This is a genomic window from Zoogloea sp., from assembly GCF_041908905.1.
Taxonomy (GTDB): Bacteria; Pseudomonadota; Gammaproteobacteria; order Burkholderiales; family Rhodocyclaceae; genus Zoogloea.
Genome location: NZ_JAYREK010000008.1, coordinates 1 through 56,977, shown reverse-complemented (window position 1 = coordinate 56,977; position 56,977 = coordinate 1). Strand labels below are relative to the sequence as shown.

Here is a 56,977-nt window from a genome sequence, read left to right as displayed (position 1 = left end):
ACCGGGCGGTCGCCCGGCCTTCGTCCACGTCCTGGCCCAGCTGGAAGCTGCGCGACACCTGGCCGAAGTAACGCTCGGTGCGCAGGATGCGTTCGCCTTCCTTCACTTCCTTGTCCTGCTTGCGCTCGGCGCTGATGGACACCACCGGGCCGTCGATATGAACGTGGATATCTTCCTTCTTGATGCCCGGCAGCTCGGCATGCACCTGATAGGCGTCGTCCTGCTCCTTCACGTCGACGCGCATCTGGGGCGCCTCGGCGTTGGCCATCGGCCCGCCACCATACTCCACCGGGCGCACGAAGAAGCCGCGGAAGAAGTCGTCAAGAGGGTCACGGCGAGTGATGTTGCTCATTCGTAATTCTCCTTGTCTGGTCTGGGGCTTGAAGAGGGATGGGGCCCTCGCTGATTTGTATATAGGGCCCGCCGTGCGGCACTTCAAGCCCCGCATGGGGTATAAACCCGCGTTTGCCGACCCGGAGCCCGAAGATGCCGCATGAGAATCCCTGTCCGCCGACCAATACCTGCCCGGCCTGTGGGGCCGCCTTCACCTGCGGCATGCAGGCCGGCCTGACGGAGTGCTGGTGCGCCGCGCTGCCGCCGCTGCTGGCGCTCCCCGCCACCGGTGCGGCGGGCTGCTACTGCCCCGAGTGCCTGGCACGGCTGGTGGAGGCCCAGCAGGCCGGCAAGGCCGCGAAAATCTAGCCGGCCCCGAGGCGCCGGGCGAGGAGGTGGATCGCGTCCCGGTTGGTCCATGAGAACACCGCCTCGGCGGCCTCCTGCCAGGGCAGCCAGCAGGCGGCGAGGTGCTCGTCGGGGGCCAGCCGGACCGGCTGGGGCGCCGGCACGCACAGGCTGAACACGTGTTCTGTGTTGTGGAGCACGCCCGGCGCGTAGCGGCCCCGCCAGCGCTGCATGATCACGAAGCGGTTGGCGAGCTGCCAGTCGTGGAGCGCGTCGGCGTCGGCGCGGATGCCGGTTTCCTCCTCGACCTCGCGCAGCGCCGTGGCGGCCGGGGCCTCGTCGCCCTCGCGGCTGCCGGTCACCGACTGCCACAGCCCGGTGCTGCCCGCCCGTTCGAGGATCAGCACCTCCAGCGCCGGCGTGTGGATCACCACCAGCACCGACACCGGCTGCTTGTAGGGCGCGCTCACGCCAGGTCCTGCAGCCAGTCGAGCTCGCCGGAGGTGGTGCCGACGAGGGTCCAGAAGGGCACGCCGTCCTCGCGCCAGGTGTCGGCGGCGTCCTGGAAGATCGACAGGGCGGTGGCGAAGTCGGTCGGGGCGGCCTGGGCAAAGGCGTCGGCCCGTTCGAGCACGATCACGTAGCCGTCGGCCTCCATCCACGACAGGTCGGTGAGGCAGTCGGCGAGGGCGTCCCAGTTGTGGCCGTACCAGTCGGGAAAGCCGAGGGCCTCGCCGACGGCGGCCAGGAAGGCTTCCTTGGTGGCGACCCGGGCGAGGTCGACCCGGTGCAGCGGGTAGTCGAGGCTTTCGGCGGCTTCTTCAAGCGCCAGATCGGCGGCAAAGGGCATGTGGTAGATCCCGGCCCGCTCGGCGCGGGGCAGAAGGTCGTGGTAGGCGGGGGCTTGCATGGTCAGTCCTGGATGCGCCGGAAGCTGCGGTAGTGGTCGTCGCTGTAGTAGTACGCCGAGGGCGGGTTGCCGGCGGTGACGATGCGCCGCGCGCCCCGGTCCCGCGAGCCGGGCGTCGGTACGGTGTATTCGCGGTAATGGCCGCGGCGGGCTTCGGGGAGCAGGTTCTCGCGGTTCTGGAAGGCGATGCCGTCGCGCCGGTAGGGGTAGGGCCCCCCCTGGCGGATCAGTGCGAGGGTCTCGCGGGCCTCGGGTGGCAGGCGGGATTCGGAGACGATCGGGATGTCGCGGCTTCCCCAGTCGAGGAGGTCGCGGGCCTCGGCGCCGGTGGCGGCGAAGGCGAACAGGACTGCGGCGAGCCGCAGGAGGCGCATGAGCATGATGGAGCCCTCGGCGAGTGGGAAGGCTTCCAGTTTAGCAGGGGGGCGCGATGGTGCACCCCCCGCTCCGCGCCCGCCCTAGGGCTCGATCCCGTAGCGTTTCAGGAGGTTGTAGTAGAAGGTGGTAAGTGCCGGCAGGCGGGCGTTGCCCGGGTCCTGGGCGCGCGCCCGCTCCATCATGTTGCGGGCCTGCTCGGCGTAACGCTCGTTCCAGCCGCAGCCCTCGATGTGCTTGAGCAGGGCCAGCGTGGCGTTGAAGAGGACGTTGGTGTTGCCGGGCATCTTGCGGACGGCGGTGAGCATGAACTGGACCGCGCCGTCGAGGTCGCCTTCCTGGGCCTTGCGGGCGCCCTCGGCCACCAGGTCGCGGACTTCCGCATTGATCTGCTTCGCCAGCGCCTCGCCGAGATCGGCCTTGCCGGCGTCCTTGAGCATGTCCTTGGTGGCGGCGACGGTACGCTCGTCGGGGGCGTTGCGCATGATGTCGAGGACGACCTGGGCGCCTTCACCCTCGAGATTGGTGGCGAAGCAGGCGCGGGCCAGCTCGCCCTTCAGGGCGAGTGAGAGGTTCTGGGCGCCGTCCGATTCGGCGATGAGGGTCTTCAGGGCCTCGCCGGCCTGCTCGGTCTCGCCCTTCTGGACATGCACCAGGGCGCTCGACAGGGCGGTGCACATGCGCGTCTTCTCGAGGCCGGCCATGGAGCGCTCGAGGTCGCGGATGGTGGCCTCGGCCTGGGTCGTGTCGCCACGGCCGAGCTGGGCCTGGACCAGGCGGACGTGGTCTTCGGGGTCGCGAAAGTCGGAATACTTGCCCTTGCGGACGACTTCGGAGAGCACCTTTTCGGCGGCATCGTGGTCGCCGGTGGCGATGGACAGCTCACCGAGGCGGCGCAGGCGTCCGACCCGGTGCGGTGACAGGGCCGTGGCGTGGGCCAGCACGTTGCGCGCGGATTCGAGTTCGCCGGCGGCCTCGCGGGTGCGCGACAGCCAGTCGTAGGCGTCCACGTAGAGTTCGTTCTCGCTGACCAGGGGTTTCAGCAGGGACTCGGCCTCGGTGTAGCGGCGCTGCATGAAGAGGGCCTTGGCCAGCCCGAGGCGGGCCCAGGGCACGCTGCGGGTGGCCAGGATGCGCTCGTAGAGCGCCTGGGCCTCGTCGGCGTGGCCGCCGGCCACGTGGAGTTCCGCCCGCAGGCGCAGGAAGTCGAGCTGCCACTGGGGGTAGGTTTCTTCGGCCTCGGTGCAGTAGGTGATCGCGTCGGGCACGTTGCCCAGTTCGATGAGCCGGTAGGCCGGCATGAAGGCCTCGCGCTTGACGAGGGCCCGCTCGACGCGGTCGTGCAGGGTGTCGGCGGCGAAGGGCTTGAGGATGTAGTCGTTGGGCGCCAGCTCGGCGGCACTCACGACCCGCTCGTACTGGCGCTCGCCGGTGACCATCACGAACAGGGTCGACAGCGGGATGATGTGGTTGTGGCGCAGGTCTTCGAGCAGGTGCTGGCCGTCCTGGCCGTCGCCGATGTGGTACTCGCAGAGGATCAGGTCGTAGATGCTGTCCCGCAACTTGCGTATGGCGACCCCGGCGGTGACGGCGAACTGAACCTTGGTGATGCCGGCCATGTTCAGCATGTTGCGGAGCTGCGTCCGCATGTTGGGGTTTGCCTCGACGACGAGGGCGGTGATGGTGCCGAGTTCGATCACGGTGGGTGCGGTGGGAGGGGGTGTCGGTTATGCGGGAAACGGCCGCGGGCATCAAATCTTGAGACCCGTAAACGACAAAGCGGGCAACGGCTGTGCCGTTTGCCCGCTTTTCGGTGCCGGAGAGGCGTTGGTCAGGCGGCCGGCGCTTCCGGAGCCTTCTGGCGCAGGCGGATGTGCAGCTCGCGCAGCTGCTTTTCATCCACCGGCGACGGGGCGTTGGTGAGCAGGCACTGGGCGCGCTGGGTCTTGGGGAAGGCGATCACGTCGCGGATGGACTCGGCGCCGGTCATCATGGTGACGATGCGATCGAGGCCGAAGGCCAGGCCGCCGTGCGGGGGCGCGCCGTACTTGAGGGCGTCGAGCAGGAAGCCGAACTTGGCCTGCTGCTCCTCGGGGCCGATGTTGAGGGCCGAGAAGACCTTTTCCTGCACGTCGGCGCGGTGGATACGCACCGAGCCGCCACCGATTTCCCAGCCGTTGAGGGCCAGGTCGTAGGCCTTGGCGAGGCACTTGCCCGGGTCGGTGGTGAGCAGGTCGAGGTGCTCGTCCTTCGGGCTGGTGAAGGGGTGGTGGCAGGCGGTCCAGCGCTTGTCGTCCTCGTCGTATTCGAACATCGGGAAGTCGACGACCCACAGGGGTTCCCAGGCCTTGCCGTTGACGTAGCCCTTCTCGTGGCCGAGCTTGATGCGCAGCGCGCCGAGGGCGTCGTTGACGACCTTGGTCTTGTCGGCGCCGAAGAAGATCAGGTCGCCGGACTGGGCGCCGGTGCGCTCGAGGATGGTGCGCAGGGCGGTTTCGTGGAGGTTCTTGACGATGGGCGACTGCAGGCCGGATTCATTGACCTGGGTGACGTCGTTGACCTTGATGTAGGCGAGGCCGCGGGCGCCGTAGATGCCGACGAACTTGGTGTACTCGTCGATCTCGCCGCGGGTGAGGCTGGCGCCGCCGGGCACGCGCATGGCGGCCACGCGGCCGCCGGAGGTGGCGGGGCCGCTGAAGACCTTGAAGGCCACATCGGCGACGGCGTCGGTGACGTCGGTGAGTTCGAGGGTCACGCGCAGGTCGGGCTTGTCGGAGCCGAAGCGGGCCATCGCCTCGGCGTAGCTCATGCGCGGGAAGGGGTTGGGCAGCTCGACGGCGAGGACCTCCTTGAAGATCGTGCGGATCATCTCTTCCATCATCGCCGTGATCTCGGCTTCGGTGAGGAAGGAGGTCTCGATATCGACCTGGGTGAACTCGGGCTGGCGGTCGGCGCGCAGGTCTTCGTCGCGGAAGCACTTGACGATCTGGTAGTAGCGGTCGTAGCCGGCCACCATCAGCATCTGCTTGAAGAGCTGCGGGGACTGGGGCAGGGCGAAGAACTGGCCGTCGTGGACGCGGGACGGCACCAGGTAGTCACGGGCGCCCTCCGGGGTGCTCTTGGTGAGCATCGGGGTCTCGATGTCGATGAAGCCCTGGGCGTCGAGGAAGCGGCGGAAGGCCATCGCCGTCTTGTAGCGCAGCATCATGTTCTTCTGCATCTGGGGGCGACGCAGGTCGATGACACGGTGGGTCAGGCGGGTGGTCTCGGAGAGGTTCTCCTCGTCGAGCTGGAACGGCGGCGTGGCGGAGGTGTTGAGCACCTCGATGTCGTGGCACAGCACTTCGATCTCACCGGAGACGAGGCCGGCGTTCTCGGTGCCGGCGGGGCGGCGGCGGACCTTGCCGGTGATCTTCAGGACGAATTCGTTACGGACGGACTCGGCCACCTGGAACATCTCGGCCCGGTCGGGATCGCAGACGACCTGCACGAGGCCTTCCCGGTCGCGCAGGTCGATGAAGATCACGCCGCCGTGGTCGCGCCGGCGGTGAACCCAGCCGCAGAGGGTGACGATCTGGTCGAGATAGGCGGCGGAGACGAGGCCGCAGTATTGAGTTCGCATGGTGGGGTCTTTTATTCCTGGAAAAAACGGAACACGCCTGGCCGACAGGCGCGTTTATTGATTCAGTAGGGCCGCCGGGGAGTGATGGGCGGTGCGGGAGGGCGGCGGCGCGACCACGCCCATCGAGATGATGTACTTGAGGGCTTCGTCGACGCTCATGTCGAGCTCGATGGCGTCCTTGCGCGGCAGCATCAGGAAGAAGCCGGAGGTCGGGTTGGGCGTGGTGGGCACGTAGACGCTCACGAAATCGTCGCCCAGGTGCCGGGCGGCGTCACCGCCGGGCTTGCCGGTCTGGAAGGCGATGGTCCAGATGCCCTGGTGGGGGTACTGGATCAGCAGGGCCTTGCGGAAGGCCTGGCCGTTGCTGGACAGCAGGGTGTCGGAGACCTGCTTGACGCTGTAGTAGATCGACTTGACCACCGGGATCCGCGACAGCAGGCCCTCCCAGAAGCCGACCAGGCGCTGGCCGACGAAGTTGGCGGCGGCCAGGCCAGTGAGCAGGATCAGCAGCAGCGTGACAAGGACGCCCACGCCGGGCAGGTGGAAGCCCAGCAGGGCGTCGGGCCGGACTGCGGCCGGTGCGATGAGGAGGATCTGGTCTAGGGTGTTGACCACCCAGGCCAGCACCATCAGGGTGATGACCAGCGGGATCCAGATCAGCAGTCCGGTGACAAAGTATTTTTTCATTCAGCGGTTTCGCGGGCGCCCTGGTTCAGTGGCAGGCGCAGCTGCCGCCACAGGGAGTCGCCGGGGCCGCGCTCTCGCTCTTGGCCTCGGTTTTGGGGCTGGAGCCGCTGCCACCCTTGAAGTCGGTGGCGTACCAGCCGCTGCCCTTCAACTGGAAGCCGGCGGCCGAGAGCTGCTTGGAATAGGCTTCGGCGCCACAGGCGGGGCAGGTGGTGAGCGGGGCGTCGCTCATTTTTTGGAGGTGGTCTTTTTGATGGCCGCAGGCGCTGCAGCGATACTCGTAGATGGGCATGACGAGCTCCGGAAAGTCAGTTGGGCGAAGTTTAGCGCATCGCAACATCGGGCGAAACAGACCCGGTCTGTAGAAAATGGGGGCGCGACACTGCTTTTCAAGCACCCGCTGCGCCGCCGATGCCTGTGCCGACTTGCGGCGCGGGTCGTCAGAGCAGGCCCAGGTAGGCCTCGGTGAGGGGTTTGCCCCAGTAGAGGGCGAGCAGCCCGGCCGCGGCCAGGTAGGGCCCGAAGGGGATCGGGATCTCCCGTCCGTGCCGGCGCAGCACGATGAGCGCGATGCCGACCACGGCCCCCACCAGGGACGACAGCAGGATGGTCAGCGGGAGGATCTGCCAGCCGAGCCAGGCCCCGATGGCGGCGAGCAGCTTGAAGTCACCGTAGCCCATGCCCTCCTTGCCGGTGGCGAGCTTGAACAGCCAGAACACCGACCACAGGGCGAGGTAGCCGGCCGCCGCGCCGATCACCGCGCCGTTGATGTCGGTGAAGGTGCCGTCGAGGTTGAGCAGCAGGCCGAGCCACAGCAGGGGCAGGGTGATGCTGTCGGGCAGCAGCTGGGTGTCGAGGTCGATGAAGCACAGGGCGATCATCGCCCACAGGAAGACCAGCGCGCCGGCGCCCGCCAGGCTGTAGCCGAAGTGCAGCGCGGTGAAGCCCGACAGCGCCGCGCAGGCGATCTCCACCAGCGGGTAGCGTACGCCGATGGGGGCGCTGCAATGGCGGCAGCGGCCCCGCAGCAGCAGGTAGCTGACCACCGGGATGTTCTCGAAGGCGCTGATCGGGTGGCCGCAGTGGGGGCAGCGGGAGCGCGGCGTGGCGAGGTTGAGGGCCGGGGCCTCGCCCGGCTCCTCACCCCGCAGGCTGGCGGCTTCGGCCTGCCATTCGCGCTCCATCATCACCGGCAGGCGGTGGATGACCACGTTGAGGAAGCTGCCGATGAACAGGCCGAGCAGGGTGCACAGGGCCGCGAACACGGCCGGATCCCCGAGGAGGTTCATGATGCCTTCCGGAGGCTGCGGGGCATCAGCCGACCACCGCGCCGAGCTTGAAGATCGGCAGGTACATCGCGACCACGAGGCCGCCGATCACCACGCCGAGGAAGACCATGATCATCGGCTCGAGCAGCTGGCTGAGGCCGGCGACGGCGTCATCCACCTCGCGCTCGAAGAAGTCGGCCACCTTGCTGAGCATGGAGTCGAGCTGGCCGGATTCCTCGCCGATGGAGACCATCTGGATCACCATGGTCGGGAAGACCAGGGCGTTCTGCATGGCAACCGTGAGGCTGGTGCCGGTGCTCACGTCGGACTGGATCTGCTTGGTGGCGTTCTTGTAAACCACGTTGCCCGACGCGCCGCCCACCGAGTCGAGGGCTTCGACGAGGGGCACGCCGGCGGCGAACATCGTGGACAGGGTGCGCGTCCAGCGGGCGATGGTGGCCTTGCGGATCACGTCGCCGATCACCGGGACCTGCAGCGTGAGGCGGTCGACGGTGGCCTGCATCTGGGGCGAATGCTTGTAGGTGTACGAGATGCCGATGATGGCGCCGAAGATCAGCCCGAAGCCGATGTACCAGTATTCGACGAAGAAGTCGGAGACGGCGATGACCAGCATGGTCGGTGCCGGCAGGTCGGCGCCGAAGCTGGCGAAGACCTTCTTGAACTCGGGCACCACGAACAGCATCATCACCGAGACCACGAGGGCCGCCACCACGACCACCGAGATCGGGTAGAACAGGGCCGACTTGATCTTGCTCTTGATCGCGAGGATCTTTTCTTTGTAGGTGGCCAGGCGATCGAGCAGGGCGTCGAGGATACCGGCCTGTTCGCCGGCGGCGACGAGGTTGCAGAACAGCGCGTCGAAGTGGTCGGGGTGGCGCCGGAAGGCCTGGGAGAGGCTGCTGCCGGTCTCGACGTTGGCGCGCACGTCGTTGAGCAGGCGGGCCAGCGAGGGGTTGCCGCAGCCCTTGATGGCGATGTCGAAGGATTGCAGCAGCGGCACGCCCGAACGCATCATGGTTGCGAGCTGGCGGGTGAACAGCGCGATGTCCTTGTCTTCGATCTTGCGCCCGCGGGCGAAGGCCTGCTTGCGGATCTTGTGGGCCAGGATGCCCTGGCGGCGCAGCACCGTTTGCACGACGTTCTCGGTCGTGGCGCGCATTTCGCCGCGGATGATCTTGCCGGTCTTGTCCTTCCCCTCCCAGACGAAGAGGTGTTCGCGAACGGCGTTGGTGCTGCGGGCAGGTGTTTTTTTGGTGGGTGCAGTGGCCATCGGTTGTTTCCGCGTGGGGCGATCACTCGTTGGTGCAGGCGAGGACTTCGGTCAGCGAGGTGACCCCTTGCTTCACCTTCAGGAGGCCGGACTGGCGCAGGTCCCGGATGCCTTCACGCTGGGCCTGGGCTGCGATGTCCATCGAGTTGCCGTTCGTCATGATTATACGTGCGATCTCTTCGGAAATAGGCATGACCTGATAAATGCCCAGACGCCCCTTGTAGCCGCTGCCCTTGCAGCGGTCGCAGCCCTTGGGACCGTAGGGCTGCCAGCTGCCGTCGATGTCCTCGTGGGTGAAGCCGGCCGACAGCAGCGCCTCGATGGGGATGTCCACCGGCTGCTTGCAGGTGCACAGCCGCCGGGCGAGGCGCTGGGCGGTGATCATGATCACCGACGAGGCTATGTTGAACGGCGCGACGCCCATGTTCTTTAGCCGCTCGAGGGTGGACGGGGCGTCGTTGGTGTGCAGCGTGGACAGCACCAGGTGACCCGTCTGGGCGGCCTTCACCGAGATCTCGGCGGTGTCGAGGTCGCGGATTTCGCCGACCATGATGACGTCCGGATCCTGGCGCAGGAAGGCGCGCAGCGCGGAGCCGAAGGTCAGGCCGGCCTTCTCGTTGACGTTGACCTGGTTGATGCCGGGCAGGTTGATTTCGGCCGGGTCTTCGGCGGTGCTGATGTTGACGCCGGGTTTGTTGAGGATGTTGAGGCAGGTGTAGAGCGACACCGTCTTGCCGCTGCCGGTGGGGCCGGTGACGAGGATCATGCCGTAGGGGCGGCTGACCGCCTCCATCAGGGCGGCCTTCTGGTCGGGCTCGTAGCCGAGGGCGTCGACGCCCAGCATCGCCGAGCTGGGGTCGAGGATACGCATCACGATCTTCTCGCCGTGCAGGGTCGGCAGCGTGGAGACCCGGAAGTCGATGGCCTTGTTCTTGGACAGCACCAGCTTCATCCGGCCGTCCTGGGGGACGCGCTTCTCGGAGATGTCGAGGCGCGAGATCACCTTGATGCGGGCGGCGATCTTCTCGCGGAGGACCAGCGGCGGCTGGGCGATCTCGCGCAGGATGCCGTCGGTGCGGAAGCGGATGCGGTAGTACTTTTCGTAGGGCTCGAAGTGGATGTCCGAGGCGCCTTCGTTGATGGCGTCGATCAGCAGCTTCTGGATGAAGCGCACCACCGGCGCGTCCTCGACATCGGAGGACTCGTCCTGCTGCGGGGTCTCGATGCCGCTCTCCTGGCCCAGCAGATCCATGTCGAACTCGTCGCCGGTGAGCTCCTTGAGGGTCTCGCTGGCGGTTTCGGAGAGTTGCTCGACGAGGGCGACCAGCTTGGGCGCCTCGACCACCACCGGGTCGACGGCGAGCCCGGTCTGGAAGCGGATCTCGTCGAGGATGCGCAGGTTGGACGGGTCGGCCAGGGCCAGGGTCAGGCGGTTGCCGCGTCGGCCGAGGGCCAGCACCTGATGCTTGATCATCAGCTTGCGGTCGATGGCGTCGATGGGCAGGTGGGCGACGTCGAAGGACGCCAGGTCCATGATCGGCGTGCCGAAGGTTTCGCCGGCAAAGCGCGCCAGGTCGCCGGCGCTGATCAGCCCGCGCTTGATGAGCTCGATCAGGAAGTCGTTGGGCGTCGCGGAGGGCGAGGTGCACGCGAGCGCCTCGGCTTCGAGGATCCGGCCGTGTTGTACGAGGGCGCGAGCGAGGCCGCTCAGGGCGACTTGGGGGGGTGCGGACATGCCGGAACGTCTGAAGTGGGGGTGTGCCTGAAAGGTGCGGCGATCATGCCGCCGGTGCGAGGGCTTGTAAACCCGCGCTACATTCTCTGTTTATTTCGGGTTTTGCGGGCGGAATATTCTCACGGTCTTGATCCGGCGGTCCTCCGCCTGGACGACCTCCATGGGCACGCCGGCGATGCGTACCGACAGGCCGGATTCGGGGATGTCCTGGAGATGTTCGAGGACCAGCCCGTTGAGGGTCTTGGGGCCGTCCACCGGCAGGTCGAGGCCGAGCTTGCGGTTGAGGTCGCGCAGGTGCTGGCTGCCGTCGGCGATCACGCTGCCGTCCTCGCCCCAGCGCAGGCGCTCGGCGGCGTCGGGGCGGCGGGTGGTGAACTTGCCGATCAGCTCCTCGATGATGTCCTCGAGGGTGACGAGGCCGAGCAGCTCGCCGTATTCGTCCACCACCAGGCCGAGGCGCTCGCGGTTCTCCTGGAAGAACTGCAGCTGGGAGTAGATCGGCGTGCTGGCCGGGATGAAGTAGGGCCGGGTCAGCAGCTCGCGGATGTCGGCCACCGACAGGCGGTTCTCGAAGCTGTGGGCGAGCAGGCGGCGCACGTGGAGCACGCCGATCACCGCGTTCATCTCGCCGTCGAAGACCGGCTGGCGGGTGTGGTAGCAGGTTGCCAGGTGGCCCTGGATGACCTCCATCGGCTCCGCGATGTTCACCGCTTCGATCTGGTTGCGCGGGGTCATCACGTCCTCGACGGTGATGTCCTCCAGCTCGAACAGGTTCACAAGGATGCTGCGGTGCTTGGGCGGGATGAAGGCGCCGGATTCGAGCACCATGGTGCGCAGCTCTTCGGTGGACAGGTTCTGGCTGGTGCCGTCGCCTGCGTCGCGCAGGCGCAGCAGGCCGAGCAGCCCGGCCACGAAGAGGTTCACGAACCACACCACGAAATACAGCCCCTTCAGCAGCCCGGTGAGCGGGTAGCTGACGACGCAGGCCAGCCGGTTGGCGTGGTTGGCGCCGATCACCTTGGGGGTGATCTCGGAGAACACCAGGATCAGGAAGGTGACCCCCAGGGTGCTCACGCCGAGCACCCACTCCTCGTTGCCGAAGAGCTGGATCGTGATGACGCTGACCAGGGTCGCGGCGGCGGCGTTCACGAGGTTGTTGCACAGCAGGATGATGCCGAGCAGCTTGTCGGTCTGGTCGAGCAGCGTCAGGGCCAGCCGTGCCCCGCGGGAGCCCAGGCTGGCGGCCGAGCGCAGGCGGTAGCGGTTGGCCGCCATCATGGAGGTTTCGGCCATCGAGAAGAAACCCGACAGCGCGAGCAGCGTGACGAGGATCAGCGACTGGACGGAGAGCGGAACGTTTTCCACTGTGCGGCGGGGCGTCGGGGCCGCTCAGGCGCCGCGCCCGAGCACGACCTCGGCGACGAAACGGCTGCCCACGTAGGCCAGCATCAGCGCCACGAAGCCGGCCAGCGTCCAGTACTGGGCCTTGCGGCCCCGCCAGCCCCACATGTGCCGGCCGACCAGCAGGCTGCCGAAGAGCAGCCACGAGATGATCGCGAAGACGGTCTTGTGGTCGAGCCGGAAGGCCTTGCCGAACAGGGCCTCGGAGAACAGCACGCCGGAGCCCACGGTGAGGGTCAGCAGCACGAAGGCAATGCCGATCAGGCGGAACAGCAGGGTCTCCATGGTGAGCAGCGGCGGCAGCGCCGCGAAGGCCCGGCTGAGGCGGGCGCCGTGCAGGCGCTTTTCGGCCACCGCCATCAGCACCGCGTGGAGGGCCGCCAGTGTGAACAGGCTGTAGGCCAGCATCGCGACCACGAAGTGGGCGCGGAACAGCGGGCTGCCGGCGTTGGCGAGCAGGTGCGGGTCGGGGAAGAAGGCCGGCAGCAGCGAGCACAGCGCCGCCAGCGGCATGGACAGGGTCTGCAGCCCCTCGAGGCGGGCGTAGAGGCTCTCGATCCAGTAGAACAGCATCGCCAGCCACATCATCAGCGACAGGGCCAGGCTGAAGCCGAAGTGGATGCCCTCGGGCGAGAAGAACACGCCGTGCAGCGCAAAGCCGTGGGCGAGCAGGGCCACGAGCATCAGGGTGCGCTCCCATGGGCGCAGGCCGGGGCGGGTCGCCAGGGCCGGCGCGTGCCAGCGACTGTGCCAGAAATGCACGCCCAGCGCGGTGTACAGGGTGGCGGGGAGCAGATGAAGTAGAATCGCAGGCATTTCGCAAGTTTACTCCAAGCCCTCGGCTACAGACCATCATGCTGGACAACCTCACTACGCGACTGGCCAAGGTCGTCAAGACCCTGCGCGGCCAGGCCCGACTCACCGAAGACAACATCCAGGACGCCCTGCGGGAAGTCCGCATGGCCCTGCTGGAGGCCGACGTGGCCCTGCCGGTGGTCAAGGACTTCATCGCCCGGGTCAAGGAAAAGGCCGTCGGCACCGAGGTGCTGAGCTCCCTCACTCCCGGCCAGGCCCTGGTCGGGGTGGTGCACCGCGAGCTCACCGACCTCATGGGCGGCGCCCACGCGGGCCTCAACCTCGCCACCCAGCCCCCGGCGATCATCCTGATGGCCGGCCTGCAGGGCGCCGGCAAGACCACCACCACCGGCAAGCTCGCCAAGCTGCTCTCCGAGCGGATGAAGAAGAAGGTGATGGTGGTGTCCACCGACGTCTATCGCCCGGCGGCCATCGCCCAGCTGCAGACCGTCGCCCAGCAGGCGGGGGTCGAGTTCTTCCCGTCCTCGCCCGACCAGAAGCCCGTCGACATCGCCCTCGCCGCCGTCGATTACGCCCGCCGCCACTACATGGACGTGCTGCTCGTCGATACCGCCGGCCGGCTCGCCATCGACCAGGCGATGATGGAGGAGATCCAGGCCCTCCACGCCACGGTCAAGCCCATCGAGACACTGTTCGTCGTCGACGCGATGCTCGGCCAGGACGCGGTCAACACCGCCCGTGCCTTCAACGACGCGCTGCCCCTCACCGGCGTGGTGCTCACCAAGCTCGACGGCGACGCCCGTGGCGGCGCGGCCCTGTCGGTGCGCCACGTCACCGGCAAGCCGCTCAAGTTTGCCGGCGTCGGCGAGAAGCTCGCCGGGCTCGAGGAGTTCCACCCCGAGCGGATGGCCAGCCGGATCCTCGGCATGGGCGACATTTTGTCGCTGGTCGAGGACGCGCGCCGCGGCGTCGATGAGGAGAAGGCCAAGGAGTTCGCCCAGAAGCTCAAGAGCGGCAAGGGCTTCGACCTCAACGACTTCAAGGACCAGCTCGGCCAGATGAAGAAGATGGGCGGCCTCAGCAGCCTGATGGACAAGCTGCCGGCCCAGTTCGCCCAGGCCGCGGGCCAGCTCCAGGGCGGCGTCGAGGAGAAGGCCGTCAAGCGCATCGAGGGCATCATCAACTCCATGACGCCCCTCGAGCGCGCCAAGCCCGAGCTTCTCAAGGCCTCCCGCAAGCGCCGCATCGCCGCGGGGGCGGGCGTGACGGTGCAGGAGGTCAACCGCCTGCTCAGCCAGTTCGAGCAGACCCAGAAGATGATGAAGCAGTTTTCCAAGGGCGGCATGCAGAAGATGATGCGTGCCATGAAGGGCCTGATGCCGGGCGGCGGCCTGCGCTGACGGGACGCGCCGTGTCGGACGCCCCGCCCCCCGTGGTGCCGTCGGCCGACGGCGGCGAGCGCTGGCGGCTGGCCCTCGAGGCGGCGGGCGACGGGGTGTGGGACTGGGATCTGCGCAGCGGCAGCCAGTATCGGTCGCCCCGGTGGGGGGCCATGCTCGGCTACTCCGCCGCGGAAACCGCCGCCCTCGAATGGCGCAGGCTGCTGCATCCCGAAGACCGGGACGAGGCCCTGCGCCGCCTCGAGGCCTGCCTCCACGGTGCCACCGAGGTCTACGCGGCGGAGTTCCGGCTGCTCGGCAAGGACGGGCGCTATCACTGGATCCAGGCCCGCGGCGGGGTCTGCGAGCGGGACGCGGCGGGCAATCCCCAGCGTTTCGTCGGCACCCACCGGGACATCGGCGGCGCCCGTGCCGAGCTCGACAACCTCCAGAAGTCCGAGCGCCTGTGGCGCTTTGCCCTCGAAGGCCATGGCGATGCCCGCTGGGACTGGAACGTCTGCAGCGGCGAGATCTACGTCAGCGCTTCCTTCCGGAGCATCATCGGCCTGTGCGGCAACCGCCCCGTGCGCGGCAACGACATCTGGCCCGAGCGCCTGCATCCGGCCGATCTGCGGCGGGCGATGGCGGTGTTCGACGCCCACATCCGCGGGCAGGAGGCGATCGCCGACGTCGAGTTCCGCGTGCTGTGCGAGGACGGCAGCTATCGCTGGGTGGCGGTGCGGGGCAAGGTGATGGAGCGAAACGCCAGCGGCAAGGCGCTGCGCATGACCGGCACCGTCCGCGACGTGCACGACCGCTACCTCGCCATCGAGCGCGAGAAGCGCCGCGAGCAGGAGCTGGCGCGGGCCGGCCGCCTCATCCAGATGGGCGAGATGGCGACCGCCCTGGCCCACGAGCTCAACCAGCCCCTGACGGCAATCCGCAACTTCAGCGCCCTCGTGCTGCGCCGGCTTGATGCCGTGGGCGCCCTCGCCGACCCCTTCCGGGAGCCGCTGCAGATGATCGCCCAGCAGGCCCTGCGCGCCGGCGAGATCGTGCACAGGGTGCGCGGCTTCGTCCGCAAGGGCCGGCCGGTGACCAGTCCGGTGACCATCGGCGAAGCCGTGCGGAGCGTCGTCCGCTCGATGCAGCCCGACCTGCGGGCCAACAACATCCGGGTCGTCCTCGACATGGCCGATGGCCTGCCGCCGGTGCTTGCCGACCACGTCCAGCTCGAACAGGTGCTGACCAACCTGATCCGCAACGCCATCGACGCGATGAGTACCCTCGACGGCGACCGCAGCCTGCGGATCTCGGCCAGCCCCACCGCCGACGGCTGGGTGGAGCTGGCGGTCGCCGACCGGGGGCCAGGCCTCGCCGAGGCCATCCTGGCCGACCCCTTCGTCCCCTTCCTCACTACCAAGTCCGACGGAGTCGGCCTGGGGCTGCCGATCTGCCGGACCATCATCGAGAATCACGGAGGGCGTTTGTGGATCGAACGCACGGGTCCCGAAGGGACGACGTTCTGTTTTACGCTCCCGGCGCTTGCCGGATGAAGCCGGTGCCGCCGCCGTCGGGCGCGGCAAGCCGGCAGGAGGCCTGAGATGGATGATCCGCTCGTATGCGTGGTGGACGACGATGACGCCGTCCGGCTATCCACCAGTCTGCTCATCGAAACCCTGGGGCTGCCGGTGCGCAGCTTCGCCAGTGCCCTCGAGATCCTGGCCGACGACGAGACCTTGCGCCGGGCCCACTGCCTGGTGCTGGACGTCCGCATGCCGGGGCTCAGCGGCATGGGGCTGCAGGAGCGCCTCGTCCGTCTCGGGCACGACCTGCCCATCATCTTCGTGTCGGCCCACGGGGATGTCCCGATGGTTGCCCGGGCCATGCGTGACGGCGCCTTCGATTTCCTGCAGAAGCCCTTCAACGAGCAGGCGCTCCTCGACCGGATTCAGGAGGCCGTCCAGCTTGCCGCCGCCCAGCGGGCTGCCCGCGCCCGGCTGGCCGAGATCCAGGCCCGCATCGCCAGCCTGACCACCCGTGAATCCGAGGTCATGGCCGGCATGGTCGCCGGCCGCCTCAACAAGCAGATCGCCGAAGACCTCGGCATCAGCATGAAGACCGTCGAGCAGCACCGCTCCCGGGTGATGGAAAAGCTCCAGGTCGATTCCCTGGCCGAGCTCGTGCGCCTCGTCGTCAGCATCGGCTGGTCGGCCGAGCCGAAGAGCGGGCCCTGAGGGGGGCCGCGTCACGGCCTGGCAGCCCCGGCACGGCGCGCGTTCCGGGTTTTCCCTGATGTCTGAAGGGGAAACGCCGGATTTGGCGGGGTGCGCAAATTTGGCACACTTCGCGCTGTTGTGCACTGCACACGCGGTGCTTCGCAAGCACGGCCACAGAGCGGAAGATCACCCGGAGAGGTGGAGGAGACAACCCTCTAGTCCAGGCCGGCTGCCTTTTCAATCATGAGGAAGCAAGGAATGTTTGCCAAGGATTTCAGCGCGTTCGTCCCGTTCAACCCCGTCTCGTTCGATCGTATCGCCGAATTCGGTCAAAGCCTCAGCGCCCAGCTCGAGAAGATGACCCGCCTGCAGTTCGACGCCGGCCTCGCCTCCACCCGTGACGCGCTGGCCGCCGTCCAGGCCCTGCTCGAAGTCAAGGAGCCGGCTTCCTTCCTGCAGTGGCAGGAAACCCACGTCAAGCCGGGCATCGCCCGTGCCGCCGACTGCGCCCGCGGTCACTACGAACTGCTCGTCGAAACCCGCGACATCCTGGCTGCCGTGGCCCAGCAGTCGGCCGTCGAGGCGACCCGCCAGATGCAGGCGCAGATCGGCCGCATCGCCGAAGGCGCGCCGGAAGGCTTTGCGGTGGTCTTCGACGCCCTTTGCAAGAGCCTCGACACCCAGATCGCCGCGATGGAAAACATGAACAAGGTCGGCGCCCAGATCCAGGACATCACCGACGCCAACCTGCTGGCGCTTCGCGGAGCCGTGGGTGCCGCCACCAAGGCGCCGCAGGCCGCCAGGCGCAAGGCCGCCTGAGCCGTACGCCAGACACAACAGCTTCAAGGGTTGAGGCCGCACCGGCAAGGGTGCGGCCTTTTTTTTGCACGCCTGCCGCCGCTCGTCGCCGGGCGGGAGCTGCTACCATCCGCCCCCATGCCTGAATACGATGACCTGCACGCCCGTGCCTATCGGGCCCTGATGTGCGGTGAGCCGGCCGACAAGGTGGCGGCCGTGGCTTCTCTCTGCAACGACCGCGCCGCCGGCCTCCTGCCTGTGCCCGTCACCAGCACCTGCCCGGTGCTGGCGGTGGAAGACGCCGGCCGTCCGGTGCGCCCCGAGCTGATTCCCCACACGGCGGTGCCCCGCCGCAAGCCGGGCTCGCCGGAGGGGCATGCGGCGCTGCTGCACGCCATCGCCCACATCGAATTCAACGCGATCAACCTGGCCCTCGACTGCGTGTATCGCTTCCGGGGGCTGCCCGACGACTACTACGACGGCTGGCTGCAGGTGGCGCAGGAGGAGGCGTACCACTTCGGTCTGGTGAGCGGCCGGCTCGCCGAGCTGGGTTACGGCTACGGCGACTTCCCCGCCCACCGCGGCCTGTGGGACATGGCCGTCAAGACCGCCGCCGACCCGCTCGCCCGGATGGCCCTGGTGCCGCGGGTGCTGGAGGCGCGCGGCCTGGACGCCACGCCGCCGATCGTTGCCAACCTGCGCCGCATCGGCGATGAGGCGAGCATCGCGGTGCTGGACATCATCCTGCGCGACGAGATCGGCCACGTGGCGCTGGGCGACCGCTGGTTTCGCCATTTTTGTGCCGAACGCGGCCTGGAGCCGGAGGCCACCTATCTGGCTCTGATGGCGGATTTTGACGCCCCGTGGCCGCCGCGCCCCCTCAATGTGGAAGCCCGACGGAGGGCGGGCTTCAGTGCGGCCGAGATCGCCCGCCTAGAGGCGGGCCGGCGGGGGCGGGGCTGAATCAGAGCGAGCCGTAGGAGTGCAGGCCTGACAGGAACATGTTGACGCCGACGAAGGCGAAGGCCGTCACCAGCAGGCCGATCACCGCCCACCAGGCCAGCAGCGGGCCGCGCAGGCCCTTGGTGAGGCGGATGTGCAGCCAGGCGGCGTAGTTGAGCCACACGATGAAGGCCCAGGTTTCCTTGGGGTCCCACTGCCAGTAGGTGCCCCAGGCTTCGGCGGCCCACAGGGCGCCGAGGATGGTGGCGATGGTGAAGAACGCGAAGCCGATGGCGATCGCCTTGTACATCACGTCGCCCAGCACCTCCAGGCTCGGCAGGCGGCTCGCCAGGATGCCGCGGCGCACCAGCAGGTCGGCCACGCCGATCATCGCGGCCAGCGCGAAGGCGCCGTAACCGATGAAGTTGGCCGGCACGTGGACCTTCATCCAGTAGCTCTGCAGGGCCGGGATCAGCGGCTGGATCTCGTGGGCCTCGCGGGAGAAGCTGTACCACAGCAGGAAGGCCACCGCCGCCGAGATCACCAGCAGCACGAAGGCGCCCATCCGCCGGGTGGCGTAGCGGCCTTCGTAGAACAGGTAGAGCAGGCCGGTGATCAGCGAGAACAGCACGAACACCTCGTAGAGGTTGCTCACCGGGATGTGGCCCACGTCGGTGCCGATCAGGTAGCTCTCGTACCAGCGCACCAGCAGCCCGGTGGTGCCCATCGTGACCGCGCACCAGGTGAGGGCCGAGCCGGTCTTCTCGGCAAAGTCGGAGCGGGCCAGCAGGCCCAGCCAGTAGGCGCCGGTGGCGATGAAGACGAGGGCGCTCATCCACATGATCGCCGTCTGGCTGGAGATGAGGTACTTGAGGAAGAACACCTGCTCGGCCCGGGCGAGGTCGCCCTGGTAGAGCGAGATGCTGCCCAGCGCCAGGGCCGCCGCGGCAACGAGGAAGACCCGGAAGGGCTTCCAGGCCCAGCCGACGGCCGCCAGGCCCGGCACCACCAGCAGCAGGATGGCCTTGTCGTAAACGTCCATGAAGCCGCCGTACTGGCGCAGCGCGAACACCGCGCCGCCGGCCAGCGCGAGGGCGAACAGCCAGTCGCCGATGCCGGTGGGGCGCTTCATGCGGGAATGGGTGGGATGGGCGATTTCCATGGTCGGGCAATCCTCACATCAGGGGCGGGCGGACGGCCCGGCGTTCGGGTTGAGCAGGGCGGCGAGGGCGTCACGGTGCTGGCGGAAGCTCTCGTCCACGTCCAGCGACTTGCGGTTGGAGCTGAGGGCCACCAGGGTCTCACCGGAAGCTTTGATCAGCACGAAGAGCCGACGTTCGCGAATATAGAGCATCGCGAAGACGCCCAGCACCAGCAGCAGCGAGCCGAGATAGACGATGGGCTTGCCCGGCGAGCGGGTGACCTGCAGCACGGTGGCGCGCACCTCGTCGAAGCCGGCGAGCTGCAGATACACCGGCGCGCCGTAGTGCAGGCTGTCGCTGGTGGCGTTGAGGGTGTCGCGCAGCAGGCGGGCGCGCACCCCGTTCATTTCGAGGGGCGGCTGGCCGGCCGTGGCGCGGGCGAGCTTCCAGGCCTCCCAGCCGGCGCCTTCGAGGATCTTGATGAAGACGTCGGCAGCCTTCTCGCGCTCGGCCTCGGGGATGGTGCTCTCGATGAACTTGCCGACGCTCTCGAAGCCGCCCACGGCGAAGAGTTCGAGGGTCTTGGCGGTGGTGTCCTGCATGCGGCTGCGCACGGCCGGGCCGGCGTCCGGGCCGACCATCACCGCCGCGAACTGGCGCGCGAGCTCGGCGTGGCGCGCCTTGTCGAGCAGCACGCGGCGGATCGCCAGCGCGGTGTCGATCCGGCCGTCCTCGTCAACGGGGATGCGCATGAAGCGGAAGGGCGCCGACGGGCTCTCGCGCATCCCCGACAGCATGTACCAGGCGCCGTCCTGCTCGATCGGCTGCATGTAGTTCTGGTATTCGCGGGCCTGGCCGGCGGAATCCCGCAGCTTGTACTGGAAGCTCGGGCCGACGTTCTTCATGTCTTTTCGGGTGGGCGACTTGGCGCCGCTGCCCAGGTGTTTCTCGAGGCGGGCGACGGTGCTCGTCTCGGCGGCCTCCTCGTTGGCCATGTTCTCGATGTTGAAGGCGCGGAAGCTACCGACCTCGACGGTGTAGTCGAGCCCCCCGTTGGCGAGCTTGATGCTGTCGCCCACCGCCGCCTCGGCGGGGAAGGGGGCGGCCGGCCCGGTCGGGCGCAGGTCGTGGCCGAGCAGCTTGAGGCGCGAGCCGCCGTCCTCGAAGCTGGCCTGGTACATCATGATGCCGTCGAACTCGAAGGGCTTGTTCACCTCGATGGTCTTCTCGACCGACTTGCCGGTGGCGTTGTCGGTGATCAGGATGTCGCTGGCGAAGCGCTTGGGCATCCCGGTGTCGTAGTGCTCGAGGTGGAACTTGTGCAGCGACACGGTGAAGGGCAGGTCCTGCAGCAGGATGCCGTCCTGCACGTTGAGCACCGCCACGTTGGCGCTCTTGCCCTCGGGGATGAACACGTTGCCGCGGAAGCTCCAGTTGTCGAGGCCGAGGCGGCTCTCGGGCTTGATGTCGGAGATCAGCTGGTTGCCCGAGGTGACGACCTTGCCGCCCAGGGCCATCTGGGCCTTGAGGGGCAGGTTGCCGTCGAGCAGGCCGCCGAGGCAGATCAGCACGATGGCGGCGTGGGCCAGGAAGTAGCCGATGCGGGTCCAGCTGCCCTGCTTGGCGGCCAGCAGCAGGCCGTCGTCGCGCGGGTTGGCGCGCACCTGGAAGCCGGCCCCGGCGAGATAGGTTTCGGTGGCCTGGCGGGCTGCATCGGCGTCGAGGCTCGTGCCCAGCCGGGCGTGGTGCTGGAACTGGGCGAGGGAGCTCTCGCGGGCGCTCTCGCGGAAGCTGCGCATGTCACGCAGCATCGGGCGGGTCTGGCGGACGATGCAGGCGCTGGTCGACAGCACCAGGAAGCCCAGGATCGTCAGGAACCACACCGAGTTGTAAACCGAATACAGCTCGAGCTTCTCGAAGACCGGGAACCAGAAGGGGCCGAACTGGTTGAGGTAGTTGTTGTAGGGCTCGTTCTGCTTGAGCACCGTCCCGATGATGGAGGCGATGCCGAGGATGGTCAGCAGGCTGATCGCGAAGCGCATCGAACTGAGCAGTTCGTAAAGGGCGCGGGAGGTGCTGCGGTGTCGCATGGATGCTTTCGCGGTGGAGGGTCAGGTCGATGGCGCCGTGGCCAGGGTCGTGAATCGGCAGGCTGGGCCGGGTGACGGGGCCGGGACCATAAAACAGGAAGGGGCGGCCTCGACCACCCCTTCCGTCGGCCCGACCGGACCGTCAATTGCCTGCTGCCCCCTCGGGGGGCGGGGCCGCGGCACGCGTGGCCCCGGGGGCGGCCGTCGCTCAGCGCAGGCCGGCCGCGTAGTCGGAAACCGCCTTGATTTCCGGGTCGGTCATCTTGAGCGCGATGGTGCGCATCATCTTGGCCGGGTCGTTGGCGCGCTCGCCGGCACGGAAGGACTTCAGCTGGGCTTCGGTGTAGTCGGCGAACTGGCCGGACAGGCGCGGGTACTGGGCGGGCAGGCCGGCACCGGCGGGGCCGTGGCAGGCGGCGCAGGCCGGGATGCCGCGCTTCAGGTCGCCGGCGCGCCACAGGCGCTGGCCGAGCTCGATGGAGGCCTTGTTCTTGGCGGATTCGGGCTTCTGCTCCTGGCTCGCGAAGTGGGCGGCGAGGCCCTTCATGTCATCGTCGGACAGGGCCGCAACCATGCCGCCCATGATGCCGTTCACGCGCTCGGCGGGCTTGCCGTCCTGGCTCTTGAAGTTGCGGAGCTGCTTGAGGAGGTATTCCGCATGCTGGCCGGCGAGCTTGGGGTTGGCGGGGATCTGGCTGTTGCCGTCGGCGCCGTGGCAGGCCGCGCAGACCTGTTCGGCAGTCTGTTTCGCCTTGGCCATATCGGGCTGGGCGGCGGCCTTGTCTTGGGCCTGAGCCGCGGTGGCGGCCAGAAGCAGCGAAAGCAGCAGGGAACGCTTGATCATGATGTCCTCGGAAGCCAAGAATGTGGGTGTCTCAAACCTGCTATTCTATATTAACTCCAGTCATTTGCGCGACGCAGTGGCACGGCAGGCCAAGGCCCGCCGCGGCCAGGTCGGCCCATCCATGTCCCTTTTCCGCAACGCCCAGTTCGAAATCTCGATCGCCAAGCCCAGCGGCCTGCCGCCGCCGCGGGGCCTCGAGGTGGCTTTCGCCGGTCGCTCCAATGCCGGCAAGTCGAGCGCCATCAACACCCTGGCCAACCACACGCGCCTCGCCTTCGTCTCGAAGACGCCCGGCCGCACCCAGCTGATCAACTTCTTCCGGCTGCAGAACGGCGCGGTGCTGGTCGATCTGCCCGGCTACGGCTATGCCGAAGTTCCCGAGGCCGTGCGCCGCCAGTGGCAGCACCTCCTCGAGGACTACCTCACCCGCCGCCCCAACCTGATCGGCCTGGTGCTGATCATGGATTCGCGCCACCCCCTCAAGGACCGCGACCGCACCATGATCGGCTGGTTCGCGCCGAGCGGTAGGCCGATCCACGTGCTCCTCACCAAGAGCGACAAGCTCACCCGCAGCGAGGCCGCCGCCACGCTGGCCGCGGTGCGCAAGGAGCTCGCGCCCCTGGGCGAGCAGGTCACCGTGCAATTGTTCTCGAGTCTCAAGAAGACAGGGGTTGAGGAAGTCGAGCGGGTGGTCGGATCATGGTTGTCCGATGCGCCGCCTGCGCCGACGGCATAATGCCTGTTGATTGATGGTAACGAATCCGCCCGCCGATTCGTGCTAGAAAGGCGGCTGAGCAGGCGTCTCCAGGGCCTTGGGCCGGGGGCGCCGTCCGATTTCCGCCCTTTACTGTCAGTCATGCATTCCATCGAACTCCAGCCCGTCATCCTCTCCGGGGGCTCCGGCACCCGCCTGTGGCCGCTCTCCCGGGAGCAGTATCCCAAGCAGTTGCTCGCCCTGGTCGGCAACGAAACCATGCTGCAGGCCACCGCCGGCCGCCTCGCCGGCTTTGCCGGCCAGCTGCCGGTGGCTGCCGCGCCGATCGTAGTGTGCAACGAGGAATACCGCTTCGTCACCGCCGAGCAGCTGCGCTCGGCCGGGCGGGCCAGCGGCAACATCGTGCTGGAACCTATCGGGCGCAACACCGCGCCGGCGCTGACGCTGGCGGCCCTGGCCGCAGCCGACGCCGACCCGGTGCTGCTGGTGATGCCGGCCGACCACGTGATCGCCGATCTCGCCGGCTTCCAGGCCGCCATCGATGCCGGCATTCCGGCGGCCCGCGACGGCGCCATCGTCACCTTCGGCATCGTCCCCGACCGGGCCGAGACGGGCTACGGCTACATCCGCTGCGGCGCCGACCGGCCCGACGGCAGCAAGGCCATCGCCGCCTTCGTCGAGAAGCCCGACGCCGCCACCGCCCAGCGCTACCTGGACAGCGGCGAATACCTCTGGAACAGCGGCCTCTTCATGGTTCGCGCCAGCACCTGGCTGAAGGCCATCGGGCACCTGCAGCCCGCGATGGCCCAGGCCTGCGCCGAAGCCTGGCAGGCCGGCGCGCGGGACGCCGACTTCGTGCGGGTGGGCAAGGCGGCGTTCGCGGCCTGTCCGTCGGATTCCATCGACTACGCGGTGATGGAAAAGCTCGCCGCCGCCGAGGGCCTCGGCATCGCCGGCTGCGTGGTGCCGATGTCGGCCGGCTGGTCGGACGTGGGCGCCTGGGACGCCCTGTGGCAGATCGCCGACAAGGACGGCAACGGCAACGTGGCCCGCGGCGACGTACTCTTCGAGGACAGCCGCGACACCCTGGTGTATGCCCAGGACCGCCTGGTGGCCTGCGTGGGCCTCGAGGGTGCGGTGATCGTCGAGACCCCCGACGCGGTGCTGGTGGCCAGCAAGGACAAGACCCAGGACGTCAAGCAGATCGTCACCGCCCTCAAGGCCGGCAAACGCAGCCAGGCCTCGGCCCACCGCAAGATCCACCGGCCCTGGGGCTGGTACGACTCCATCGACAACGGTGCCCGCTTCCAGGTGAAGCGCATCGTCGTGAACCCGGGTGCCAGCCTCAGCCTGCAGATGCACCACCACCGGGCCGAGCACTGGATCGTGGTGAAGGGTACCGCCGAGGTCACCAACGGCGAGCGCACCTTCCTGCTCGGCGAGAACGAATCCACCTACATCCCGCTGGGCCACGTGCACCGGCTGGCCAATCCGGGCAAGCTCCCCCTCGAGATCATCGAGGTGCAGTCGGGCAGCTATCTGGGCGAGGACGACATCGTCCGCTTTGAAGACACCTACGGCCGGGGCTGACCCGCGCCGGGTGAGGGCGCCGGCCTGGTTTCAGGCCGGCTGGCCGACGAAGCCGAAGCGTGCAGGCACGTCGGCCCGCGCGATGCGCCCCACCGGCAGGTGCTGGCCGTTCCAGTGCAGCTCGACGGGGCCGTCGGGCTGTTCGAGGTCGCCGACGAGGTGGGCGGCCATCGCGGCCAGGTCCCGGTCGTCGAGCAGTGCGATGCCGTGCTCCGAGCCCAGCAGCAGGCTGCCTTCCTCGTCGAGCCAGGCTTCCGACAGGGTGTCGACGGGCTGGCCCGTGTGGGTCTGCAACTGTTCCGGTGCGGCCAGCCGCAGGATCCGCGGCGTGTAGGCGAGGCTCACGAAGACCCGCTGCGGGCCGTTCTGGAAATACCAGCGGCCGTCGGCATCGGCCTCGTAGTTGCGGCCGATGAAGGCCGCGAGGCCCGGGTGGCGAATCGGGCCGTCGGGCACGCACCACTCCCCGCGCCGCGACAGGCTCAGCCAGCCGAAGCAGTGGGGCACGTCGGGCCAGCGCGCCAGGGCCTGGCGGACGGCTTCATCCATGACGGAGCCCCGGGCGCATCACCACATCTTCCACCAGGACGTGCGCTCCTTGGCGTTGGGCAGGCCCGCACCGAGGTATTTGCTGTTGGGGAAGTTCTTGCGCAGCACGCGCTCGGCGTCGTCGCGCAGCTCGGGCATGCCGAGGGCGCCGTAGCTGAGCATCATCACGGCCAGGGCTTCCTCGTTGGCCGGCGAGTTGGGGAAGTCCTTGAGCGTTGCCTGGGCCCGGTTGGCGGCGGCCACGTAGGCGCCGCGCTTGAGGTAGTAGCGCGCCACATGCACCTCGTAGGCGGCGAGGGCGTTCACCAGGTAGCGCATGCGCTTCAGGGCGTCGGGCGTGTATTTGCTGTCGGGGAAGCGCTCGCTGAGGGTCTTGAAGGTGGTGAAGGACTCGCGGGCGGCCTTCGGGTCGCGCTCGGAGAGGTCCTGGTTGGCCAGCGCCCCGAGCAGGCCGAGGTCTTCGTTGAAGTAGGCCAGGCCCTTCAGGTAGTAGGCGTAATCGACGTTGGGGTGGTTCGGGTGCAGCTTGATGAAGCGCTCGCAGGCCGCCACCGCCGAAGCCTGTTCGTTCGACTTGTAGTAGGCGTAGGCCACTTCGAGCTGCGCCTGCTGGGCGTAGCGGCCGTAGGGGTAGCGCGCCTCGAGCTTCTCGAACATCTTGATGGCGCGTTCCCAGGCGCCATCGCCCATCGACTCCTTGGCCTCGGTATACAGCTTCTGGGCGCTCCAGCCGGCGGTTTCGTCCGCCATGTCGGGGAGGCCGCTGCATCCGGCGAGCAGCAGGAAGCCGGTAAGCGTTAAACTACGCAGGGTGAAATGCGCCATTGAAAACTCTTTGGAAGAAGACTGGGTCGATTATAGCCCAGCCGCTTCTCCCCCTTCGCCGCAACGCGAATCGATTCCTCACGAATGCGCCGGGATGCGCGCCGACCAGGCCCTCGCCCGGCTGTTCCCGGAGCACTCCCGCAGTCGCCTGCAATCCTGGCTGAAGTCGGGGCGGATCACCATCGCCGGTGCGTCCCCCGATCCGAAGACCAAGGTGTGGGGCGGCGAGACGGTGCTCGTGAGCCCTGAACCCTCCGAAGCCATGCTCGCCGAGCAGGCCGAGGACATCCCGCTCCAGATCGTCTTCGAGGACGACACCCTGGTCGTCATCGACAAACCGGTGGGGCTGGTGGTGCATCCGGGCAGCGGCAACTGGTCGGGCACCCTGCTCAACGCGCTGCTGCACCACGGCCCGGCGTTCCGCGAGCTGCCGCGGGCCGGCATCGTGCATCGCCTCGACAAGGACACCAGCGGCCTGCTGGTCGTCGCCAAGACCCTCGAAGCCCAGACCGACCTCGTGCGCCAGCTCCAGGCGCGCAGCGTCAAGCGCCATTACTATGCCCTCGTGCATGGCGAGCCGGCGCCGGGCGGCGAGGTCAATGCCCCGATCGGCCGCCATCCGGTGCAGCGCACCAAGATGGCGGTGGTGCCCGGGGGGCGCGAGGCGCTGACCCGCTACCGGGTGGTCGAGCGCTTCACCCGCGCGACCCTCGTCGAGTGTGAGCTCGCCACCGGGCGGACCCACCAGATCCGCGTGCACATGGCCCACATCGGCCATCCGCTGGTCGGCGACGCCACCTACGGCAAGGCGAAGAGCGCCGACCCGCGCCTCGACGCCTTCCCGCGCCAGGCGCTGCATGCCTGGCAGCTCGGCCTGATCCACCCGCGCAGCGGCGAGGCCTGCCGCTGGCAGTCGCCGCTGCCGGCCGATTTCGACGGCCTGCTGCGCCGGCTCCGCGGGGAGGCGCCATGAGCGACGCCTGGATCGTCCCCGCCTGGCCCGCGCCGGCCAACGTCAAGGCCCTGTCCACCACCCGCGCCGGCGGTGTCGGCACGGCGCCCTTCGACAGCCTCAACCTCGGCACCCACGTGGGCGACGACCCGGCGGTGGTCGCCGCCAACCGGGCCCGCCTGCGCGGCCTGCTGCCCGCCGAGCCGTGCTGGCTCAATCAGGTGCATGGCACGACGGTGGTCGACCTCGCCAGCCATGCTGGGGTGCCCGACGCCGACGCGGCGGTGTCCCGTCGCCCGGGCGCCGTCTGCGTGGTGATGACCGCCGACTGTCTGCCGGTGCTGCTGTGCGATCGGGCCGGCACCGTCGTCGGCGCCGCCCACGCGGGCTGGCGCGGGCTGCAGGGTGGGGTGATCGAGGCTACCGTCCGCGCGATGGGGGTGCCCGCCGCCGGGCTCGTCGCCTGGCTCGGCCCGGCCATCGGCCCCGATGCCTTCGAGGTCGGCGACGAGGTGAGGGCGGCCTTCGTGGCCGACGACCCGGCCGCCGCGGCAGCCTTTCGCCCCGCCGGCCCCGCCGGCAAGTGGCTCGCCGATCTCTACCTGCTCGCCCGCCAGCGCCTCGCCGCGCTGGGTGTCGCCAGCGTGCATGGGGGCGACGCCTGCACCCTTGCCGATGCCGGGCGCTTCTTCTCCTATCGCCGCGACGGCCGCACCGGCCGCATGGCGTCGCTGGTGTGGCTGGCCTGAGCGCCGGCTCGGCCCCGTACTGGCGATATACTGCCCGCCCACTTCAAAACCCCCATGACCATGACGCCCATCGCCTGGATCGTTCTGATGAGTCTCGCCGGCGGTCTGCTCAGCGTGCTGGTGGCCTCCGGCATCTCCTACGCCGCGCGCCCCCACTGGGTGCCGGTGCTGATCAGCTATGCCATCGGCGCGCTGCTCGGCGCTTCCTTCCTGGAGGTGCTGCCCCACGCCATCGAAGCCGCCGAATCCCCCGAGAAAGCCGCGATGAACATCCTCGCCGGCATCCTGCTGTTCTTCGTGCTCGAAAAGCTCGTGCTGTGGCGGCACTGCCACGATGAAGGCTGCGCCGGCCACGAGCCCCACAGCCACCAGCACGGTCACGGCCATGGGCACGGCGGCCACGACCATGGCCGCAGCGGCCTGCTGATCCTGGTGGGCGACACCTTCCACAACTTCGTCGATGGCGTGCTGATCGCCGCGGCCTTCGTCGAGAGCACGCCCCTCGGCATCGTCACCGCGCTGGCCATCATCGCCCATGAGATCCCCCAGGAGCTGGGCGACTTCCTGATCCTGCTCCACTCGGGCTACAGCCGCCGCAAGGCGCTGGCCTTCAACCTGCTTTCGAGCCTCGCCACCCTGGTCGGCGGCATCCTGGCGTATTTCGCGCTGTCCCACATGCAGCAGCTGGTGCCGGTGTTCCTCGCCCTTGCGGCGGCGAGTATGATCTACGTCGCGGTAGCCGATCTGATTCCGGGGCTGCACAAGCGAACGGAATTGCGCGCCACCGCCCAGCAGGTATTATTGATCGCCGCCGGCATCGCCTCGATCGCCCTGGCCCACCCCCTCGCCGAGCGAGCGCTGGGCTGAGCGTCGGCGCCGGGCCGGCGTACCGAACAGCCAGAGAAACAGGGAGAGCGGCGCAACGCCATAGAAGACGAAGGTCAGGATCCCGCCAATGACGGTCGTATCGGATGCGGCAGCCAGCACCGCAACATACAACCAGGCAATCGCAATAATATACATACACGAATTCTACAAGGCCGCAGGCTGCGTCGGGTTTAACTGAGCGCCCCCAGGGCCGTGCCCCGCCCAGCCCGCCCCCTTTGTGGGGCAAAAAACCTGGGGCGCCCCTGCGTTTCCTTGAGAGCATCGAGCGGAGAGGGCGGCGGCCCGCCCACCCACCGGTGCGCCTGCGGACGAACACCAAAAAGGAGATATGGATGTCTGTCACACCCGAGCAGTCTGCCGAGGCGCTCAACGGCATGTTCAAGTTCGGCCAGTCGCTGGCCGCCGGCTTTCTTGATTTTCTCGGCAAGCAGAACGCCGCCTTCCAGCAGGTCGCCCCTGCCCAGGCGCCGCAGCTGCCGCTCCCCGAGGCCTCCGAGATGGCCCGCCTGCAGCAGGAGCTCGCCGAAGCCCACGCCCGCCTGTGGACCGGCATGGCCCAGGTCCGCCCGGGCGAGCCGGCCCAGCCCGTCGCCCAGCCGGCGCCCGGCGACCGCCGCTTCAATGCCCCCGAATGGACGGCCAGCCCGGTCTTCGACTACATCCGCCAGGCTTACCTGCTCAACTCCGACTACCTCACCAAGCTGGCCGACGCGCTGCCCATCGCCGACGGGCGCACCAAGGAGCGCATGCAGTTCCTGACCCGCCAGTACGTCGACGCGATGGCCCCGTCCAACTTCGCGGCCACCAACCCCGAGTTCATCCAGACCGCCATCGAGACCCGCGGTGAGAGCATCACCCAGGGCATCAAGAACCTCATCGCCGACATGGAGAAGGGCCGCATCTCCATGACCGACGACTCGGCCTTCGAGATCGGCCGCAACCTGGCCACCACGCCGGGCTCGGTGGTCTATGAGAACGAGCTGATCCAGCTGATCCAGTACGCGCCGCTCACCGAGAAGGTCCACAAGACCCCGCTGCTGATCGTCCCGCCCTGCATCAACAAGTTCTACATCATGGACCTGCAGCCGGCCAACTCGCTGGTGCGCTTCATGGTGGAGCAGGGCTTCACGGTGTTCCTCGTGTCGTGGCGCAACATCAAGGCCGAGCAGGGCCACCTGGGCTGGGACGACTACCTCCAGCTCGGCCCCATCACCGCCCTCGACGTCGTGCGCGACATCACCAAGGTCAAGAAGCCCCACGCCCTGGGCTTCTGCGTCGGCGGCACCATCCTCACCTCGGCGCTGGCGGTGCTCAAGGGCCGCGGCGAAGACCCGGTCGAGAGTCTCAGCCTCATGACGACCCTGCTCGACTTCGCCGACGCCGGCGAGATCGGCTGCCTGGTCGACGAAGCCTCCGTGGCCGGTCGCGAGGCCACCATCGGCAAGGGCGGCGTGTTCTTCGGCCGCGAGCTGGCCCAGGTGTTCTCCAGCCTGCGCGCCAACGACCTCATCTGGCAGTACGTGGTGGGCAACTACCTCAAGGGCAAGACCCCGGACGCCTTCGACCTGCTGTACTGGAACTCCGACAGCACCAACATCGCCGGCCCGTTCATTGCCTGGTACCTGCGCAACATGTACCTCGAGAACAACCTGCGCGTCCCCGGCAAGCTCGAGATGCTCGGCGTCAAGGTCGACCTCGGCAAGGTCGACGTGCCCGCCTACCTGATGGCCGCCCGCGAAGACCACATCGTGCCCTGGACCAGCGCCTACCTGGTGCGCCAGTTCCTCGGCGGCGAGACCACCTTCGTGCTCGGCGCCAGCGGCCACATCGCCGGCGCCATCAACCCGGCCTCCAAGAACCGCCGCAGCTACTGGGTCAGCGAATCCACCGCCTCGGTGCCCGAAGAGTGGCTCGACGCGGCCACCGAGCAGAAGGGCAGCTGGTGGCTCAACTGGGTCGAGTGGCTGCGCCCGAAGAGCGGCGACATGGTGGCGGCCCGCAACAAGCCGGGCAACACCAAGTACAAGGTGATCGAGCCCGCGCCCGGTCGCTATGTCAAGGAAACCGTCTGACCCATGAAACGCTACGGCGCCGGCCATTGTCCGGCGCCGTATTTACATGAAAAACCGATCTACAAGGTTTCAACCCGCGGCGGCCGCCAACGATGTGGCCCCGCAATCACTACTAACCAAGAGGAGGGAAACAACATGGCACGTGTAGCACTGGTTACCGGGGGGATGGGCGGTCTGGGCGAATCCATCTGCATCAAGCTGGCGGCGCTCGGCTACAGGGTGGTCACCACCCACTCGCCGGGCAACGACAAGGCCGCCGAATGGCTCCAGACCATGAACAACATGGGCTACGGCTTCAAGGCCTATCCCTGCGACGTCTCCGATTTCGACGCCTGCAAGGCCTGCGTCGAGGCGATCACCAACGACATCGGCCCCGTCGACGTGCTGGTGAACAACGCCGGCATCACCCGCGACATGACCTTCAAGCGCATGACCAAGGCCGACTGGGACGCCGTCATCCACACCAACCTCGACAGCGTCTTCAACATGACCAAGCAGGTCATGGACGGCATGGTCGAGCGCAAGTGGGGCCGCGTCATCAACGTCTCGTCGGTCAATGGCATCAAGGGCGCCTTCGGCCAGACCAACTATGCCGCCGCCAAGGCCGGCATGCACGGTTTCACCAAGTCGCTGGCCCTCGAAGTGGCCAAGGCCGGGGTTACCGTCAACACCATCTCGCCGGGCTACATCGGCACCAAGATGGTCATGGCCATCCCTCAGGAAGTGCTCGAATCCAAGATCCTCCCGCATATCCCGGTGAGCCGCCTGGGCAAGCCCGAAGAGATCGCCGGACTGGTCGCCTATCTCGCGTCGGATGAGGCAGCCTTCGTGACCGGGGCCAATATCTCTATCAACGGCGGTCAGCATATGTTCTAATTCTGCTTCCGTTTGGCAGTGCAACAAAGGAAAGTTAAATGACGCAACGTATCGCTCTCGTTACTGGCGCAGTTGGTGGTCTCGGCACCGCGATCTGCAAGTCTCTGGCTGCTGCGGGTGTCCGCGTGGTCGGCAACTTCTTCCCGGGCGATCCCGCCAAGGACGCGTGGGTTGAAGCCCGCAAGGCCGAAGGCCTCGAGATCCCGCTGTACGGCTTCGACGTCTCCGACTATGAGCAGTGCAAGGCGGCCGTCGAGCAGATCACCGCCGAAGTCGGCCCGATCGACATCCTGGTGAACAACGCCGGTATCACCCGCGACAAGTTCTTCCCGAAGATGGAAAAGGGCCAGTGGGATGCCGTCATCGCCACCAACCTGACCAGCCTCTTCAACGTCACCCACACCATCTCCCCGAAGATGGCCGAGCGTGGCTGGGGCCGCATCATCAACATCTCCTCCGTCAACGGCGTCAAGGGCCAGGCTGGCCAGACCAACTACTCCGCCGCCAAGGCCGGTGTGATCGGTTTCTCCAAGGCGCTGGCTGCCGAGCTGGCCACCAAGGGCGTCACCGTCAACGCCATCGCCCCGGGCTACATCGGCACCGACATGGTCATGGCGATCAAGGAAGAGATCCGTCAGGGCATCATCGACACCGTTCCGGTCAAGCGTCTGGGCAAGCCCGAAGAAATCGGCGCGGCCGTGGTTTACCTGGCCTCCGAACTGGCTGGCTACGTCACCGGCGCCACCCTGAACGTCAACGGCGGCCTGTACTACCAGTAATCGCCTGCGCGCGACGCATTGCACGCAACCCCGCCCTTGGGCGGGGTTTTTTATTGCGCAGTGCAGTATAATCCCGGTGGGCGAGTCTATCGCCACCGAGGAGATATCAAAAAATGGCCGATCAAATTCGCCTGATCAAGAAATACCCTAACCGCCGCCTCTACGACACGCAGACCAGCTCCTACATCACGCTCGCCGACGTGAAGGAGCTCGTGCTCGAGCACGGCAGTTTCCAGGTCGTCGACGCCAAGTCCGGCGAAGACCTCACCCGCAACATCCTGCTGCAGATCATCCTCGAAGAAGAGGCTGGCGGCGCTCCGATGTTCACCAGCGACCTGCTGTCCCAGATGATCCGCTTCTACGGCAACGCCATGCAGGGGATGATGGGCAAGTACCTCGAAAGCAACATCAAGGCCTTCACCGACATGCAGGCCAAGCTTCAGGATCAGGTCCGCTCGGTGTATGGCGAGAACGCCACCGTCAGCCAGGACCTGTGGGCCCAGTTCCTCAACTTCCAGGGGCCTGCCATGCAGAGCATGATGGGGGCCTACATGGAGCAGAGCAAGAAGATGTACGCGCAGATGCAGGAGCAGCTCGACAGCCAGACGCGCAACCTCTTCTCCGGCTTCCAGTTCCCGGCCTTCCCCGCGGGCTTCTCCCCCGAAAAGCTCGATCCGGACACGCCGCCGGCCGAGCCCGACAGCCCTGCCAAATAAAAACCGGGCCGCGATCGTCGCGGCCCTTGTGCTTTCTACCCTTCAGGTTTTTCACGCATGACCCAATCCAAACCCGCGGCCGCTCCGAAAGTCGGCTTCGTCAGCCTCGGATGCCCCAAGGCGCTTGTGGACTCCGAACACATCCTCACCCGACTGCGCGCCGAGGGCTATGAGATCTCCCCGTCCTACGAGGGCTCCGACCTGGTGGTGATCAACACCTGCGGCTTCATCGACGCCGCCGTCGAAGAGTCCCTCGACGCCATCGGCGAGGCCCTCGCCGAAAACGGCAAGGTCATCGTCACGGGCTGCCTCGGCGCCAAGGACGACGTGGTCATGGCGGCCCACCCGCAGGTGCTCGCGGTCACCGGTCCCCACGCCACCGAGCAGGTCATGCAGGAGGTGCACAAGCACCTGCCCAAACCCCACGACCCCTTCATCGACCTGCTGCCGCCCCAGGGCATCAAGCTCACGCCCAACCACTACGCCTACCTCAAGATCTCCGAAGGCTGCAACCACCGCTGCACCTTCTGCATCATCCCGTCCCTGCGTGGCGACCTCGTCAGCCGCCCGATCGGCGACGTGATGCGCGAGGCCGAGAACCTCGTCGATGCCGGCGTCAAGGAGCTGCTGGTGGTCTCCCAGGACACCTCGGCCTACGGCGTCGACACCAAATACCGCACCGGCTTCTGGGGCGGCCGCCCGCTGCGCACCAAGCTCTACGACCTGTGCAAGGCCCTCGGCGAGCTCGACGTGTGGGTGCGCCTGCACTATGTGTACCCTTACCCCAGCGTCGATGACATCATCCCGCTGATGGCCGAAGGCAAGATCCTGCCCTATCTCGACGTGCCCTTCCAGCACGCCAGCCCGCGCATCCTCAAGGCCATGAAGCGCCCGGCCAGCTCCGAGAACAACCTCGAGCGCATCCGCCGCTGGCGCGAGATCTGCCCCGACCTCACCATCCGCTCGACCTTCATCACCGGCTTTCCCGGCGAGACCGACGCCGACTTCGAAGAGCTCCTGCAGTTCCTCGAAGAGGCCAAGCTCGACCGCGTCGGCGCCTTCGCCTACTCGCCGGTCGAAGGCGCCGCCGCCAACGAGCTCCCCGGCGCCGTGCCCGAGGAGATCCGCGAAGAGCGTCGCATCCAGCTCATGGAGTTCCAGGAGGACATCTCCACCGAGCGCCTCGAGCGCTTCATCGGTCGCGAAATGACCGTGCTGGTCGACGAGGTGGACGAAGAGGGCGCCCTGGCGCGCTCGCCGGGCGACGCCCCCGAGATCGACGGCCTCGTGGTCATCCCCGCCGGCGAACACCTCGAGCCCGGCGAGTTCGCCCGCGTCCGCATCACCGACTGCGACGTCCACGACCTCTACGCCGAGCCGCTGTAAGCGGGGGAGGGCAGGGGGCCTGAGCGGCTCCCGTCGCCGACTCCCGCCGGCCCGGCGCCACTTTCCGCAAGCCTCATGAAACGCACCCCCCGCATCGGCATCGCCCTCGGCAGCGGCTCCGCCCGCGGGTGGGCCCATGTGGGCGTGTTGCGGGCGCTGGCGCGGGAGGGCATCGAGCCGCAGATCATCAGCGGCTGCTCCATCGGTGCCTTCGTCGGCGCCGTGGCCGCCGCCGGTGACCTCGAAAAGCTCGGCGGCTGGGTCGAGACCCTCGGCTGGCAGGACGTGGTCGGCCTGATGGACATGGGCCTGCGCGGCGGCCTCATCAAAGGCGACAAACTCATCGGCTTCTTCGAGCGCAACTTCGTCGACCGCGACTTCACCGCCCTGCTGCACACCTTCGGCTGTGTCGCCACCGATCTGCAGAGCGGCCACGAGGTGTGGCTGCGCGAAGGCAGCGTATCCACCGCCGTGCGCGCCTCCATCGCGTTGCCCGGCCTGCTCGCGCCCACCTGGTACGACGGCCGCCTGCTGGTCGATGGAGCCCTCGTCAATCCGGTGCCGGTGTCCCTGGCCCGGGCGATGGGGGCCGACATCGTCATCGCCGTGGACCTCAACTCCGACGTGGTCGGTGCCGCCTGGCGCAATCACCACAAGGACGGCAAGGCCGAACCGCCGGTCGACGCCCCCGTCGCCTGGCACCGCAAGCTGCTGTCCCGCTTCGGGCGGGGTGGGGCGCCGGACGCCGCCGGCGAGCCCGCCGAGGCCGAGAGCCTGCCCTCCATGCTCACCGTGATGCAGAGCAGCATCGCCATCATGTCGGTGCGCATCGCCCGCAGCCGCCTCGCCGGCGAGCCCGCTGACGTGCTCATCTCCCCGCGCCTCGCCCAGCTCGGGCTGATGGACTACAACCGCGGCGCCGAGGCCATCGCCGAAGGCGAAGCTGCCGTCGAACTCGCGCTGCCCGCCATCCGCCGCGCCCTGGGGCGCTGAACCCTGCGCCTGCAGTTCGGTGTCGGGTTACGCCCTGCGGGCTAACCCGACCTACAGCCTCCCCGCCATCCCCAGTTCCGTAGGTCGGGTCAGCGCAGCGTCACCCGACAGCCCGCGCATCCCGCCCAACGGCCTATCGCCGCGGCCGCAGGTCGGGCTGCCACAGCGCAACCCCACGCTGGCCCTCTCACCGTGACCGCCCCACCGGATGCGCGAGTGCAATAATCCCGCCTATCCCGTTCATCCCGCCTTTCCTCCGGAGCCCGCCCATGTCCGTCCTCGTCGACACCCTGCGCAGCATCGTCGGTGCGCCCCATTGCCTCACGGCCGACGCTGACATGGCGCCCTATCTCACCGACTGGCGCGGGCGCTACACCGGCCGGGCGAGGGCTGTGGTGCTGCCGGCGGATACCGCCCAGGTCGCCGCCGTCGTGCGGGCCTGCGCCGCGGCGGGCTGCGCGATGGTGCCCCAGGGTGGCAACACCGGCCTGTGCGGCGGGGCGACGCCGCTCGCCGACGGCGCCTCCGTGGTGCTCAACCTCTCGCGGCTGCGGCGCATCCGCCACGTGGACGCCGCCAACAACGCCCTGTGCGCCGAGGCCGGCGTGCCGCTGGCCCTCGTGCAGCAGGCCGCCCTCGACGCGGACCGCTTCTTTCCGTTGTCGCTGGCCAGCGAAGGCTCGTGTGAAGTCGGCGGCGTGATCTCCACCAACGCCGGCGGCGTTCAGGTGCTGCGCTACGGCAACACCCGCGAACTCGTGCTGGGCCTCGAGGTCGTCCTCCCCGATGGGCAGGTGTGGGACGGCCTGCGCGCGCTGCGCAAGGACAACACCGGCTACGATCTGAAGCAGCTCTTCATCGGCGCCGAGGGCACCCTCGGCATCGTCACCGCCGCCACCCTCAAACTTTTTGCCCGCCCACGGGCGGTCGTCACCGCCTGGCTGGCGGTGGCCTCACCGGCCGCTGCGGTCCAGCTCCTGGGGCGCCTGCGCGCCGCCGTCGGCGACCGGGTGACCGCCTTCGAGCTGATCAGCCGGGTGTCCCTCGATCTGGTGTTCCAGCACATCCCCGGCACCCGCGACCCCCTCGGCCAGCCCAGCCCCTGGTATGTGCTGCTCGAACTCAGCGATACCGTTGCCGGCGACGCCCTGGCCGGCCTGCTCGAAACCGAACTCGCCGCCACCATCGCCGAGGGCCGTGTGACCGACGGCGCCATCGCCTCCAGCGACAGCCAGGCGCAGGCCCTCTGGCAGCTCCGCGAGAATATCTCGGAGGCCCAGAAGCGCGACGGGGTGAGCATCAAGCACGACATCTCGGTGCCGGTCAGCGCGATCCCCGACTTCCTGGAGGCAGCTGGCGCAGCCCTGGCCGCCGCCTACCCCGGCCTGCGCATCGTGTGCTTTGGTCACCTGGGCGACGGCAATCTGCACTACAACCTGTCTCGCCCGCTGAATGGCGAAAACGATGCCTTCATCGCCCGCACCGAAGAGGTCAACCGCATCGTCTACGACGCGGTGAAGGCGCGGGGCGGCTCGATTTCGGCCGAGCACGGCATCGGCCAGCTCAAGCGCGAGCTGCTGCCCGACTACAAGCCGGCAGTCGAAATCGACCTGATGCGCTGCATCAAGCAGGCCTTCGACCCGCGGGGCCTGATGAACCCCGGTAAGGTCGTTGGTTGAGGAGCGGCCTGCCGTTTGATATTCCACGATTCGGGGAGCGTAGCCAGGTGTGCCCATCCCGACTGCGCTAAACTCGAATTCGCTTATGAATTCATCAAGAAGGGAAGGTTGCGCAATTGAAAACCACCACGTTTCCTGCGGGTCGATTCAAGTTGTTGGGGGCGTTCCTGCTGGTTGCCGGCTTCACCACCCAGGCGCTGGCCGTAGACGCCAAAGGTGATTTTGCGATCGACGGAGGCGGTGGGCGTACCTGCGAGGCGTTCAACGCAGCTGCCACCAAGCGCAACACCGACTACTTTTTGTTTGCTGGATGGTTGGAAGGCTACGTCAGCGCGACCAACCAGTACGCCAAGGACACCTACGACATCACGCCATGGCAGACGACAGAGTTGCTGCTTGCGGCGCTGGGGCAGTACTGCAACAAGAATCCCAAGCAGCCTTTCATTGTGGCCGTCAACAGCATGCTGGGGGTTTTGAAGCCCAATCGGCTTCAAGCCAAGTCTGAGCTGATCATGATCCAGACGGACAAGGGCGGATTTCCCCTTTACAAGGGCGTGATCGAGGAGATCCAGCGCAAATTGGCACAAGCCAAGCTCTACAGTGCTGCCAAGGATGGAGTGTTCTCGCCTGCGCTCAAGGATGCGCTCAGAGACTTCCAGGTGCGTTCTAACCTGCCTGCAACCGGTATGCCCGATCAGCCTACGCTTAACAAGCTGTTGAGCAACTGATCGTTGCCATAAAGTGAAAACGGCCGCAGATGCGGCCGTTTCAGACTGCTGACAAAGCCCCAAGCCCCCGCCCGTCGGGGGCTTCGTTTTTTTATAATGTCGGCATGCTCAAGCCTGCCGCCGCTACCGCTCAGACCGAACTGGAGATGGTGACGCTGGACCAACTGGTTCCGCGTGATCACCTGCTTCGCCTGATCGACACTCACCTCCGCTTCGACTTCATCCGCGAGAAGACCGAAGGGCTCTACTGCGCGAACAACGGCCGCCCGGCGATCGACCCGGTGGTGCTGTTCAAGATGCTGTTCATCGGTTATCTGTTCGGGGTGCGCTCGGAGCGCCGGCTGGTACGTGAGATCGAGGTCAACGTGGCCTACCGCTGGTTCCTCGGCCTGCGCCTGACGGACAAGGTGCCCGATGCCTCGACGCTGAGCCAGAACCGGCGGCGTCGCTTTACCGGGACGGGGATCGAGCAGGACATCTTCGACACCATCGTCGAGCAGGCGATCGAACACAAGCTGATCGGCGGGCGGGTGCTCTATACCGACAGCACGCACCTGAAGGCAAACGCCAACAAGCGCCATTACGATTTGGTGGAAGTCGAGCAAACGCCGGCGGCCTATCTGGCCGAACTGGACGCCGCCGTGGATGCCGAGCGGGCTGCCGCGGGCCAGCGGCCGCTGCGCCGAGTTCAGGCGGCACCCGCGGGGTCGTCCGATGCGGGCCCCGATCGGGACGGAGGCGAGCACGGCGCGCCGGTCGCTCCGTCCGAGCCCACTTCGGAGGCGGCGGCGGCGGACAGCCGTCAGATCAAGCGCAGCACGGTCGACCCCGACTCAGGCTTCATGGTGCGCGACCAGAAACCGGTCGGCTTCTTCTATCTGGATCACCGCACCGTCGACGGCGTGCACGCCCTGATCGTCGACACCCACGTCACCCCCGGCAACGTCCATGACGCCACGCCCTACCTCGCGCGCCTGGACCGGGCCCGCACGCGCTTCGATCTGAAGGTGGCGGCGGTGGGCCTCGATGCCGGCTACTTCACCCCGTGGGTCTGCAAAGGCATCATCGAGCGCGGGCTGTATGGGGTGATGGGCTACCGCCGCCCCAGCCACCGGGAGGGGTACTTCCACAAACGCGAGTACGCCTATGATCCGCAGACCGACCGCTACCGCTGCCCCGCCGGTCAGATCATCGTCTATCGCGGCACCAACCGGGCGGGCTATCGCGAATACGCCTCGGACCCCGGGCAATGCCGCCAGTGCCCGCAGCGGGCGCGCTGCACCCAAAGTCAGAACCACCAAAAGCTCCTCACGCGCCACCTCTGGCAGCCCTTCAAGGAGCAGATCGACGCCAATCGACTGACCGATCTGGGCAAACGCCTCTACGCGCCACGCAAGGAAACCATTGAACGCAGCTTTGCCGACGCCAAGGAGCTGCACGGGCATCGCTACGCCCGCTTTCGCGGACTGGCCAAGGTTCAAGCCCAGTGCCTGCTCTCGGCCGCCTGTCAGAACATGAAGAAGATCGCCCTGCTGCTGACCCGCCGGGCAGCCGCCCTTTTTAACCCCAAATTCCGGCTTTACCGCGCCCTGACAGGCGCTCTACGGAGCCAACACATCCTCTTCATCCAAACGAGCCCCACTGGCCCGGGCTGCTGCCAAGCGTTTCTAGTCGTCTGAGAGGGCTCCAAAAAGCACGAACCCCCGGAAAAACCGGGGGTTCGTCAGCAGTCTGAAACGGCCGCAGATGCGGCCGTTTTTTATCGCGAAAGAAAGGCTCAGGCTTTCTTGCGGCGGGCAACGCCTGCCATCGCGGCGAGGCCGAGGCCGATCAGGGCCATGCTGGTCGGTTCCGGCACGGCGGTACCGGTGTCGACGGTCAGGGCCGTCATCGTCAGGTCGATGGAGCCTGCAGAGGTAAGGGTCACGCCGAGCGGGAAGGCCAGGTCGTTGGTCGGGTCCAGGCCGAGATCCGGGTTGATGCCGCGGATCTCAAAGGCGGTCACGCCACCAGCGGGGAAAGTGAAGAGGCCGCCTGCAGCCACGTTGCCCGCGAGCGTCCACTGGGTGCCGTTGAACAGCCAGACCTCGTAGCCATTGGCGTCATTGACGGTGCCGAGGCTCGGGGCGGTGATGGTGGCGAACTTGGTGGTGGAGTTGGCGCCGAGCTCATAGCGGTAACCCACGGCGACGACCGGGTCGATCCAGAGCGGTGCGAGCGGGTTGAGACCGATGATCTGGCCAGCTTCGTTCACTTGGTTGCCGACCGGGATGTTGTCAAAAACGAAGGTACCTTCCGGAGTGCCGGGGGCCGGCGCGCTGGGCAGGACAGGGACTTCCACGTTGCCGCCAGGGGTCGGAACACCGTCGTTGGTGGTGATCGCAACCGAGGCATTCACGGAGAACGATCCGTTGATCACGCCGTCGCTGTTGCCGCCGAATTTCTTGCTGTCGAGGGCCGTGAACAGACCCGCGAAGCCAGTGCCGCCAACCGGGGTTTCGGTGACGTTGAGGGTCCAGGTGTTGGCCGCGAGGGTGTGGGTCACGGAAACCGAACCCGTGCCGATGTTTGCACCGAGGGTGCCGAACATGTTGCCCAGGATGAGGTCCAGTGCGTTGGCCGAGCCGCTGAAGGAGCCGCCGCTCTGGGCAACGCCGTCGGAGGTGAAAGTGCCCTTGGAGAAGTTGTAGTTGAAATTGTTGCCGGTGATGCCGCTCGTGTCGAAGGTGGCGTTGCCCAGCGCAGTCCAGTTGGGCACAACGGAATTCAGTTCGGCACCCGGAGCCGGGCTGATGTCGAGGCTGACGTTACCGATACGCTGGCCAGAAGCGGTCCCGCTCTTCGGGACGTAGAGATCGAGCGCGCCCTGCACGTTGGTCAACGAGATCTGGAAAGAGCCCGGATTTGCATCCGCGAAACCGGAGATCACGAAGTTGCCGGTGAAGTTGTCGGCAGTGGAGGTGTAAACAGCTGCCTGGGCCATGCCGGCCGCGCCGAGCGAGAGGGCTGCGGAGATGGCTACAGCAAGTTTTTTCTTGATCATCTTGAAGCCTTTCTGTGGATAACTTGGTTAAAAAGGTTCCTGCTAGCAGATCCTTTGCTGGCTTCCTCTGCAAAATCCGGGCCGGATTGGCTAAGGCGTTGAGTTATTGACGATTTTTGTATATCTCGAGAAGAGTGCTGTGAAGTAGTGTAAATTTTCTCGACACAACCATATTGTGTACACCCAAAACACCCAAAAACCAGCGCTGCTGTCCGGGTGTTTTCCACTTGCTGGAGGAGCTGTGCTCATTCGAGGCGTGGGGGGTAGTTTGGGGAAGTTTGCAGAAAAATTAAAAAAGGGGTTTACAAGCCCCAGAAGCATGTCTATAATGCGGTCTTCGTTGGACGGGGGTATAGCTCAGCTGGGAGAGCGCTTGCATGGCATGCAAGAGGTCAGCGGTTCGATCCCGCTTACCTCCACCACAACAAGTTTTATCGGGTCCCCATCGTCTAGAGGCCTAGGACACCGCCCTTTCACGGCGATAACCGGGGTTCGAATCCCCGTGGGGACGCCAGGTTTCAAGGCCTGTGGCAGTTTGCAGGCAGCCTGAGCCGTTAGCGGGGCAGGTAAAAAAGGTTTTGCGGAGTGGTAGTTCAGTTGGTTAGAATACCGGCCTGTCACGCCGGGGGTCGCGGGTTCGAGTCCCGTCCACTCCGCCACCAACAAGAACAGTCAAGGAGCCCAGCTGCCTTTGAGTGTTCGGTAGTTCAAGTAGTATCCGGGTCCCCATCGTCTAGAGGCCTAGGACACCGCCCTTTCACGGCGATAACCGGGGTTCGAATCCCCGTGGGGACGCCAGCCGATGCTGGCAAGCAGTTGATGTACAGAATTTGGGGGTATAGCTCAGCTGGGAGAGCGCTTGCATGGCATGCAAGAGGTCAGCGGTTCGATCCCGCTTACCTCCACCAAATCAGGTCCCCATCGTCTAGAGGCCTAGGACACCGCCCTTTCACGGCGATAACCGGGGTTCGAATCCCCGTGGGGACGCCACACAAAGCCCTGCGCCAGCAGGCACTCCAGTCGGTTTTGGCTGGATGAGCGTCAAAGCGCGGAGTGGTAGTTCAGTTGGTTAGAATACCGGCCTGTCACGCCGGGGGTCGCGGGTTCGAGTCCCGTCCACTCCGCCACAACACAGAAAATCAAGGGAGCCTCCGGCTCCCTTTTTTGCGTCTACGCGATCCCTCTGTACGCCTGCCTTGGCCTTGGGGCTGGCGGTGTGGGTTGACGGTGGTGTGGGGTGCGCGTTGGTGGCGGCCGGCTTGTGGAGCTGGCGCTGCTTGCGCCTGGTGTCCCCCCGTATTCTCCGGTTTGCAGGCGTCCGCCTTCCTCTTGGGGGCTGGCGGGTGCCTGTTCCGGCGTTCTTCGTGCATCGGCCGCCTCGGCTTTCAGGTGCCTGCTTCCCTTTTTGTAGCCATTAACCGCCTTGATGGGGTGTTGGGGCGTGTTTGCGCCCGGCATTCCCGGGGTGGGCAGGGCTTCGCACTCCCTGATGGGTGTCGGAAAATTTTACACATTTTGTAAAATAGTGATAACCCAAAATCTAGTGCCATGATTTGTATGGGTTTTATATTTGGCCTGAAATTTGCTTAGTTTTTTCGGGTTTTGCGCGTATGCCGGAAATCCAGCTGTGCCAAGGGTTTCGAGGGTTGCGTGTTGCCCATGGCGTAACAAAAATCTCTCTTGTCATTAAGTTAAAAATCTTATGGCATGTGTGGATTAGTTGCTTGGGTGTGCTGCAAATTTTTGTAAGATACATTTGGTAGTGTTGTCCGGGCCGAGTTGCCAGCAACCCGTCCCATGTATCGTTACTTATCTATCGTGTGACACCGGCAAGGTCTTGCCTTTGTCACACAAAATTCTCCGAGTCGAGCCCGGTGCCCAGGCGCTGGCGTTCCGAGGTGGGGGGTAAAGGTTAAATGTTCGCGCTCGCACTGTTCCTGCTGGGGTTTGTCGTATCTGCGGTGGCTGTCCGCTATGCCATCATCGCTGCCCATCGTTTCGATGTGGTCGACAAGCCGGGTGGCCACAAGGCCCACGACACGGTCACGCCCTTCGTGGGTGGCGTCGGGGTGCTCGTTGCCAACCTCTGCGGCGTGGCCCTGGTCGATCACTTCTTCAACCTTCCTGATGCCCGGGTCTATGCCTTTGTCGGCGGTGTCATCGTCATGTGGGTCACCGGCTTTGCCGACGACATCCTCAACATCAGTTTCAAGATCCGCCTGGTCATCCAGGCCGCGGTCGGCCTCGCCATGGTGTATGGCGCGGGCATCGCGTTGCAAGACCTGGGGCACCTCGCGTCTCCCACCGAAGTCGTCTCCCTCGGCATCATCGGCGTCCCGCTCACCCTCATCGCCACCATGGGCGCCATCAACGCCCTCAACATGATCGACGGCATCGACGGCCTGTCGGGCTCCATCTCCATCGTCAGCCTGCTGCTCATCGCGTTTGCGGTGTTCATGTCCGGCGATACCGCCCACTTCACGCAGATCCTCGTCATTGCCGGCGGCGTGGCGGGCTTCCTCTACCACAACCTGCGCTATCTCAACCGCCGTCGCGCCCGCTGCTTCCTGGGCGACAACGGCAGCATGCAGCTCGGCTTCGTGTTCGCCTGGCTGCTCAGCGACTTCTCGCAGATCGGCGTCACCCCGCGGGCCATCACCCCCATCACCACCCTGTGGCTGTTTGCCGTCCCGCTCATCGACACCCTGTGTGTCATGCTGCGCCGCATCTGGATGGGCCGCTCGCCCTTCCATGCCGACCGCAACCACCTGCACCACCTCTTCCTGCGCGCCGGCTTCCGGGTGCAGGACACCGTGCTGGTGCTGGCCTTCATCCAGCTCTGTTTCGGTGCGATCGGCCTGGGTGGCATGTATGCCGGCGTCGACGAGCTCACCATGCTGATCGCCTTCATCGGCGCCTTTGCCCTGTGCTTCTATGTGCTGCTGCGCCCGTGGCGCCTGGTGCCCCTGCTGCGCCGGGTCAACCGCCTGCTCGGCTTCACCTCCGCCCACGCGGTGGGTGTGCATCTGAGCGGCCTGGGCGCCGACGAGTTTGCCAACCTCTCCGAGATCCTCAACCGCAACATCTGCCCTTACGCCGACTTCCGCTTCAGCGTCTATCGGCCCGATGCCGCCGCGCCGGGCGAGTGCTATGGCGTCATCGAGCTGCTGTGTGACGACCAGGACCTCAGCCAGACCCAGGTGGCCCGCATCATCGCCTCGCTCCGCCGTGAAATCCGCGGCCGCCGCAGCGTCAGGATCCGCCAGTTTGTCGATCGCAAGCCCGTCCACGACCGCCGCCAGGCTGCCCACCAGAAGCCTGTCGAGCGTCGCCAGGGCGAGCGCCGCTCGGCGCGGCGGGGCACCCTGGTCTATCGTGTCGAGAGCGCCGCCGGCGAGCCCAGCGTGCGGGTCAACAAGCCCACCCTGGCCAGCGCCGTCGTCGAGACCGTCGTCCAGCACTGAGCAGGGCGCAAGCGCATCCACAGGCGGGGCGCCGGCAGCGGCCTGCCCCCACCCAGCCATCCGGCCCCAGGGCCAATGGACGTTTCAACGGGGCCGCCATCCAGGCGTGGCCCCATGTTTCAGGGTTGAATCCTTTGTACGAACGCATCCTCGTTGTCTGCACGGGCAACATCTGCCGCAGCCCCATTGGCGAGTTCCTGCTCCGCGACACCCTCGTCAAGGCCGGCCGCAAGCCCGAAGTGCGCTCCGCCGGTGTGGGCGCGCTGGTTGACCACCCCGCCGACGAAAACGCCATCGCCATCATGGCCGAGCGCGGCATCGACCTCGGCGCCCATCGCGCCCAGCAGGCCACCGTGGCCCTGTGCCGCTGGGCCGAGCTGGTGCTGGTGATGGAATCCCACCACCGCGAGGCCCTCGGCGACATCGACCCCGCCGTGCGCGGCAAGACCTTTTTGTTAGGCCATTGGCAGAAAAAGGAAATCCCCGACCCCTACAAGCGCTCCCGCGACGTCTGGGACCACGCCATCCGCCTCATCGACGAAGGCGTCGATGCGTGGGCAAAAAAGCTGTGACCACCACACCGCCGATCCCCGCGCAAAGCCACCGGCTCTTGCGCGGATCGCCAAAAATTTTCACTGCATCCCCCCACAAGCGTCACGACTTTGTGTCCAACGCCCTTGGTTGTAATGCAATGTCAATTAAAATCCAGAGCTGTCGCCTACTTTGAAAAGCAGGAAGTCCATGAGTCAAGACCTCCACGGGGCCGTCTCCGCCCCCGCCGCGCCTGCCTGCCGGGCCGCCGGCCGCAAGGCCTTCTTCCGCCGAAGCCTCCTCGCCGGCCTGTGTGCCGCGCTGGGCGCCTGCGCCAGCATCGTCCCGGGTGACCGCGCCTATTCCCTGCGCGGCGAGCAATCCGAAGTCAAGCTGCCGGTAAAGGCCGGCGATGCCGCCGAGCCGGTGCCGGCCAACGTGGCCATCAAGCCGATCACCGCCGAGCTCATCATCGAGCAGCTCAAGGCCGCCGCCCCGCAAAAGCCCACCGCCACCAGCGCCAACATGAACGGCCGTGCGGCAAAGGGCAGCGTCATGCCCGCTGCGCCCGACTACAAGGTAGGCCCCGGCGACGTGCTCACCATCATCGTGTGGGACCACCCGGAGCTGACCACCCCGGCCGGCCAATACCGCTCCGCCGACCAGGCCGGCACCGTGGTCAACGAAGACGGCACCATCTATTACCCCTACGTGGGCACCCTGCAGGTCACCGGCAAGACCACCCGTCAGATCCGCGACATGCTTGCCAGGAGCCTCTCCAAATACATCGAGAAGGTCCAGCTCGACGTCCGCGTGGCGGCCTTCCGCAGCCAGCGTATCTACGTGGTGGGCGAGGTGGCCAAGCCGGGCCTGCTACCCATCACCGATGTGCCCATGACCGTGCTCGAGGCGGTCAACCAGGCCGGCGGCTTCGGCCCCGAGGCGGACCACAGCCGCGTGCTGCTCACCCGCAAGGGGACGACATATCGCGTTGACATCCAGTCCATGTACGAAGCCGGCGCCACCGAGCAGAACGCCCTGCTCGAAAGCGGCGACATCCTCAACGTGCAGGACCGCAGCTTCAACAAGATCTTTGTGCTCGGCGAAGTGCAGAAGCCCGGCTCGCTGGTCATGACCAAGAAGCGCTCCACCCTGGCCGAGGCCCTGGCCGACACCGGCTATATCGCGCAAGACCGTTCCAACCCCAAGTGGATCTACGTGATGCGCGGGGATAGCGACGTGCCCGAGCTGTTCCACCTGGACGGCAGCTCCCCCGACGCCATGCTGCTGGCCGACCGCTTCCCGCTCAAGCCCCGCGATATCGTTTATGTGGATGCCGCAGATGTGGTGCGCTGGAATCGGGTGATCAGCAACATCCTGCCCACGGCGCAGACGCTCTACAACACCAGCTTGACACGCTACCCGCTTTTCGGCGGCCGCCAGCCCTAAGCGCATGACCGCCGCCCGCAAACCTACCTCACCCGCCCATCCCCCCGAAAGGGGAGGGCAGGGCAGTGGTTTGCCGACGGCCCCGCGTCCCACCTCGCCCCCTGTAGGTGCGACTTCAGTCGCACGCCGACCCCAATCGCTGAACGACCCATGTCATGCCGCCGCCCCGGGGCGGCTCAAGCCGCCTCCACTTAGCCACCAGACACCCGCCCCACCGGGGCACCCCAAACCCCATAAATTCGGCCCATAACCAAACAAGCCCAATCCACACTCCCATGGAAACCGAAAACCTCAAGCCCGCAGCGGCCATGCCCGGCCAGCAGATAGCGTCCTCAAACGACGAAGGTGAAGGCCTGGCTGTTGGCGAAATCGTCGCCGTGGTCATGGAGCACCGCTGGCTCATCGCCGCCATCACCGCCCTCTCCATCCTGCTGGGCGGAGCTTTTGTCTTTGTGTCCAAGCCCGTCTACAAGGCCGACGGCCTGCTGCAGGTCGAAGAAAAGGGCGGCGGCGGCATGTCCGCAGCCCTCAAGGATCTCCAGCCCCTGCTGGGTGACAGCACAACCGTGTCGGCCGAGCAGGAGATCCTTACCTCGCGCATGGTGCTCGGCCGGGTCATTAACCGCCTCAAGCTGGATATCGAAGTCCAGCCCAAGACCTTCCCCATCATCGGCTCCGCCATTGCCCGCCGCTACAAGGGTGAGGAGCCCAACAGCCCACTGTTCGGCCTGGCCAGCTATGCCTGGGGTGGCGAAACCCTGCAGGTGGACGCCCTGGATGTGCCCCGCAGCGCCGAAGACCAGCCGCTGATCCTCACCGCCGGCGAAAACGGCAGCTTCGAACTCTTCGACGAAGACGGCGAGAGCGTCGTCAAGGGGGCGGTTGGTAACCGTGCCACTGCCGGCAAGTTCTCGATCTTCGTGTCCAACATGGTCGCCCGCCCGGGCGCCCGCTTCGTGCTGGTTCGGCGTTCTATGGAATCGGCCGTTGAACTGCTTCGCAAGGAGTTTACGGTCAAGGAGCGCGGCAAGAAGTCCGGCATTCTCGAGGTAAGCCTCACCGGCCGGGACCAGGAGAAGATCGGCGTCGTCCTCGACGACATCCTCAAGACCTACGTGCGCCAGAACGTGGAGCGCCGCTCCGCCGAGGCCGAGAACACCCTCAAGTTCCTCGAGACCCAACTCCCGACCCTCAAGCGTGAGATGGACGCCGCCGAGGCCGCCTACAACGCCTACCGCCAGAGCCGCGGTAGCCTCGATCTGAATCTCGAAACCCAGAGCGTGCTGCAGTCCCTCGTCGAGGTTGACAACCAGATCGTCGCCCTCAAGCAGGAACGCGACGAACTGCGCCAGAGCTTTACCGCCGAGCACCCCCGCGTGCAGGCCGTGGATCAGCGTCTCCAGCGCCTTAAGGAGCGCCGTAGTCAATTCGATTCAGATGTGAACAAGCTGCCCGATACCCAGCAGAAGGTGCTGCGTCTCGCTCGGGATGTGGAGGTCTCGACCACCCTTTACACCGATCTGCTCAACACCGCCCAGCAGCTCAAGGTGTCCAAAGCCGGCACTGTAGGCGATGTGCGCATCCTGGACCAAGCCGCCGTCTCCCGCGAGGCTGTCGGTATGAAGGCGCCGGTCGTGTTCGCCGTGGCAGCGCTGCTTGGTCTCATTGTCAGCCTCGGTGTGGTGTGGGTGGTGCGCTCCCTGCGCGTGGTGGTCGAAGACCCCGAAACCATCGAATCCCAGCTCGGCCTGCCGGTTTACGCGACCATCCCGCATAGCCCGGAAGAAGCCGCCATCGTCCGCCGCATCAAGAGCGGCAAGGGCAGTGGCGAACTCCTCGCCATTCGCAATCCCGAAGACGACGCCATCGAGAGCCTGCGTGGATTGCGCACGACCATTCACTTTGCGTTGATGGATGCGTCCCACAATTCCCTGCTCATCACTGGCTCCAGCCCCGGTCTTGGCAAGAGCTTCATCTCGAAGAACCTTGGGGCCGTGCTGGCTAATGCCGGTCAGCGCATCGTGATCATCGACGCCGACCTTCGTAAGGGCCATATCAACAAGGAATTTGGACTGCGCCGCGAAATCGGTGTCAGCGAATACGTTGTTGGCTCCGCAAAAATCGAAGACATCGTCAAGCCGACGTCTATTCCGAATCTGTGGGTGGTCACGACTGGCCAGATTCCGCCTAATCCCTCTGAACTTCTGATGCATCAGCGTTTTGAGCAGTTGCTTGAACAGCTTGGCCAGCAGTTCGATACGCTGATTGTTGATGCTCCGCCTATTTTGGCCGTTTCCGATGCTGCGATCATTGGCCGCATGACCGGCGCTACCTTAATGGTTGCGCGTGCAGGGCGCCATCCCATCGCAGAGCTCGAGCAGTCTGTAAAGCGACTGAATCATGCTGGTGTTCAGGTTAAAGGCTTTGTATTCAACGATCTAAATACCGATCGACAGCGTTATCGATATGGTTATAAAGGCTACGTTTACAGCTACAGATATTCAAAATCTGCGTGATTCAATTTCATGCAATATAAAAGATTTCTGAGAGGTAGATGTTGGCCTTAAAAGCGATTTCTTTCAGCCTGGCTTCCCAGGCTTTAAGCAGCGGTACGACCTTCGTTTTAAGTATGTACTTGTTGAGCGTTATGAGTCCAGAGGGCTTTGGGCTATATAACCTAGCATTTGCAGCTATTCTTTTTTTGGCTGGGATTGGGAATGCACTATTCTTAACTCAGATGGTCGTTTTAACTCCGCGGAAGAAAGTTGATGAGCAAAAAGAATATGCAAGAAGAATTCTTTCTTTGCTGGTTATTAGTTGTTTCTTTTGCTCAGTAATCGGAGGGGCTCTAGGTTTTTTTGCGTTCCTCTTGGAATTTAAGGTATGGGGTTTTTTGACTGGAGCGATTGCTATTGCAACCGCTGGGTATGTGTTAAAAGATTTTTATATAAGATATGCCTATATTAACGAGCGAGAAATATGGGTTTTTCTCATAAATTTTTCAAACGCCATATTTTTGGCTTTGTTCTTTACGGTTTTAGCTTTGCTAAATTTTAGCTGCGGTGTTAGTGAAGTATTGGTTGTGTTTGCAGCCTCCCAGTTTTGTGCCGCTTATCTTGGTAAATTCCTAACGGAAATAACTCCCCTTTGGAAAATAAAAAAAATAAAAGAAGATTTTAAGGAGGCATGGGCTGGCGGAAAATGGGATTCTTTAACCAATTGTGTTTATTTTTTAAGAACACAATCACATACGCTAGTTGTTGGAGCTTTAATAGGATCTGCGGCGGTTGCTAAGGTTAACGCGGCTAGAATTTTTGTTTCTCCTGTCACTATTTTGATTCCTGGATTGAGTCAGGTTTTTCTCCCACGGTTAAGCAAAATTAGTGCTCAAGGAACACTTGTACAAGTTGAGAAGCTCACGATTAAGCTCTGTATTCTTTTAGCACTTTTATCGTTGGCCTATGCCGCTTTATTGTTTTTTGTTTATGAGGCATTGATGTCTCTTTTTTCTTTGAAAGAGAGCTATCAAGGAATTGGTTGGTTGGTTGTTTTTTGGATGGTGTATGTTTTTTTTATGGCAATAAATTCAGGGCTGTTTTTAGCTGTTAAAGCTTTGAATCGTTTTAAATATCAAGCTGCCGTGAATTCTGTTTCTGCTGCTGCCTCTGTGATTTTTTCTTTTTGTTTTTGTAGCTTTTATATGGAGGCAGGTGCAGTTTTGGGAATTGTTTTTGCAGAGGTCGTGGCTCTTTCCGCTTTGTTGTATATGTTTCGTAAGTCAGATTTAAAATCGAAATGATTTGTGAGAGATTTCAATGAAAGAGTTGCACCGTCCTTTAAGTACTCGTGAGCTAATATTAGGAAAATGGATTTTCATAATTTCTATTTTCTTATTAGGATTGCCATTGACAGGAGTAATACCGATTCCTTCCGGTGATACTCGAGAGTCAATAGAAGTTTCAGGCGCGGCAGATGCTATGCAGCGTAATCTTGGTGCCACGTTGATTTGGCTTTTTATTTATTGCAGCGCTATTTTTGTTTTGTTTTCGAAGTTCAGAAAATTCTATCCCGTTTTTTCGGGCAGGTCAGTTCTTTATGTCCTGATTGCATACATATTATTGGGATCGGTTTGGTCTCCAGCTCCCCAAAAATGTTTTGTAGATGGGTTTCAATTGCTTGGGCTCTGTGCGGTTTCAATTGTGGGCGCAGTTTGCTATGCAACTCAGCCAGTATATCTTTTTAAGCATGTATCGCTTGCGTTAAGTACAAATATTGCACTGCAGTTGGCTGCAATTTTAATTTTTCCCGATATGACTTCACATCCAAATGGTCGATGGGCCGGCATGACGGGTAGCGCAAATTATTTAGGCTCATTATGCATCGTAGGCGTTTGGGCATTGTCAGCCTGGACTAGCTTTTTTTCGGATAAATATTATTTTTTAAAGTTTATTTTGATGGCGGTTTTTTTTGCGGTGCTGCTTGGTACAAATAGCGTTACCTCTCTAGCTGCTTCTTCGTTAATGGTTTTTTTGTTTTTCTTTTCGCTGCTTTTCAGGGGGGAAAAGAATGTCAGGTCGGTTCGGTTCCTATTCTTTAGTTTGTTGCTTTTTTTTATCGTAGGCGCATTGTTCTCTTTTGGGTTGTCTAATTTACTTGAGCTCTTAGGGCGTGAGGAAAACGCTTCAGGTCGCGATGTTATTTGGTTGTCGGCGCTTGATCTTATTCAAAAGAATCCAATTGTGGGTTATGGATTTGGATCAGACACGGAGAGTCTTGGTGCCCTTCATTGGGCTACAACTTTTCATAATGGGTATCTAGAGGTCTGGGTTAAGTTGGGTTTGATAGGCGTATTGATGACATGTGCGATTCTTTGGAGCTATTTGAGATCTGCGCATGCAGTGAAGAACGTCGAGTCTAGCGTTGTATATAAAGCTTCAATTTATTTTCTCGTAGCATTCTGTATTTACAATTTTACAGAGACAGGGTTTTATGTCGCGCGTAGTCCAGTTTGGGTTTTTTTCGTTGCAATGCTTTTTTTTACACTTGCCGTGAAAAAAGAAAGAGTTTGATGTCATCTCTAAAAGCCAAGAAAGTAGTGATTGTTCAACGAAGACTCACGCACTATCGGGTATCTCTCTTTGAACAGCTTAAAAAAAGTTTGGATGAGAATGGCGTCGAACTTGTTTTGTTATACGGAAAAGAGCATTCGGAAGAAAGTCAGAAAAAAGATAGTGCTAATATTTCATGGGCCAAAGCAGTTTATTCAGCCTATTTTTTTGGCAGAAAAGCATGTCTTATGAATATTTCTGGAGGTGCTGCTTCTTGTGATCTGTTAATACTCCCTCAGGAAAATTCTTTGATTGCAAACTATCTGTACATATTTAATCCGTACAGAAAAAATATGATTGCGTTTTGGGGGCACGGAGCAAACTTACAGTCTTCTAATCCGAATGGATGGCGCGAGAAGTTCAAAAAATTTGTTTTGAAAAAAGTTGATTGGTGGTTTGCTTACACAGATCACAGTGCAAATATTATTAAATGGTCAGGTTTTTCTGATAGAAAAATTACAGTTTTAAATAATTCTATTGACGATAAGCAATTAAGAGCCGATTTAAAAACTCTGGTTGGTGAAAAAAAATATTTGAGAGATGAGTTGGGCCTTCCAGAGAAAGGTCATGTTTTTCTTTATATCGGTTCTCTTTACGAGGACAAGAGGTTGGATGTTCTTATCGAAGCAGTCGACAAAATAAAAAGAACTCTTTTTGATTGCTCTTTGTTGATTGTTGGTGATGGTCCGTCCAAGAGTTTTATTTTAGAAGCGATAAGAAAAAGACCATGGATTAAGTGGGTCGGAGCACGTTATGGTCTTGAAAAAGCAAAGTGCTTATGTGTTGCAGATTTTATTCTCAATCCTGGGGCTGTTGGGCTGAACGTTCTTGACTCATTCGTTTCGGAGACTCCTATTGCTACATTCGCCAGTGCGAAGCATGGCCCGGAGTTTGCTTATCTGGTAAATAGGAAGAATGCCATAGTTGTTGAGAGTGATTTGGATCAATATGTTGAGGCTATATTGAAAGCTTTGTCCGATAATAAAATTTACGCACAGTTGCTGGAAGGCTGTAGGGATAGAGCAAACGAGATAACTTTAGAGCGTATGGTTAAAAGGTTCACTTTCGGGATATTGAGTGCTCTAGAGCAAGCAGGGATTTCCGATGATTAATAAAGTCCTGTTTGTTCATAACTATTATGGATCTGCGTCGCCGTCTGGTGAAAATCAGGTTTTTGAGGCAGAGGCTAATCTTGTAGCTGCTCAAGGTGTATGTGTTGAGCGTTTTGTAAAAAGTAGCGACTCTATTCGTCAAATGGGGGCCGTGGGGGCATTAATAGGAGCCCTGTCGACTCCTTGGAATCCGTTTTCAGCCGCTGAGATAAGAAAGAAAGCACTACAGTTTCGGCCAGATGTTGTTCATGTTCACAACACGTTCCCTCTGATTTCTCCCAGTATATTTACGGCGCTGCGTGGTATCTGCGCGAGAGTTTTGACTTTACATAACTACCGCCTGTTCTGCTCTGCAGCGATCCCCATGAGAGGTGGTGAGGTTTGCATAGAGTGTATCGAAAAGCGCTCTAGCCTTCCGAGTTTGCGATACGGTTGTTATCGAGGAAGTCGGTTAGCAACTCTTCCGTTAGCAGCTAATATTGGCTTGAGTCGAGCCTTGAAAATATGGCAAAACGATGTTGATGCCTTTGTGGTTTTGTCTGAATTTCAAAGAGATTTGGTTGTGGCGGCTGGGCTGCCAGAAAAGAAAGTTTATGTTAAACCTAATTTTTATCCAGGGTGCCCGTCCGTAGTGCAATGGGGCGAAAGAGGGAACTATGCAGTATTTGTAGGTCGATTAACGCCTGAAAAAGGTGTTGATATCCTTTTGGATTCTTGGAAAAGTTTAATTGGTCGGTGTAAAGTTGAACTGAGAGTGATTGGTAGTGGCCCTCTTCTGGAGCATTTAAAGCATAAAGCCGTAGGGTTGCCTATTACTTTCATGGGGCAACTTTCGTCGGAAGATGCTCAAAGACAAATCGCAAGCGCAAAGTTACTGATTTTGCCTTCCATTTGTTACGAAGGATTTCCAATGGTTGTTAGAGAGGCATATGCTTTTGGGACGCCGGTCGCTGCTTCTGATTTAGGCCCTCTTTCATCGATAGTAAAAAACAATATTAGCGGGGTTCTTTTTCGTGCAGGAGATTTTTCTGATATATGCGAAAAAATTTCTCAGATTCTTCGGGATGATGAAACTTTAAAAAAACTAAGCTCCGGCGCTCGCGAAGAGTTCGAAAAATTTTACACCGAAGAGAATAATTGGGGCTTATTGCGTTCCATTTATGAGGCTTCTTGTTCTGATGTTAAATAGAAGAAAGTTCTCATGACAGAAAATATGCTTGGTTACATGGTTGATGTCCGCTCTCGTAGCAAACTTCTTGAAGATATTTACGAAAAAATTTCTTCGAAAGAACGCGTCGGATTGGGAGCGCTATGGTTGGCATGTATTAATCCTCATTCATACGCAGAGGCAAAGAAAGATCGCCATTTTTCTGAGGCATTGAAAAACGCCGATTGGCTTATTCCCGATGGCGCTGGCGTAGTGCTGGCTTCAAGGTTGCTCGGTGGGTCTATTGAAGAAAGAGTTACAGGGTCTGATATTTTTTTTGGTGTGTTAGAGTGTTTGAATCAGAAAGGGGGGGGCTCGGTTTTTTTTATGGGGGCATCAGAGGAGACACTCGCTATCATAAGAAAAAAAATAGCAATTGATTATCCTCGAGTACGCTTGGCTGGGACCTATTCCCCCCCGTTTAAGCCTTCATATTCGAATGAAGAAATAAAGAATATGATAACGGCGATAAATTCTGCTGCGCCCGACGTTTTGTGGGTTGGAATGACTGCCCCAAAGCAGGAGAAGTGGATATTTGATAATAGATCAAAGCTAAATGTCCGGTTTATAGCTGCGATTGGTGCCGTTTTTGACTTTTATTCTGGAAAGGTTCGACGCTCTCATCCTGTCTTTCAGAAGATGGGGCTTGAATGGTTGCCGCGTCTTGTGCAGCAGCCGCGTAGGTTATGGCGAAGAATGCTAGTCTCTGCACCTATATTTCTTTGGGATGTTTTTTTAAATAAACGCGTTAAAAAGTATTGAAGGAGAGTGTTTTGAAAAAAGTCGCTTTAATTACTGGTGTTACAGGTCAAGATGGATCTTATCTTGCTGAGTTTTTGTTGGAAAAAGGTTATGAAGTTCATGGTATAAAAAGACGGGCTTCACTTTTTAATACTCAGCGTGTGGATCACATTTACCAAGATCCTCATGTAGATAACCAGAATTTTGTGTTGCACTATGGTGATTTGACGGACTCCTCTAACCTGACTCGCATTCTTCAGCAAGTTCAGCCGGATGAAGTTTATAACCTCGGCGCACAGAGCCATGTGGCGGTCAGCTTTGAGTCTCCCGAGTACACCGCTGACGTCGATGCAATGGGGACGCTCCGCTTGCTGGAGGCAATTCGTTTCCTTGGCTTGGAAAAGAAAACCCGCTTTTATCAAGCTTCGACTTCGGAACTCTATGGCCTGGTTCAGGAGATTCCCCAGCGGGAGACGACACCCTTCTATCCTCGCTCTCCTTACGCCGTCGCCAAGCTTTACGCTTACTGGATTGCCGTGAATTATCGCGAGGCGTATGGCATCTACGCGTGCAACGGTATTCTGTTCAACCATGAAAGTCCGCGTCGTGGCGAAACGTTCGTTACGCGCAAGATCACTAGGGGTTTGGCCAATATTGCGCAAGGCCTCGAGAAATGTTTGTTCATGGGTAACCTCAACGCACTTCGTGACTGGGGGCATGCCAAAGACTACGTGCGCATGCAGTGGATGATGTTGCAGCAGGATCAACCCGAAGATTTCGTGATTGCTACAGGCGTGCAGTACTCGGTGCGTCAGTTCATCGAATGGTCAGCGGCGGAACTCGGGGTTTCTCTGCGCTTTGAGGGCGAGGGCGTGGATGAGATTGGTATCGTCGACGCCATCTCCGGCGATAAGGCTTCAGCACTGAACCTGGGTGATGTCATCGTGCGAGTTGATCCTCGCTACTTCCGTCCCGCAGAAGTTGAGACCCTTCTTGGTGATCCGACCAAGGCAAAGGAAAAACTTGGTTGGGTGCCGGAAATCACGGTGCAGGAGATGTGTGCCGAAATGGTTGCCGAGGATCTCAAGGTTGCTCAGCGGCATGCTTTCTTGCGGGCCCACGGACATGACGTACCGGTTTCGGTGGAGAACTGAGCATGCCGCGCAACGTGACTGATCGCGTTTTTGTGGCCGGCCACCGTGGCATGGTTGGTTCTGCAATCGTCCGGCGTCTTCAATCCTTGGGATATGTCGATATTGTTACGGCAGGCCGTGAGGAATTGAATCTGCTGGATCAGAAGGCGGTCGAGAGCTTTTTTCAGCAGAAGCAGGTCGCTCAGGTATATCTCGCCGCAGCCAAGGTGGGGGGGATTCACGCGAACAATACTTACCCGGCGGAGTTCATCTACGAAAACCTGATGATCGAAGCCAATATTGTTCATTCTGCCCACGTTTGCAATGTTCAAAAGCTTCTTTTTCTGGGGTCCTCGTGCATTTACCCGAAGCACGCCGAGCAACCCATGAAAGAAGAGGCGCTGCTGACAGGTGTCCTGGAACCGACCAATGAGCCCTATGCGATCGCGAAGATTGCTGGGATCAAGCTGTGTGAGAGTTATAACAGGCAGTACGGCAGGGATTATCGCAGCGTTATGCCGACTAATCTCTATGGGCCTAACGACAACTTTCATCCGGAGAACAGCCATGTGATCCCCGCGTTGCTTCGCCGTTTTCGCGAGGCGGTGCAGCGGGACGATGAGGAGGTGGTTATCTGGGGTAGCGGTACGCCGATGCGCGAGTTCCTTCACGTCGACGATATGGCTGCGGCGAGTGTTCATGTCATGGAACTTGACGACGTAACCTATCAGGCGAATACACAGCCGATGCTGTCTCATATCAACGTCGGTACCGGCGTTGATTGCACGATTCGGGAGTTGGCCGAAACGGTTGCCCGTGTTACCGGGTTTGCCGGTCGTTTGGTGTTTGACGCAACCAAGCCGGATGGCACGCCCCGTAAGCTTATGGATGTTTCCCGCCTCAAAGCTCTGGGATGGATGTCTTCAATCGGTCTCGAAGACGGTCTGAGGGATGCTTACCGGTGGTTTGTTGAGTCTCAGGAAGAAGCACGTCTCTGATTATGAGCAATTCAGATGGATCCGAGCGTCGGAGGCTTTACGGTTCAACGACGCTCGGGCCTTTTTTGAAGTCTTTCGCTTAGTCAAGTTTCAGCAACTGTATTCGTCTTAAGGATTTAACAACAGCATGACCACCATCGCAGTCATCGGCCTCGGCTACGTAGGCCTGCCCCTTGCCGTCGAGTTCGGCAAGAAAGTGAAGACCGTCGGTTTCGACCTGCACCAGGAGAAGGTGGATGCCTACGCCCGCCACGTCGATCCGACCGGGGAAGTGAGCACTGAAGACCTGAAGGCCGCGGTGCATCTCACCTGCAGCACCGACCCGCAGATCATCGCCGAGGCCGACTTCATCATCGTCGCCGTGCCGACCCCGGTGGACGAGGCCCACCAGCCCGACTTCACCCCGCTGGTCAAGTCGAGCGAGAGCGTCGGCAAGTACATGAAGAAGGGCGCCATCGTGGTGTACGAATCCACGGTGTACCCCGGCGCCACCG

51 protein-coding genes and 7 tRNA genes (1 of these 58 cut by a window edge) are annotated in these 56,977 nt (G+C 63.4%); 39 read left to right on the top strand and 19 right to left on the bottom strand.

Going from position 1 to position 56,977, the window contains the following annotated elements:
- Positions 1–352, bottom strand: partial view of an Hsp20/alpha crystallin family protein gene (locus ACE3OU_RS07110; protein ID WP_374240845.1) — the 5' portion only. It extends 74 nt beyond the left edge of the window; 352 of the gene's 426 nt are visible here — the first part of the coding sequence; it begins with the start codon at positions 350–352; its stop codon lies beyond the left edge, outside the window.
- A gap of 134 nt (positions 353–486) precedes the next feature.
- Between ACE3OU_RS07110 and ACE3OU_RS07105 the strand changes: the two genes are divergently transcribed.
- Positions 487–702: a cysteine-rich CWC family protein gene (locus tag ACE3OU_RS07105; RefSeq protein WP_374240844.1), complete on the top strand. Its 216-nt coding sequence runs from the start codon at positions 487–489 to the stop codon at positions 700–702.
- Here the strand turns inward: ACE3OU_RS07105 and nudB are convergent.
- From nudB to ACE3OU_RS07045, 12 genes are all read right to left on the bottom strand, one after another.
- A complete protein-coding gene (nudB, locus tag ACE3OU_RS07100) occupies positions 699–1,151 on the bottom strand; it encodes a dihydroneopterin triphosphate diphosphatase (protein ID WP_374240843.1) in 453 nt (150 codons plus the stop codon). The genes ACE3OU_RS07105 and nudB overlap by 4 nt on opposite strands.
- Positions 1,148–1,591, bottom strand: coding sequence for a barstar family protein (locus tag ACE3OU_RS07095; protein WP_374240842.1), 444 nt, complete (start codon positions 1,589–1,591; stop codon positions 1,148–1,150). The genes nudB and ACE3OU_RS07095 overlap by 4 nt, the downstream gene beginning before the upstream one ends.
- A 2-nt stretch (positions 1,592–1,593) precedes the next feature.
- Positions 1,594–1,965, bottom strand: coding sequence for a ribonuclease domain-containing protein (locus tag ACE3OU_RS07090; protein ID WP_374240906.1), 372 nt, complete (start codon positions 1,963–1,965; stop codon positions 1,594–1,596).
- A gap of 84 nt (positions 1,966–2,049) precedes the next feature.
- Positions 2,050–3,666, bottom strand: a complete 1,617-nt coding sequence (locus ACE3OU_RS07085; protein ID WP_374240841.1) for a tetratricopeptide repeat protein — start codon at positions 3,664–3,666, stop codon at positions 2,050–2,052.
- Positions 3,667–3,797: 131 nt separating this feature from the next.
- Positions 3,798–5,588, bottom strand: coding sequence for an aspartate--tRNA ligase (aspS, locus tag ACE3OU_RS07080; RefSeq protein WP_374240840.1), 1,791 nt, complete (start codon positions 5,586–5,588; stop codon positions 3,798–3,800).
- A gap of 54 nt (positions 5,589–5,642) precedes the next feature.
- Positions 5,643–6,275, bottom strand: a complete 633-nt coding sequence (locus ACE3OU_RS07075; RefSeq protein ID WP_374240839.1) for a DUF502 domain-containing protein — start codon at positions 6,273–6,275, stop codon at positions 5,643–5,645.
- A gap of 25 nt (positions 6,276–6,300) precedes the next feature.
- Entirely contained in the window at positions 6,301–6,567 is a 267-nt protein-coding gene (locus ACE3OU_RS07070; protein WP_374240838.1) for an FmdB family zinc ribbon protein, read from the bottom strand.
- 148 nt (positions 6,568–6,715) lie between these two features.
- Positions 6,716–7,567 (bottom strand): A24 family peptidase, encoded by an 852-nt coding sequence (locus tag ACE3OU_RS07065; RefSeq protein WP_374240905.1) that lies wholly within the window; start codon positions 7,565–7,567, stop codon positions 6,716–6,718.
- A 22-nt stretch (positions 7,568–7,589) separates the two neighbouring features.
- Positions 7,590–8,834 carry a type II secretion system F family protein gene (locus ACE3OU_RS07060; RefSeq protein WP_374240837.1) on the bottom strand — a complete coding sequence of 415 codons (1,245 nt, stop codon included), beginning with the start codon at positions 8,832–8,834 and terminating at the stop codon, positions 7,590–7,592.
- 22 nt (positions 8,835–8,856) lie between these two features.
- A complete protein-coding gene (gene pilB / locus ACE3OU_RS07055) occupies positions 8,857–10,569 on the bottom strand; it encodes a type IV-A pilus assembly ATPase PilB (protein WP_374240836.1) in 1,713 nt (570 codons plus the stop codon).
- A gap of 90 nt (positions 10,570–10,659) precedes the next feature.
- Positions 10,660–11,934 (bottom strand): HlyC/CorC family transporter, encoded by a 1,275-nt coding sequence (locus ACE3OU_RS07050; RefSeq protein ID WP_374240835.1) that lies wholly within the window; start codon positions 11,932–11,934, stop codon positions 10,660–10,662.
- A gap of 24 nt (positions 11,935–11,958) precedes the next feature.
- Positions 11,959–12,786 (bottom strand): inner membrane protein YpjD, encoded by an 828-nt coding sequence (locus ACE3OU_RS07045; RefSeq protein WP_374240834.1) that lies wholly within the window; start codon positions 12,784–12,786, stop codon positions 11,959–11,961.
- 38 nt (positions 12,787–12,824) lie between these two features.
- Here ACE3OU_RS07045 and ffh point away from each other — a divergent pair, with 38 nt between their 5' ends.
- The 5 genes from ffh (at position 12,825) to ACE3OU_RS07020 (ending at position 18,145) form a co-directional block, all read left to right on the top strand.
- Positions 12,825–14,186, top strand: a complete 1,362-nt coding sequence (gene ffh / locus ACE3OU_RS07040) for a signal recognition particle protein (protein WP_374240833.1) — start codon at positions 12,825–12,827, stop codon at positions 14,184–14,186.
- 11 nt (positions 14,187–14,197) lie between these two features.
- Positions 14,198–15,721: a PAS domain-containing protein gene (locus ACE3OU_RS07035; RefSeq protein WP_374240832.1), complete on the top strand. Its 1,524-nt coding sequence runs from the start codon at positions 14,198–14,200 to the stop codon at positions 15,719–15,721.
- 48 nt (positions 15,722–15,769) lie between these two features.
- Positions 15,770–16,402 carry a response regulator transcription factor gene (locus ACE3OU_RS07030; protein WP_374240831.1) on the top strand — a complete coding sequence of 211 codons (633 nt, stop codon included), beginning with the start codon at positions 15,770–15,772 and terminating at the stop codon, positions 16,400–16,402.
- A gap of 240 nt (positions 16,403–16,642) precedes the next feature.
- Positions 16,643–17,203 carry a phasin family protein gene (locus ACE3OU_RS07025; RefSeq protein WP_374240830.1) on the top strand — a complete coding sequence of 187 codons (561 nt, stop codon included), beginning with the start codon at positions 16,643–16,645 and terminating at the stop codon, positions 17,201–17,203.
- A 117-nt stretch (positions 17,204–17,320) separates the two neighbouring features.
- Positions 17,321–18,145, top strand: coding sequence for a ferritin-like domain-containing protein (locus tag ACE3OU_RS07020; protein WP_374240829.1), 825 nt, complete (start codon positions 17,321–17,323; stop codon positions 18,143–18,145).
- Position 18,146: 1 nt separating this feature from the next.
- Here ACE3OU_RS07020 and ccsB read toward each other — a convergent pair whose 3' ends face one another.
- From ccsB to ACE3OU_RS07005, 3 genes are all read right to left on the bottom strand, one after another.
- Complete coding sequence (gene ccsB, locus ACE3OU_RS07015) at positions 18,147–19,286, bottom strand: c-type cytochrome biogenesis protein CcsB (protein WP_374240828.1); 1,140 nt, start codon at positions 19,284–19,286, stop codon at positions 18,147–18,149.
- Positions 19,287–19,304: 18 nt separating this feature from the next.
- Positions 19,305–21,356, bottom strand: a complete 2,052-nt coding sequence (locus tag ACE3OU_RS07010) for a cytochrome c biogenesis protein ResB (RefSeq protein ID WP_374240827.1) — start codon at positions 21,354–21,356, stop codon at positions 19,305–19,307.
- A gap of 208 nt (positions 21,357–21,564) precedes the next feature.
- Positions 21,565–22,200: a cytochrome c gene (locus ACE3OU_RS07005; RefSeq protein ID WP_374240826.1), complete on the bottom strand. Its 636-nt coding sequence runs from the start codon at positions 22,198–22,200 to the stop codon at positions 21,565–21,567.
- A gap of 121 nt (positions 22,201–22,321) precedes the next feature.
- Here ACE3OU_RS07005 and yihA point away from each other — a divergent pair, with 121 nt between their 5' ends.
- Positions 22,322–22,936: a ribosome biogenesis GTP-binding protein YihA/YsxC gene (gene yihA / locus ACE3OU_RS07000; protein ID WP_374240825.1), complete on the top strand. Its 615-nt coding sequence runs from the start codon at positions 22,322–22,324 to the stop codon at positions 22,934–22,936.
- A gap of 129 nt (positions 22,937–23,065) precedes the next feature.
- The gene (locus ACE3OU_RS06995) at positions 23,066–24,505 is read left to right on the top strand and encodes a mannose-1-phosphate guanylyltransferase/mannose-6-phosphate isomerase (protein ID WP_374240904.1); all 1,440 of its coding nucleotides are present in this window, start codon (positions 23,066–23,068) and stop codon (positions 24,503–24,505) included.
- 30 nt (positions 24,506–24,535) lie between these two features.
- Here ACE3OU_RS06995 and ACE3OU_RS06990 read toward each other — a convergent pair whose 3' ends face one another.
- Complete coding sequence (locus ACE3OU_RS06990; RefSeq protein ID WP_374240824.1) at positions 24,536–25,054, bottom strand: DUF2946 family protein; 519 nt, start codon at positions 25,052–25,054, stop codon at positions 24,536–24,538.
- Between the two features lie 18 nt (positions 25,055–25,072).
- Positions 25,073–25,879: an outer membrane protein assembly factor BamD gene (locus ACE3OU_RS06985; RefSeq protein WP_374240823.1), complete on the bottom strand. Its 807-nt coding sequence runs from the start codon at positions 25,877–25,879 to the stop codon at positions 25,073–25,075.
- Here ACE3OU_RS06985 and rluD point away from each other — a divergent pair.
- The 12 genes from rluD (at position 25,866) to ACE3OU_RS06925 (ending at position 39,376) form a co-directional block, all read left to right on the top strand.
- Positions 25,866–26,852, top strand: coding sequence for a 23S rRNA pseudouridine(1911/1915/1917) synthase RluD (gene rluD / locus ACE3OU_RS06980; protein ID WP_374240822.1), 987 nt, complete (start codon positions 25,866–25,868; stop codon positions 26,850–26,852). The two genes, ACE3OU_RS06985 and rluD, sit on opposite strands and share 14 nt — an antisense overlap.
- A complete protein-coding gene (gene pgeF / locus ACE3OU_RS06975; RefSeq protein WP_374240821.1) occupies positions 26,849–27,580 on the top strand; it encodes a peptidoglycan editing factor PgeF in 732 nt (243 codons plus the stop codon). Before rluD ends, pgeF begins: the two co-directional genes overlap by 4 nt.
- A 54-nt stretch (positions 27,581–27,634) precedes the next feature.
- Positions 27,635–28,447, top strand: a complete 813-nt coding sequence (locus tag ACE3OU_RS06970) for a ZIP family metal transporter (protein WP_374240820.1) — start codon at positions 27,635–27,637, stop codon at positions 28,445–28,447.
- Between the two features lie 353 nt (positions 28,448–28,800).
- On the top strand, positions 28,801–30,540 hold the full coding sequence (locus tag ACE3OU_RS06965) for a PHA/PHB synthase family protein (protein WP_374240819.1): 1,740 nt from the start codon (positions 28,801–28,803) through the stop codon (positions 30,538–30,540).
- A 135-nt stretch (positions 30,541–30,675) separates the two neighbouring features.
- The gene (gene phbB / locus ACE3OU_RS06960; protein ID WP_374240818.1) at positions 30,676–31,416 is read left to right on the top strand and encodes an acetoacetyl-CoA reductase; all 741 of its coding nucleotides are present in this window, start codon (positions 30,676–30,678) and stop codon (positions 31,414–31,416) included.
- Positions 31,417–31,454: 38 nt separating this feature from the next.
- Positions 31,455–32,195, top strand: coding sequence for an acetoacetyl-CoA reductase (phbB, locus tag ACE3OU_RS06955; RefSeq protein ID WP_374240817.1), 741 nt, complete (start codon positions 31,455–31,457; stop codon positions 32,193–32,195).
- Positions 32,196–32,308: 113 nt separating this feature from the next.
- Positions 32,309–32,911 carry a polyhydroxyalkanoate synthesis repressor PhaR gene (gene phaR / locus ACE3OU_RS06950; RefSeq protein ID WP_374240816.1) on the top strand — a complete coding sequence of 201 codons (603 nt, stop codon included), beginning with the start codon at positions 32,309–32,311 and terminating at the stop codon, positions 32,909–32,911.
- Between the two features lie 57 nt (positions 32,912–32,968).
- Positions 32,969–34,297 carry a 30S ribosomal protein S12 methylthiotransferase RimO gene (gene rimO, locus ACE3OU_RS06945; RefSeq protein WP_374240815.1) on the top strand — a complete coding sequence of 443 codons (1,329 nt, stop codon included), beginning with the start codon at positions 32,969–32,971 and terminating at the stop codon, positions 34,295–34,297.
- A gap of 75 nt (positions 34,298–34,372) precedes the next feature.
- Positions 34,373–35,290, top strand: coding sequence for a patatin-like phospholipase family protein (locus ACE3OU_RS06940; RefSeq protein ID WP_374240814.1), 918 nt, complete (start codon positions 34,373–34,375; stop codon positions 35,288–35,290).
- 269 nt (positions 35,291–35,559) lie between these two features.
- Positions 35,560–36,969 carry an FAD-binding oxidoreductase gene (locus tag ACE3OU_RS06935; RefSeq protein WP_374240813.1) on the top strand — a complete coding sequence of 470 codons (1,410 nt, stop codon included), beginning with the start codon at positions 35,560–35,562 and terminating at the stop codon, positions 36,967–36,969.
- A gap of 116 nt (positions 36,970–37,085) precedes the next feature.
- Positions 37,086–37,697, top strand: a complete 612-nt coding sequence (locus ACE3OU_RS06930; protein WP_374240812.1) for a peptidoglycan-binding protein — start codon at positions 37,086–37,088, stop codon at positions 37,695–37,697.
- A gap of 104 nt (positions 37,698–37,801) precedes the next feature.
- Positions 37,802–39,376 (top strand): IS1182 family transposase, encoded by a 1,575-nt coding sequence (locus ACE3OU_RS06925; RefSeq protein ID WP_374240811.1) that lies wholly within the window; start codon positions 37,802–37,804, stop codon positions 39,374–39,376.
- Between the two features lie 98 nt (positions 39,377–39,474).
- Here the strand turns inward: ACE3OU_RS06925 and ACE3OU_RS06920 are convergent, their stop codons facing one another.
- A complete protein-coding gene (locus ACE3OU_RS06920; protein WP_374240810.1) occupies positions 39,475–40,740 on the bottom strand; it encodes a PEP-CTERM sorting domain-containing protein in 1,266 nt (421 codons plus the stop codon).
- A 346-nt stretch (positions 40,741–41,086) separates the two neighbouring features.
- Here ACE3OU_RS06920 and ACE3OU_RS06915 point away from each other — a divergent pair.
- The 19 genes from ACE3OU_RS06915 to ACE3OU_RS06825 all read left to right on the top strand — a co-directional run.
- Positions 41,087–41,162, top strand: a tRNA-Ala gene (locus ACE3OU_RS06915).
- A 16-nt stretch (positions 41,163–41,178) separates the two neighbouring features.
- Positions 41,179–41,254: transfer RNA gene (locus tag ACE3OU_RS06910), tRNA-Glu, on the top strand.
- A 68-nt stretch (positions 41,255–41,322) separates the two neighbouring features.
- A tRNA-Asp gene (locus ACE3OU_RS06905) sits at positions 41,323–41,399 on the top strand.
- Positions 41,400–41,462: 63 nt separating this feature from the next.
- Positions 41,463–41,538: transfer RNA gene (locus ACE3OU_RS06900), tRNA-Glu, on the top strand.
- Positions 41,539–41,572: 34 nt separating this feature from the next.
- Positions 41,573–41,648, top strand: a tRNA-Ala gene (locus ACE3OU_RS06895).
- 6 nt (positions 41,649–41,654) lie between these two features.
- A tRNA-Glu gene (locus ACE3OU_RS06890) sits at positions 41,655–41,730 on the top strand.
- Positions 41,731–41,790: 60 nt separating this feature from the next.
- Positions 41,791–41,867 (top strand) — tRNA-Asp (locus ACE3OU_RS06885).
- 789 nt (positions 41,868–42,656) lie between these two features.
- Positions 42,657–44,204 carry an undecaprenyl/decaprenyl-phosphate alpha-N-acetylglucosaminyl 1-phosphate transferase gene (locus tag ACE3OU_RS06880; protein ID WP_374240809.1) on the top strand — a complete coding sequence of 516 codons (1,548 nt, stop codon included), beginning with the start codon at positions 42,657–42,659 and terminating at the stop codon, positions 44,202–44,204.
- Positions 44,205–44,338: 134 nt separating this feature from the next.
- Positions 44,339–44,776, top strand: a complete 438-nt coding sequence (locus ACE3OU_RS06875; protein WP_374240808.1) for a low molecular weight protein-tyrosine-phosphatase — start codon at positions 44,339–44,341, stop codon at positions 44,774–44,776.
- Positions 44,777–44,945: 169 nt separating this feature from the next.
- Complete coding sequence (locus tag ACE3OU_RS06870; protein ID WP_374240807.1) at positions 44,946–46,184, top strand: polysaccharide export protein; 1,239 nt, start codon at positions 44,946–44,948, stop codon at positions 46,182–46,184.
- A 275-nt stretch (positions 46,185–46,459) separates the two neighbouring features.
- Positions 46,460–48,700, top strand: a complete 2,241-nt coding sequence (locus ACE3OU_RS06865; protein ID WP_374240806.1) for a polysaccharide biosynthesis tyrosine autokinase — start codon at positions 46,460–46,462, stop codon at positions 48,698–48,700.
- 38 nt (positions 48,701–48,738) lie between these two features.
- Entirely contained in the window at positions 48,739–49,983 is a 1,245-nt protein-coding gene (locus ACE3OU_RS06860) for a lipopolysaccharide biosynthesis protein (RefSeq protein WP_374240805.1), read from the top strand.
- Between the two features lie 16 nt (positions 49,984–49,999).
- Positions 50,000–51,253, top strand: a complete 1,254-nt coding sequence (locus tag ACE3OU_RS06855; protein ID WP_374240804.1) for an O-antigen ligase family protein — start codon at positions 50,000–50,002, stop codon at positions 51,251–51,253.
- Positions 51,253–52,404: a glycosyltransferase family 4 protein gene (locus tag ACE3OU_RS06850; protein ID WP_374240803.1), complete on the top strand. Its 1,152-nt coding sequence runs from the start codon at positions 51,253–51,255 to the stop codon at positions 52,402–52,404. The genes ACE3OU_RS06855 and ACE3OU_RS06850 overlap by 1 nt, the downstream gene beginning before the upstream one ends.
- A complete protein-coding gene (locus tag ACE3OU_RS06845) occupies positions 52,397–53,593 on the top strand; it encodes a glycosyltransferase family 4 protein (RefSeq protein WP_374240802.1) in 1,197 nt (398 codons plus the stop codon). Before ACE3OU_RS06850 ends, ACE3OU_RS06845 begins: the two co-directional genes overlap by 8 nt.
- 12 nt (positions 53,594–53,605) lie before the next feature.
- Positions 53,606–54,373 carry a WecB/TagA/CpsF family glycosyltransferase gene (locus ACE3OU_RS06840; protein WP_374240801.1) on the top strand — a complete coding sequence of 256 codons (768 nt, stop codon included), beginning with the start codon at positions 53,606–53,608 and terminating at the stop codon, positions 54,371–54,373.
- Positions 54,374–54,384: 11 nt separating this feature from the next.
- Positions 54,385–55,506: a GDP-mannose 4,6-dehydratase gene (gmd, locus tag ACE3OU_RS06835; protein WP_374240800.1), complete on the top strand. Its 1,122-nt coding sequence runs from the start codon at positions 54,385–54,387 to the stop codon at positions 55,504–55,506.
- Positions 55,507–55,508: 2 nt separating this feature from the next.
- A complete protein-coding gene (locus ACE3OU_RS06830) occupies positions 55,509–56,483 on the top strand; it encodes a GDP-L-fucose synthase family protein (protein ID WP_374240799.1) in 975 nt (324 codons plus the stop codon).
- A 127-nt stretch (positions 56,484–56,610) separates the two neighbouring features.
- A partial coding sequence (locus ACE3OU_RS06825; protein WP_374240798.1) for an NAD(P)-binding domain-containing protein occupies positions 56,611–56,977 on the top strand: 367 nt, incomplete at its 3' end.

Bases quoted from the DNA above. Each gene is read 5' to 3' on its own strand.
- ACE3OU_RS07105 (WP_374240844.1), top strand. From the start codon at position 487: ATGCCGCATGAGAATCCCTGTCCGCCGACCAATACCTGCCCGGCCTGT.
- ACE3OU_RS07095 (WP_374240842.1), bottom strand. From the start codon at position 1,591: ATGCAAGCCCCCGCCTACCACGACCTTCTGCCCCGCGCCGAGCGGGCC.
- ACE3OU_RS07090 (WP_374240906.1), bottom strand. From the start codon at position 1,965: ATGCGCCTCCTGCGGCTCGCCGCAGTCCTGTTCGCCTTCGCCGCCACC.
- aspS (WP_374240840.1), bottom strand. From the start codon at position 5,588: ATGCGAACTCAATACTGCGGCCTCGTCTCCGCCGCCTATCTCGACCAG.
- ACE3OU_RS07075 (WP_374240839.1), bottom strand. From the start codon at position 6,275: ATGAAAAAATACTTTGTCACCGGACTGCTGATCTGGATCCCGCTGGTC.
- ACE3OU_RS07070 (WP_374240838.1), bottom strand. From the start codon at position 6,567: ATGCCCATCTACGAGTATCGCTGCAGCGCCTGCGGCCATCAAAAAGAC.
- ACE3OU_RS07060 (WP_374240837.1), bottom strand. From the start codon at position 8,834: ATGGCCACTGCACCCACCAAAAAAACACCTGCCCGCAGCACCAACGCC.
- pilB (WP_374240836.1), bottom strand. From the start codon at position 10,569: ATGTCCGCACCCCCCCAAGTCGCCCTGAGCGGCCTCGCTCGCGCCCTC.
- ACE3OU_RS07045 (WP_374240834.1), bottom strand. From the start codon at position 12,786: ATGCCTGCGATTCTACTTCATCTGCTCCCCGCCACCCTGTACACCGCG.
- ffh (WP_374240833.1), top strand. From the start codon at position 12,825: ATGCTGGACAACCTCACTACGCGACTGGCCAAGGTCGTCAAGACCCTG.
- ACE3OU_RS07030 (WP_374240831.1), top strand. From the start codon at position 15,770: ATGGATGATCCGCTCGTATGCGTGGTGGACGACGATGACGCCGTCCGG.
- ACE3OU_RS07025 (WP_374240830.1), top strand. From the start codon at position 16,643: ATGTTTGCCAAGGATTTCAGCGCGTTCGTCCCGTTCAACCCCGTCTCG.
- ACE3OU_RS07020 (WP_374240829.1), top strand. From the start codon at position 17,321: ATGCCTGAATACGATGACCTGCACGCCCGTGCCTATCGGGCCCTGATG.
- ccsB (WP_374240828.1), bottom strand. From the start codon at position 19,286: ATGGAAATCGCCCATCCCACCCATTCCCGCATGAAGCGCCCCACCGGC.
- ACE3OU_RS07010 (WP_374240827.1), bottom strand. From the start codon at position 21,356: ATGCGACACCGCAGCACCTCCCGCGCCCTTTACGAACTGCTCAGTTCG.
- ACE3OU_RS07005 (WP_374240826.1), bottom strand. From the start codon at position 22,200: ATGATCAAGCGTTCCCTGCTGCTTTCGCTGCTTCTGGCCGCCACCGCG.
- yihA (WP_374240825.1), top strand. From the start codon at position 22,322: ATGTCCCTTTTCCGCAACGCCCAGTTCGAAATCTCGATCGCCAAGCCC.
- ACE3OU_RS06990 (WP_374240824.1), bottom strand. From the start codon at position 25,054: ATGGATGAAGCCGTCCGCCAGGCCCTGGCGCGCTGGCCCGACGTGCCC.
- ACE3OU_RS06985 (WP_374240823.1), bottom strand. From the start codon at position 25,879: ATGGCGCATTTCACCCTGCGTAGTTTAACGCTTACCGGCTTCCTGCTG.
- pgeF (WP_374240821.1), top strand. From the start codon at position 26,849: ATGAGCGACGCCTGGATCGTCCCCGCCTGGCCCGCGCCGGCCAACGTC.
- ACE3OU_RS06970 (WP_374240820.1), top strand. From the start codon at position 27,635: ATGACCATGACGCCCATCGCCTGGATCGTTCTGATGAGTCTCGCCGGC.
- ACE3OU_RS06965 (WP_374240819.1), top strand. From the start codon at position 28,801: ATGTCTGTCACACCCGAGCAGTCTGCCGAGGCGCTCAACGGCATGTTC.
- phbB (WP_374240818.1), top strand. From the start codon at position 30,676: ATGGCACGTGTAGCACTGGTTACCGGGGGGATGGGCGGTCTGGGCGAA.
- phbB (WP_374240817.1), top strand. From the start codon at position 31,455: ATGACGCAACGTATCGCTCTCGTTACTGGCGCAGTTGGTGGTCTCGGC.
- phaR (WP_374240816.1), top strand. From the start codon at position 32,309: ATGGCCGATCAAATTCGCCTGATCAAGAAATACCCTAACCGCCGCCTC.
- rimO (WP_374240815.1), top strand. From the start codon at position 32,969: ATGACCCAATCCAAACCCGCGGCCGCTCCGAAAGTCGGCTTCGTCAGC.
- ACE3OU_RS06940 (WP_374240814.1), top strand. From the start codon at position 34,373: ATGAAACGCACCCCCCGCATCGGCATCGCCCTCGGCAGCGGCTCCGCC.
- ACE3OU_RS06935 (WP_374240813.1), top strand. From the start codon at position 35,560: ATGTCCGTCCTCGTCGACACCCTGCGCAGCATCGTCGGTGCGCCCCAT.
- ACE3OU_RS06925 (WP_374240811.1), top strand. From the start codon at position 37,802: ATGCTCAAGCCTGCCGCCGCTACCGCTCAGACCGAACTGGAGATGGTG.
- ACE3OU_RS06920 (WP_374240810.1), bottom strand. From the start codon at position 40,740: ATGATCAAGAAAAAACTTGCTGTAGCCATCTCCGCAGCCCTCTCGCTC.
- ACE3OU_RS06880 (WP_374240809.1), top strand. From the start codon at position 42,657: ATGTTCGCGCTCGCACTGTTCCTGCTGGGGTTTGTCGTATCTGCGGTG.
- ACE3OU_RS06870 (WP_374240807.1), top strand. From the start codon at position 44,946: ATGAGTCAAGACCTCCACGGGGCCGTCTCCGCCCCCGCCGCGCCTGCC.
- ACE3OU_RS06865 (WP_374240806.1), top strand. From the start codon at position 46,460: ATGGAAACCGAAAACCTCAAGCCCGCAGCGGCCATGCCCGGCCAGCAG.
- ACE3OU_RS06860 (WP_374240805.1), top strand. From the start codon at position 48,739: ATGTTGGCCTTAAAAGCGATTTCTTTCAGCCTGGCTTCCCAGGCTTTA.
- ACE3OU_RS06855 (WP_374240804.1), top strand. From the start codon at position 50,000: ATGAAAGAGTTGCACCGTCCTTTAAGTACTCGTGAGCTAATATTAGGA.
- ACE3OU_RS06850 (WP_374240803.1), top strand. From the start codon at position 51,253: ATGTCATCTCTAAAAGCCAAGAAAGTAGTGATTGTTCAACGAAGACTC.
- ACE3OU_RS06845 (WP_374240802.1), top strand. From the start codon at position 52,397: ATGATTAATAAAGTCCTGTTTGTTCATAACTATTATGGATCTGCGTCG.
- ACE3OU_RS06840 (WP_374240801.1), top strand. From the start codon at position 53,606: ATGACAGAAAATATGCTTGGTTACATGGTTGATGTCCGCTCTCGTAGC.
- ACE3OU_RS06830 (WP_374240799.1), top strand. From the start codon at position 55,509: ATGCCGCGCAACGTGACTGATCGCGTTTTTGTGGCCGGCCACCGTGGC.